This is a genomic window from Pseudomonas sp. R3-57, from assembly GCF_051132065.1.
Lineage (GTDB): Bacteria > Pseudomonadota > Gammaproteobacteria > Pseudomonadales > Pseudomonadaceae > Aquipseudomonas.
In genome coordinates, this window is sequence record NZ_CP071655.1 from 2858058 (window position 1) to 2915208 (window position 57151).

Below are 57151 nucleotides of genomic sequence, written 5' to 3' on the forward strand. Positions count from 1 at the left end.
AACTGGTTGCCTCATGCGGGTGACCTTGTACCACAGGCGATTGACGCCCTGGGTCAGCGCTCCATGAGGCACGTACAAGCGCACGCGCTGCTGCTCCTCGCCTGGGGCAATGGTCTTGCCTGTTACCGGGGTAGGATCGTCGTTGATGTAAAGGTCTACGCGATCGTCAACGGCCATGGTCCAGGACACGAGCTGCATTTCGTTCGGTGGATCCACCAGACATTCGAGGCCTTGCGGCTGGCTATCGTAAAGCGCCTTGGGTATCCCGCCATCGGCAACGCCATCCGGCTTCACCGGTGTGACCCAGCCCTGAATGATGACCGGATACAACACAAACAATTGGTTGAAAATCGAGGACTGGATATCCATGGGGACGCTCCTGGCATGGCAGATGATCCGCTAATCAGACAGAGCCGATCTCACACTACAGGGGAGGAAAGCGCACCTGTCATATCCGACAGGTGTCGCTGGTTTTCCGACGAGCGGCTTCAAAGCGCGTGTCGTTCGAAGGCTTTGGTGGCCGGCCTGCTCGCGAAGGCTTGGTGGCATTCACTGAAAATATCGCGGACAAAGCGTTGTCATCAGCCGGCTGGCCGGCACCGTTTGATATTCGCCAGACAACGGTTTATCGGTTTTCCGTGATCAGCCACTCCTCGATCACGGACCGATCCCCATGCCCGACCAAACCCCTGTCATCCACCTCATACGTTCCAACGAGTCCCACCTCGAAGGCAGTCGCCCAACGCGAACGCCACCGCCGACTGTGCATGCAGTTCGGTGGTGTCGAGCAGGGGCAGGGCACTGTGTTCGGGTTTGATCAGCAGGCCGATTTCGGTGCAGCCGAGGATGATCGCCTGTGCGCCGCGTGTGGTCAGCGATTCGATCACCCGCTGGTAAATTTGCCGCGATTGATCGCTGATCACGCCGACGCAGAGTTCGTCATAGATGATCCGGTGCACGTCCTTGCGCTCGGCTTCGTCCGGCACCAGCACCGTCAGGCCCTGAGCGATCAGGTGTTGCTTGAGGAAATCCTGTTCCATCGTGAACGCTGTGCCGAGCAGGCCGACGGTGCGCGCATCGATCGACAAGGCAGCGTGGGCTGCCGGTTCGGCAATGTGCAGAAACGGAATATGGATCGCTGCCTGAATCTGCTCGGCGACCTTGTGCATGGTGTTGGTACACAGCACCACGCAATCGGCGCCACCGGCCTCGAGCCTGCGCGCGGCGTCGACCAGGATGGCCGCGGCATCATCCCAGCGTCCGGCGTGCTGGGCCTGTTCGACGGGGCCGAAGTCGACGCTGTACATGAGCAATTGCGCCGAGCGCAAAGGGCCGAGGCGATCGCGGACCTGTTGATTGATGAGGCGATAGTATTCGGCGCTGGATTCCCAGCTCATGCCGCCGATCAGGCCGATGGTGCGCATTGAAGTTCCTCGGGCAGGGGACGGATCAACAAATCCTGACATGCCCGAAGTCTCCTGTGGTTCTCGGCCAGACGCCAGCGCCCGATGAACTGTATCGCTCATCTTTCGCGCAAGTGTCACGGTGCCTTTTCAGGCAACGGTACGACGTGATTGCAGCCAGCCTCCAGTGTCTTGGCATACCCCACGTCCGGACGCCAGGGTTCGAGGTTCCACTGCGGTTTGTCCCGTGCAATTGCCATATGGCAAATCAACTGGTGTCGCATGCCGTGGGTGTTTCCCCAGTAGTGACCGTTGGAATAGTCGCGCGTGAACTCATCCCAGATGAACGGTGTGCCCGACTCCTGAGTTCTTCTCGCACACGTCGTAGGGGTAATGGCGAGTACCCATTGATAGTCCCGATAGAACCAGTACGCGCTTTCTATGTATTTGTTACAGCGTTCGACAATCACGATGACGCTTTCACCGTCAACCGCAGTGGGTGCATCGACAGCCTGCACAACAGGCGTAGTGAGTCCCAAGCCAGTCAGCGCCAATGCCTGTAACAGAAGGGCGGTCCGAAGCAGTTTCATAGAGTAACCTCCTGGTCAGCGGCCACGTAGGTGAACGTCGCCGTTCCTGTCGCACTGTTGGCCGGCACCATTCGAATGATTGGCACCACTCTTTTCGGGTTGGTCGAGTTGTAAAAGTCTCGCTGGTTGTACTTGGCATCGGCGAGCGGCTTGGGGTCAGTTCCTCCGGAAACGTAGAAAAACGCCAGAACCGGAAAGGTGTTGGCCTTGCCTGCTGGCCAGGTTTTGATGATGACTTCGTTGTGTTCGTTGAAACCTGTAGCTCCCAGCATTGCCTTGGCGCGCAACGACTGATAGAACGCGGGCGCGGCCAGGATATTGCGTTCGTCTCGTACGTCAAAGCCGCATTGCTGGAGGTTTTTGTTCACGGTTGCCCTGTCCCAGGCTGCTTTGAATTGCTCCGCTGTGATTACATTCGCGTTGTGGCAGTAGCCGCTTTCAGGGTGTGCAGGGGTCGGAATGCACACGCCATTTTTACCGCGATGCCAGCCCCAGGAGTCCATTGGGTAGGAGCACAGTACTTGCAGTTGATCGGTATTGGCGGGTCGTTCCAGGACGGGATAAAGGATGTAGCCATTGCCGTAACCCCAAGCCAGTCGGCCGAAGTTGGTATCGGCCCGGAGATAGGAAAAAGAAATACCGCCACTTGTTACGGAAATGGGACTGGGTTCCCAGACTTTGTAAGTGTTGTTCGGGTCTTTGACCGTGACTCGGATCATCACCCCCGAGCACAGGAACGAAGGCTGTGAATCTACTTTGTTGCAGTTGGGAAACTTGCGAGCGTAAAGCGTGGTGAGATAAGTCGCCGTGGCAGGGCCGTCTAACGCCAGAGTTCCGTTGATGTTTATGGCATCGGGCAGTGGAGACCGGGTGTGTGAACAGCCGAACAGAAGTGCAACAAGCAGTAATCCGATTATTTTATGCATGACTGTCTCCGTGTCTTTGTTAAGGACAACTTGTTAGAGCTGCTTTTGAAAGTGAGGCTTGCCTTGATTTCGAGATCGCTTAAAGCGTCAGCCTCAAGCACCATGAAAAGATCAGTGGCTCATTGGCTCCGGTGCGGTTCAACGTGTAATTGAAGATTACGGAGCGTCCGCGGTTTTCGGTGATCTAGGCGGATGGGATGGGGATATTGGTATATGACGGTTCGACGATATTGATCTCGTCGCCATAGCGAACAACGACGCCATGCAACGCCATGCGTACCGTGTAACCCCCACCAAGTACCTGGTCCGGGTAGTAAGCCCTCAGATTGCTCCTGTCCGAATTGATGGTGGGCTCGCCTAGCAAGTGTTTTTGCGGTGTGACTGTCAGGTCCAGATCGCGGGAGGGTATGTCTTCGGTGGTGTCGGGCTTTCTGACCGTGTAGGTCACCTCGGCTTGACTACCGCCGATAATGTCGATGACCTCCAGGCGGGGAACCCGGAAAGACAATGTCTGGCCGATCGTTGAAATGGTCTGAATTTCAGTGAAGTAGGTGAAGTTACGGCCTAACCATTTAACTCTAACCGTCTGACGTGGTTGTGAACCGATGTAGTTGACTTCAACCGTGGCAAACTCCGCATTATAAAAATCCTTAATGAAGTTAATCACTGTGCCGCCGGCTTCCCTGGCCTCCAGTACTTTGGGTTTGAGCAGATCCAGTTCCGGCTCCGGTTCTTCGCGTATATGCACATCCACCGGGGTCGCTTTTGACCAGAAGGCCTGTGGACCCGCTGCGTTACCGAGTTGGTCGGTGGCTCTGAAACGCAGGGCAAATCTCGGGTTGTCTTGCCAGAAATCGCTGGCGAACAATGTCATCACCACACGGCCCGCAGATGCTTGTGCGGCGGTTACCGTATGCGGTTTATCCCGTCCGTCACAAGAGAGTGTGACGACGTCTTTTTCCCGCATGAAAACGTAGTTCAGCGTGACCAATACACCTTCGGCTGCACGTTTGGCATTTACGCCGTCGGCAATGACGTCGGCCGGCAGCGTCATGATCAGATTCGGGTTGTCCCCACTGCCCACGACGTCTCCACCGGGGCGTGGGGTGTTGTAGAGGACTTTCAGCGGCAGCGATGTTGCGGGAAGGGGTTGACTGATCCGGATCACTTGAAGACGCAGGAGATTGATGCCGTTGCCAAGCAGTGCCGCAGGCAAATCCAGTGTGAAGCGTTTGTTCTCTTCGCCTGGCTGAATGATCTTGTGAACGACCGAGGTTTCCGAGTCGTTAAGCAATACATGGGCCGCGTCAAAGGGACTCTGATTCAACCATGGGTCTACGAGCAACTGGATGTTTCCATTGGTGACCAGTGGGAGTGGTATTCCACCATGGGGACTTTCTGCGTGGTCCACGGGGGAAACCCAGCCCGGAATCTGTACCGGGTCAATATCCAGCGTTTGAGCGATATCGGTTCGAGTGTGCATCATTTGCCTCCCATGGCGTGCAACAGACGCCTGTCTCTAAAACCTGCTACCTGAGTTATTTGACCTGGTCGGCCGCGTTGTAGATGAACTGCGCGTCGGCGGTTGCGCTGGTTGGCAGGACGATCTTTATGATCGGCACCACCTTGCCGCCCGTTGAATCGAAGAAATCCTTCTGATCGAACTGGGCGCCCGCCAAGCCCCCTTGAAGATAAAAGAACGCCTGGATGGGCAACTCTTTCGGAATGTTCTGCGGCCATGTCGCCAGAATCAGTTCGATATAGTCATATTGGCCGGCAAAGAATCCGCCCAAGTTGTGCGCGCGGATGGTCTGGTAGAAAGAATCTGCGCCTTGATTGTTCATTGCATCGCGTACATCGAAGCTGCAGATATTCCATTGGTTGCTCCGGCGATTCGCTATCCAGCCCTCGGCAGTAGTGATACCGATCGTCTGGCAACGTCGACTGCGGTCTGGCGAGTAGGGATGGGCGCCGCAACCGGGGGCGTCTCTGAGCTGTGTAGCGCCGTCGAGGGGATAAGAGCAGAGCACTTCGATTTGACGGGTACCGATCGGCCGTGCCAATACCGGGTAGAGGATGTAGCCATTCTTCTGGCCAAACACGAGGCCGGTAAATTTGGCGTCCTTGCTCAAGTACGAAAAAGATACACCACCGCTTTTTTGCGAGTGCGGGCTTGGATTCCAGGCCTTGTACTCCGTTGACGGAACAGTCGAGCGCAAAACGATGCCGCGACACAGAAAGGCCGGCATGGAGGCTGAACCGCAGTTGGTTCTGACATCGTTGTAACGGGCGGTCAGGTTGGTCGCAACTTCGGCGCCGTTCAGTGCAGCGCTTGATACGCTGCTGACGGAGCCCGCTGCCTGTTCCGGTGGTATTGGTGATACCTGCTCATAACTGCTGCACCCCGCGAAGGACAGCAACAGCATTAGCAATAACGTGCAGGTCTTCATTTCGACTATCTCCGCATTGACAATAAAGAACGTCTATTCCGAACCGTTCGCTTTGACCGGGATTCAAGGCTTGACCAGTTGATCTGACTCGACGTACTGGAACGTGGCCTCGCTGGTGGGGGTCGATGGAGGAAACAAACGGATGACCGGTACCCATATTCTTCGGGTGGTGGAATTGTAGAAATCCTGCTGGTTGCCCTGGGCTTCCGGCAGGCCGGCATTGCTGCCACCAGCGATAAAGAAGAACGCCATGAGCGGTAGGGTGTCTTGCAGATTTTGTGGCCATGTCCTGACCACGACTTCATTCTGTTCAGTGAAATGCGTGGGGTTCTGACTCAACATTCCACGCGCTCTTACCGACTGGTAGAACGGCACTGCGGCCGGCTTGCCGGTCGCCTCTGAAACATCGAAGCCGCATTGCCGAATGTGGTGGCTATTGGGGGAGTTGTCCCAGACGCTTTTCCACTGTTCGGCGGTGGACACTCCTGAACTCTGGCAACGCTGGCTGGTGGTAGGGTACGAGGCGTGATGACCGCAAGGTGTGGTGCGGTTCCAGGTCCAGCCATCGATTGGAAACGAACACAACACATCGAGATCGACCTTGTCTTGCGGGGCGCCGAAAATCGGGTACAGCATGAATCCGTTGCCATGGCCCCAGGCCAGTCGACCGTATTTGGAGTCGGCCCTCAGGTAAGAGAAGGAGACTCCACCATTCTTGACGGACGTCGGACTGGGGTTCCAGACGTGATGAGTCTCGCCTGGCTTTTTATCAGTGACTCGAAAAATTATCCCCGAACACAGGAATGCGGGCTGGGTGGCGGACTCATGGCAGTTCTGAAATTTCGAGTTATAAAGGGTGTTCAACCACTCGACGACTTGCGGTCCCGTCAGGGCGCTATCTGCATTACTGCTGATAACCGACTGGATCTGTGGCGGTGTAGTCGTGTGAGCACAGCCAAGCAGCGTTGCGATTGAAACGGAAAGAAATAAAATTTTCATTGGCTATTCCCTGCGTTCTGTCCGTTTGTCGTCTCTGCTGCACTTCACCTCGTTGATGAATTAAACGCTAACTTTGCAGGCCGGCGCACTGTCAGAACTGACAGGTATTTTTGCTTATTTTAACCGTCTGTCGGTTAAAGGGCTCGATATAGGAGGATGGGGTGATTACTTAAACGTACGTAGGCCGGTCGATCTGCCACTATCCGTACTCATAGGCCAATCGAGGAGCTTGCTCATGAACGACATACAACAACTGGGCGAGATGCTCCGCCATTACGCCGACAGTGAAGCGCACAAGAAGCAACTGTTCGAGACGCAATCGGCGGCATGGGCTACGCGCATTACCGCGCTGTTTGGTGATATCCAGCAATGGCTGGAACCGGTGCAGGTGCCGAATCTGCTGGAGGTGAATCGCGAGGCCTACGTCGCGTCCGGGCCGAGCGTGCCGGTGGAGACGTCGACGTTCAAGACCGAGAAATTGAGCATCGTGATTGCCGGGAAGCCGGTGGAGTTTGTGCCGGATGTGATGGGCAGTGGTGGGCAGATTTCACTGGCGGTGATGGGGCTGACGGCGGCGCGGTATGGCAGCATTTCGCTGGTGGGGCTGCCCAATGGCGAGTGGCAGTGGCGCAAGACCAACGGGTTGAAGGATCCGGATACGTTTGTGTTTGATGCGAATTTTCTTGCGCAGCAGTTGCAGGGTTTGATCCCGCGCGAGCGCGGTTAAGATCAAGAGCTTACCCCCTCACCCCAACCCTCTCCCCCAGGGGGGCGAGGGGGAAAGGGAGCCGATCTTCATGGCTTGCGAGATCTTGATCGTTCCCACGCTCCGCGTGGGAATGCCTCAAGGGACGCTGTGCGTTCCATGGGACGCAGAGCGTCCCGGGCTGCATTCCCACGCAGAGCGTGGGAACGATCAATTCACCTTGAATATTTCAGGTCGGCGTAATTCGAACAAACAACTCGGTCAGTTCCCTCTCCCTCTGGGAGAGGGCTAGGGTGAGGGCAGCCGGGCTGACACACCTCACATATCGAGGTTGATCCACCCCGGCTTGACTTCTTCAGGCGCCACCGCATTCACTGATTTCCCGGTCGCCAATTCCACCCGCCGCGCCACCTCCGGATCATCGGCAAACGGCACCATGCTCGCCTCATCCAGACTGTCCGCCGTCTCCCGGCGCAAGCAGTACTCCACCGCCAGCCACAGAAACACCACGACCAACCCATCGAAGAACATTTCCATCACTGGCACCTCAGGCGATCTGCGCTTCACGCTGCGCAAGGGCGACATCCGCAACCCGTACCGTGCGCCAGACGTTGTAGGCCATCAGCAACATCCCGGTCAGGAAAAACACCCCGCCAGCGAAGCGCACGACGAAGCCCGGATGACTGGCTTGCAGCGCTTCGACGAACGAGTAAGTCAGTGTGCCGTCCTCGTTGATCGCTCGCCACATCAGGCCTTGAGTGATGCCGTTGACCCACATCGAGGCGATGTACAGCACGGTGCCGATGGTCGCGAGCCAGAAGTGCAGGTTGATCAGCGCGGTGCTGTGCATCTGCGCGCGCCCGAAGACTTTCGGCACCATGTGGTAAGTCGCGCCGAAGGTGATCATCGCCACCCAGCCGAGCGCGCCGGCGTGAACATGGCCGATGGTCCAGTCGGTGTAGTGGGAGAGGGCGTTGACGGTTTTGATCGCCATCATCGGTCCTTCGAACGTCGACATGCCGTAGAACGCCAGCGACAGCACCAGAAAGCGCAGGATCGGGTCGGTGCGCAATTTATGCCAGGCGCCGGACAGGGTCATCATGCCGTTGATCATCCCGCCCCAGCTTGGCGCCAGCAGGATCAGCGACATGGCCATGCCCAGCGACTGCGCCCAGTCGGGCAGGGCGGTGTAGTGCAAATGATGCGGGCCTGCCCAAATGTACAGGGTGATCAGCGCCCAAAAATGCACGATCGACAAACGATACGAATACACCGGCCGGTTGACCTGTTTCGGCACGAAGTAATACATCATGCCGAGGAATCCGGTGGTGAGGAAAAAGCCCACGGCGTTGTGCCCGTACCACCATTGCACCATGGCGTCGGTGGCGCCGGAATAGAGCGGATAGGACTTGAACCAGTCCACTGGAATCGACAGGTGATTGACCACATGCAGCATGGCGATCACCAGAATGAACGCACCGAAAAACCAGTTGCCGACGTAGATATGTCTGGTCTTGCGTTGCACCACGGTGGTGAAAAACACCACGGCGTAAGCTACCCAGACGACGGCCATCCACACCGCGCCGGAGAATTCGATCTCGGCGTATTCCTTGGTGGTGGTGTAGCCCAGCGGCAAGGTGACCAGCATGATTACGATCACCGATTGCCAGCCCCAGAAAGTGAACGCGGCGAGGGTGTCCGAGTACAGACGCACCTGGCAGGTGCGCTGCACCGCGTAGTAACTGGCAGCGAATTGCGCGCTGCCGGCGAAACCGAAAATCACCAGGCTGGTGTGCAGCGGGCGCAAGCGACCGAAGGTGGTCCACGGCAGGTTCAGGTTCATTTCCGGCCAGACCAGCTGCGAGGCGATCCACACGCCCATCGCCATGCCCACCACACCCCAGAAAATCGTTGCGATGACGAATTGGCGCACGACCTTGTAGTTATAGGCCTGCCCGATTGTTGCTGTGCTCATGGTCAGTTCATCCACGGTTGCAAATCGCGCCAGGCCTCCTGGTCTGGCATGGGCTGCACTGTAGGAATTGCGATAGGAACAAAACAGACTCAGCAATGGCTGGTTTGTGCGGATCAGATTCTGGGCAAGGCTTTGGCGGTTTGATGCGGACTGATCTGGTTTTCGTGTAGTTTCTGTTCCTTGCCACGGTCCAATTGTAGGAGCGAGCCTGCTCGCGAAAGCGCTGTACCAGTCAACCCATCTGAACCTGACACACCGCTATCGCGAGCAGGCTCACTCCTACAAGTCGAAACGCTAAGACCGGGGAAACCCTTAGTATCCTTAACGATTGGGCATTTTCCCTTGGGTCACTGATGGCCTTTTGGTAGAGTCGCGCTCGCCAGCGGGTTTTCGGCTGGACGATGGAACCGAAGAAGGGAGTCTGATCAGTGAGTCCGGGCAAAAAAATCCTCGGTCTGACGGCGTTGCTTTTGCTGCTGACGCTGTGGGCCAGTTACGTTTATCTGTTCAATGAAAACCGCAACGGCCAGCTCGGCGGTGTCGGCGAAAGCACCGCGTGGTGCGGTACGCCACCGTCCACCGAAGCGGCGGCGCTGGGCAAGGATCAACTGACCCTGCGCGTCACCAATAATCTGCGCGGCGAGTTCATGCTCAGCGGTGCGCTGGTGGTGTCCGAACGCACCTTCAACCGCTATGACCTGAGCCGCAACGAACTGCGTCTGCGCCTCGAACCGTTGCAGTGGACCTACGGCGCCACGCCGATCTTCCTCGAACAGGTCAAGGTGCAGCCGCTGAGCCGCAACCTCTCGGCCAGCAACAAAAGCGCCTACGCCGCGCTCGAACCGCGCCCGATCGGTGTGCAGGGTCAGGCCACTGCATTTCCTTTCGACACTTATCGCTACGGCTACAAACCGGTGCTGTATTACCTCAAGGGCAGCGAGCGCATCGACCTGCGGTTCAAGAACATCACCACGCTGATGGAGATGTCCAACACCTTCACGCCGATCCAGCAATACAACCGCGTCGATTACATCAACGAGAACACCTCGATGATTCGCGACGAGGATTACAAACCCTACGGACCACACGAATGCGCCTTCAGTGTCGAGCGCAAGGATTCGTTCAAAGTCGTGGTGTTGATGTTGTTACTGGTGCTGTGTCTGCCGCTGATGCTGGTGTTCTATCGCGACCTGCCGGGGATCGATTTCCTCGCGACGCTGGTGGGCGTGGCGCTGGTGCGCGGGATGCTGCTCGGGCCGGTGCAGGACTTCCGCCTGTACAACATCGACTTTCTGTTTGGTGCGGTGATTTTGCTGGTGGGGACGGTATCGCTGATCAAGGCGATGCGGATCAATAGCCGGCGTGAGATTGCGCTGCGTAGTGGTGAGACGTCCTGGTGAGAATGGGTTGAAGATCAAAAGCACCCTCACCCTAGCCCTCTCCCGGAGGGAGAGGGGACTGACCGAGGTGTCTGACGAGGTGTGTCGACCTGAGAATCCAGTCGATTATGGATTCACTGCAGTAGGTCAGGTCAGTGCATCTCTTGAATATCCCCCAATCGGGTCCCCTCTCCCTCGGGAGAGGGCTAGGGTGAGGGGATGCAATCTCCAGCCGATCACTTCAACGCCGGATCCCCCATATTCATCTTCTTCCACCCCTGCAACAGCACCTGCGCCTTCGGCTCCTGCCCGCTGTCGAGGTACCACTGAATCAGCGACAACCGGGCATTGCGATTCGCCGGCTGTACTTTGAGCAACCCCTCCAGCAGCGCACATGCCTCATCGACCTTGCCACTCTCATGCAGCGCCACCGCCAGCACATAGCCGTACTGCGCGTTCTGCGGTTCGAGTTGCGCGGCTTTTTTCAGCGGTGCCATGGCCTCAGCCGATTTGCCGGCGCGGATCAGTGACAAGCCTTGAGTGTGCTGCAGCAACGCCGCGTCCGGGTGTTGCTTGAGGCTGTCGCCGAGCAGTGTCTGCGCTTCGGCAACCCGACCATTCGCCTCCAGCCATTGCACCAGCGTGACCAGCGCCGGATAGAAGTCCGGGTCGCGTTGCAGCGCCGAGCGCAACAAACCTTCGACTTCGCCAGCGCGGCCGCTGGCCTGGTACAGCATCGCCAGATTCAGGTTGGCTTCGGCACGTTCCAGCAGGATTTTTTGCACCACCTCGTATTCGGCAATCGCCGCGTTCCAGTTGGCTTGCGCCGCGCCCAGGCCGTTGTTGCGCGAAACACCGAGCAGGTCCCGCGCCGCGACGATGCGCACGGCTTTCACCGGGTCGCCCAACAATGGCGAGAGCAGCGGCGTACGCTCTGCGGGTGGCAGGAACGCGCTGATCGCCCGAACTGCGCTTTCGCGCACTTGCGGGTCGGCGTGGCGCAGACCCTCGGTCGCCAGTTTCAACGCCTGTTCGCTCGGGTACAGCGGCAGTTCCGCCAGCAACGTCGCGCGCTGGATGGCCGGCAGATTGCTGCGTTGCAACTGCGTATACAACGCGTCCGCTGCACCGGGCTGGCCGTTGCGGATCAGCCACAGACTCTCGTCATAACGCGGCGCTTGCGCTGCGCTGGATGCGCTCCACAGTTTGAACTGCGCTGTGAGCTTTTCGCCGGCCTTGCCCTGGTGACAGGTCAGGCAGGCGTCCGGGGTGCCGAGCTGCTGCGCGCGTTCCGGGTTGGGAATGCTGAAACTGTGGTCATGACGCAAGTCGTTGCCCATGTAGAACTTGCCGGGCATGTGACAATCCACGCACTGCGAACCGGGCTGGCCCATGGTGTGGCGGGTGTGTTCGCTGGAATCGTAGTTCTTTGCTTGCAGGCCTTTGCCGTCGACGCCTTCGACCGAGGTCTTGCCGGCGGGGTTATGGCATTGCAGGCATACCGCGTTGCCCGGCGCCTTGAGTTCGGTGCTGTGCGGGTTGTGACAATTGCTGCAGCGCACGCCCTTGTCGAACATTTTGCTTTGCAGGAACGAGCCGTGTTCGAATACTTCATCCTTGATCTTGCCGTCCAGCTCGTACAGCTCGCGGGTGAGGACGCTGGGCAGGTAATCGTCCATCAAGCGCTTGCCGACCGTAAAACCATCGCCCAGCGGCGCCCGGCGGGCGTGACAGCGTGCGCAGGTTTCGATCTCGACGGTAGCGTTCCTGTCTTTCAGGTCGACGTCAAAGCCGTTATGAATAAGATCGGTTTTCTGCCCGGCCCACTGCACATGATTCGATGCCGGACCGTGGCACGCCTGGCAGCCGACGCCGAGGCTGTTCCACTGACTGTTGAAGGTGTTGCTGGCCGCCTCGAAGTTGCGCTTGAAGCCGGTGGTGTGGCACTCCACGCACATGAAGTTGGCGTTCTGACTGGGCTTGCTCCAGTGCAGCGGATTCTTGAAGTTGACGCCCTGGCCGGGATAGAGATGAAACCAGCGGTGCTTTTCGCTATCCCAGGCCACGCCGAGCGCCTGCAAGCGACCTTCGCCGACCTCGATCAGGTACTGCTGCAATGGCGCGATGCCGAAGGTGTAAGCGACTTTGAAGTCAGCATTCTTGCCGTCGATGCCGGGCGTGTTGACCCAGAATCCGCCGTCGTGGCGCGAGAAGCGTGTGGTTTCGTTCTCGGCCTTGAAGGTGACGTTATTGAAATCGCCGAGCACGGCCTCGGCATTCGCCGCCTGCATCGCCAACTGGTGGTGCGAACCCTGCCAGTCCTTGACCTGCTCGCTGTGGCAGCCCTGGCATTGCTGCTCATCGACCATCGTCGCCGGGGTGCTCGCCACGACCGGCTGTGGCTTGGCGGGCGCGGCAACCGGCGTGCTCACCGGCACGGGTTTCACCGGCGCGGGAGCAGGGCTGAACAGAAACCAGCCGATGCCGGCCACGGCAGCCAGCAGCACACCGATAGTGACGGGAAACAGCAAACTTGAAGTTGAAGAGCGGGGCGAATCAGGGTCGGGTCGTGCGGCTTTGTTTTTATGCTTGGGCATTGCGACTTCCGTAGTCCAGGGTGCGTTTGCCGTCGGGCGCGCGTTCCAGCTCGTTGCAGCTTTGCCGGATGACCGGCGTCTGTCAAATAGGGCGCGTGAGCCGTTGCGCAGCCTTGTGTGATTTTTGTGCTTTGCCAGCGCAATTACCGAGGATTTAGCTATACCTGTAGCTCCCCCAGGCAAAGTTTTTGGCCTTCTGACAGGAGTTACAGCATGAAGCTAGCAGTGATGATGGGCACGCTGTGCATTGCCACCCTCGGTGTGATGGGTTGTTCCAGCAAGACCGTCGCTCCCGATGAATACTCCGGGTTTCTCAAGGACTACAGCCAGCTCAAGGAGGCCAAATCGCCTTCCGGTGCCGAGGTGATGCGCTGGATGGACCCAAAACTGGATATCAACAAATACACCAGCGCCTACATCGAACCGAGCCAGCTCTATCCCAAGCCGCAACCGACCGCAAAAATTCCGCAGCAGACCCTCAATGGCATCACCAGTTATTACGACCAGGCACTCAAGCGTGAGATCGGCAAGTCGTTGCCACTGGCCACCGGGCCCGGGCCGGGGGTGATTGTGGTGCGTCCGGCGATTACCGCGGTGAGCAGCAAGACCGAAGGGTTGCATGCCTATGAGGTGATTCCGATTGCGCTGGTTGCTGCAGCTGTGAGCACGGCCAGTGGTATTCGTGATCAGGAAACGACCTTGGCCACCGAGGCGGTGTTTCTTGATGGCGGCAATAACGGTGTCGTGGCGCAGGTAGTGCGTAAAGGTACCGGGACGCCGTTGGAGAATTCTTCGCAGGTGATGAAGGCTGATGACGTTAAAAAGGTTATCGATGGTTGGGCGGTGGATATGCATCAGACTTATCTGAAGCTCAAGGCTGAGGCCAAGTGATGCGCTGAGGCTTTGGTTTCGTCGTTGGCAGGCGGGCTTCCGTTTTGTGCGCACTGAAGATCAGTGTGGGAGCCAGTTTGCTGGCGATGGCTGCTTTCGGGCGCTGAGTTTGTTGTGTACATATCCGTTGCTGCGGTAACGGCTACTTAGGGTTCCGCTCTTACAGCGGGTCACCTTTTTCAAACGCCAAAAAGGTAACCCAAAAGGCTTGCTCCTACGTACGGCCCTCGCAGGCTCGGGTCCCTTCGCTGCGGGATCGATCCGGGCGCAGCGGCTACGGTTTGCTTCGCTGCACCTACTTCCGCTGTGTACGACTGCGTCGTACGGTCGCTGCGCTCCCACGCCCGGATCAATCCCTTCGCTCAGCCTTCCGATGTCGCTGGTTAGGCAAGATCAAGGGCACTCGAGCTTGCGCTCATTGTTGAGTGGTGAGAAGCGCCGTATGGCAGAGATCTGCGGTGGATTCGCCCCTCACCCCAGCCCTCTCCCCTTGGAGAGGGAGCCGATTTTGTTTGGTTTCGAGACTTCATTCGACTCGGTATCTCAAGTCGGTGTAGTCCTCGCATCCCCCACGGTCAGTCCCCTCTCCCTCCGGGAGAGGGAGAGGCGGGCGGCGTTCCGATGAGGGGCTTTTGATCTGCGGTAAACGCAGTTCCTGCAATTTCCTGATTCTGCTCTCTCTCCTTGGCGAGAGGGCCGTGCGTCGTTCCGATGAGGGGAAAATTCACCCCAACACCAATCCCAAGCCGAACACGCAACCACCCAACATAAAAAAAGGCGCCCCAAAAAGGGCGCCTCAACTGTCATCTCCCGGGCCAGAGCGGAGCCGCGGAAGGTCCATCGGTTGCTCGGTCAGTCTCGGTCGCGGTAGGACTCGGTGACTTGCGCGGTCTGGTCGGCGGGAACGCGAATTTCTTTCGCGTTGGCGTCGCTCTGTTGCGCGCTCTGGCTCTGGTGAACCGGGAAGTTGTCGTAGTAATAGCGCATGCGCTCAGCGCCGCCTTCGGCAAAAACGCTGGCAGAACCCAAGGCAAACAGCCCGGCAAGGATCACGGTAGAGATTTTCATGGTGCCTCCTACTGAACAAGTGGGAGCCGTTTCATCCATGAAGCAAAACTCGAAAGGAGTCTCTACCGTGTGAATTAACGCGGGGTTAACGCCCGCTCAGGGTGAGTTTTGCAGCATGTTGCAGAGCGCTTTCTGCCAGGCGCGATGGCGACTGATCGAAGCGTACCGCGCCAGAGCATGATCAGAGGGAACGGGTCAGAGCTTCCAGTCGAGACTGACGGTCAGCGTGCGCGGATCGCCCCAATAAACGCCGTTGTAGAAACCGACGTTGTCGTAGTACTTCTTGTCGAACAGGTTGTTGACGTTCAGCGAAGCTGACAGGTGCCGGTCAAACTCGTAACGCGACATCAGATTCACCACGGTGTAGGCGCTCTGTTTGATCCGCGCCGTTTCCTGGCCATCCCTGACCGGCCGGGTCGAAGTGCCGTACACATCGCTTTGCCAATTCACCGCACCGCCGACAGTCAGCGCCTGCCAATCGCCGGGTAAACGGTACGCTGTCGACACGCGCAGCAGGTTCATCGGCTCACTGGTGTTGCTGCGCTCACTCTCGCCATTGACTGAATGGGTATAGGTGTAACCGGCCGTCATGTTCCAGCCGCGCAGGACTTCGCCAGAAACCTCCGCTTCAAAACCGTTGACCTTGTTGCCCTTGCCGCCGGATTTGTAGAACTGCTCACGCGTCACCGGGTCGGGCGGCGCGGTGTTGTCGACCTCGGCTACGTTGTCCTGCTTGCTCCAGAACAGCGCCGTGGCGACGTTCAGACGCTCGTCGAGCAAACTGCCCTTGAGGCCCAGTTCGTAATTCTTGCCGACCACCGGGTCGATGTACTGGCGGTTTTTGTCGCGGTTGCCCTGGGGTTTGAAGATGTCGGTGTAACTGACGTAGGCCGTGTATTGCGACGTCAGGTCGTAGAGCAATCCGGCATACGGTGTCCAGATATCGTTCTGTTTCTGGCTGGTGTAGTCGACCTCGGTCAAGTGGCGGTTGGCGTCGTAACTGTTACTGGTGGTGGACGCTTGCCAACTGCCGTAGCGACTGCCCAGCACCGCATGCAAGTCATCAGTGAGGCTCAGGCGTGTGGCGATGTAGCCGGCTTTTTGCCGCGTGTCGTCTTTGGAGCCAGTGAGATCGGTGACCGTATCGCTGAACTTGTCGATGTTGCCCATGTATTTCCAGTCGCGGATGGTCCCGTAATTGTCGGGGCGCGCGCCGGCGATGGTGTAGGGGGAATTCGAACGCCGCTCGGCCTCGCCGTAGCCGAACATCATTTCGTGCTCGCGGCCGAACATGGAGTAGGGGCCTGACACGTTGAAGTCATAGGCCTGCATTTTCTGCGTGCCAAGCATGTGCGAGGTATACGCGTCCATGCCGCTGCGGTCGGCCTTTGGGAAACCCGCGCCGCCGAAGTACACCTTGCCGTCGGTGTCGCTTTGCCGATGGGTGTAAGCCGCTTTCAGATGCCAGCCGCCCGCCAGTTGCTGATCAAGGGTGGCGAAGGCGGTTTTGTCTTGCAGCGGCCAGGAACTCCACGACGTCGCCATGTTGGTCGAGCGACCCAATCCGGCCTTGCTGCCGTCGGCATTCCAGTAGGGCACCGTGCCCCACGACGAGCCCTGCACATGTTTGTTCTGATAGTCGTAACCCACCGCGAGTACGGTTGAATCGCTCAGGTCCGCTTCGAGCACGCCATAACCCACCTCGCGTTGCTGAGCGTATTTGTCCTTGAACGACTGGCTGTCGCGATAGGCCAACACGCTGCGTCCGCGCAAGCGACCGTCGAAAGCCAGCGGGCCGCCGACATCGACGTAACTGTAGTAATTGTCGTAGCTGCCGCCACTGACACCGGCCAGCGCCTGCCATTGCGCGGTCGGGCGCTTGCGGACCATGTTGATCGTCGCCGATGGATCGCCGGCCCCGGTGGTCAGCCCCGTGGCCCCGCGGACCACTTCGATGCGGTCGTAGATGATCGTGTCCGAATCAGACTTCATGCGATCGAAGGTATTGAGCATTCCATCAATCTGGAAGTTATTGATCGCATAGCCGCGCGACGAATAACTGACCCGGTCCGAATCCAGGTGCTGCACCACCACGCCGGTGGTCTGGCGCAGAGCCTCGGACAACGTACCAAGTTTGAAATCATCCATCTGCTGGCGGGTGATCACCGACACCGATTGCGGGGTTTCCTTGATCGACAGGTTCAACCGCGTCGCGGTGCTCATCGCGCCGGTGGTGTAGGACCCGGTGTTCTCGGTGGTGGTGCCCAGGCCTTGAGCGGTAACGCTGGTCGCCGCCAGTTCAAGCGCCGAACCGGCCGACGAAGCTTGCTCTTCAGCCTGGGTTTGCGCCAGCAGATCAGGGCTGATCGCCGCGCCGCAGAGGACGAGCGTAAAGGTCATGGAACGGGTAATGGGCGCGAACATCGCAGCCGACTCCTTGTCTTCGAAGGGAAAAATTCCGTTGGTTCAAAGACGAAGGGTGAGGCGGGGATTTAGGCTTAACGAGAAATATTGTTATTTGCAAATATTACGAGACGAAAAAAAGGGGCCGCTGAGGCCCCTTCGGTTTTATTGCTCTTTCGCTTCGGCGACGGTCGCTTCGGGCTTTTTCGGCTTCATCAGACTGAAATCGATCAGCGCACGTTGCGCGGTCTGGTACGGGTCGCCAATCAACAGCGGCCGTTCCTTGAAGCTGTCGCTGACCAGGCTCTTGCTGCGGTCGAGTTCGTCGAAGCTCAACCCGGCCATGTCGGCCCAGGTGTGGATCAGGTTCGAACTGCTGTAAGGGCGGTCAAGGTCGCCGGCGAAGTTCCAGTCGTGGTTTTCCTTCCACTTCGGCGAGGCCCACGCCATGAACGGGATGGTGTACATCGGCGCGGTCGGTTTGTTTTCGTTACGACCGAGGGTCTTGTGGCCGACCGAGTCGAACACGTCTTCACCGTGGTCGGAGAGGTACAGCAAAAAGCCGTTCGGATCGGATTTGGCGTAATCCTTGATCAGGCTCGAGACGACGAAGTCGTTGTACAGCACCGCATTGTCGTAGCTGTTGTAGGTCGGCACCTGGTCGTCACGCACCCCGGCCGGCACGCCGTCGCGGTCCTTGAACTTGTCGAAGGTCGGCGGATAACGGTACTGATAGCTCATGTGCGTGCCGAGCAAATGTACGACGATCAGCTTGCGCGGTGCGGCGTCGGCCAGGGCCTTGTTGAACGGCTCGATTACGTCGCCGTCGTATTGCGCGGCATTCTGGTTACGGTTGTTGTTGAGGTACACCTGCTCGTCGGCCTGTTCGGAGAAGGTCGTGAGCATGGTGTTGCGTTTGGTCATGGTCTGCTGGTTGGTGATCCAGAAGGTCTTGAAGCCGGCCTGTTTCATCACGCTGACCAGCGATGGCGTCGACAGGTACAGATCCGGGTGCAGTTCGTCAGCGAAGGTCAACACCTGCTGCAGCGCCTCGATGGTGTATGGGCGCGGGGTGACGACGTTGTCGAACACCGCCAGTTGATCCTTGAGCTTGTCCAGTTCCGGTGTGGTGTTGCGTGGATAGCCGTAGAGGCTCATACGCTGGCGGTTGGTCGATTCACCGATCACCAGCACCAGGGTCTTGGGCTGATCGCCCGAGGCATCCGTGAGGTTTTTCAACGGTGGGATCTTGCTGACGTTGTGCAGCATGCCCTGCATGTCGGCGAGGGTTTCCTGATAGCGGTGATAGGCCACCACCATCTGCCACGGCACGGCTGGTTCGATGCGGGTTTCGAATTTTTCGAAGCCTTGTTCAAAGGTACCCATGCGCAAGGTCTGTTTGACCAGCGGGTAACCGATCACTGCAATCAGAATCGCCATCGCTGCGACGAAGGCGCGGCCACGCGGCATGTACACCGGGCGCAGGCGGGTCCACAGGAAATAAGCAAACGCGGTATGTGCAAGGAACGCCGGGACCATCCACCAAGCGAAGTACTGCGTCATGTATTCGCCGGCTTCGGACACGTTCGACTCGAACATGATGAAGATCACGCTTTGCGAGAATTCCTGCTCGTAAATGAAGAAATAGCCAAGGCTGGCCATCGAGCAGGCCCACAGCACCACACCGATGATCGCCGCGAGCAATCTGGTGCGCTTGGGGAACAGCAGCATCGGCGCCAGCCAGATCGCGCTCATGACGAAGGCCTGACGGAACCCGGTGAAGCCCGAGGTACCGGTCAGTTGAATCAGCAGTTGGGTGATACCCGAGAAGTACCAGAAGAATACGAACAGCCAGAGAAGTCCGGCCCAATCAAAACCTGTCGCAGTCGTTTTGCTGCGTTTGAACAATGCCATTCGGCGCTCCAGCTCTGGTTACAACCACCGCCGGAACATCCGTGAAGCCGACGAACGGAGGCCGTACGCGCAGGTACGGCCAGAATGCGGCGCAGTATCACCAAGCCAATGTGAAAAGTTTGTTATTTGACGCGCATTTAGCCCGCTAGAAGGGCTGGGGCATCATGTCGGGAACCGCGGCTGCCGTTCCCGAATCAGGCGGGGATCAGGCGTGGGGGTGACGCTGAACGACCGGCAAGGGTTGCGGCTGCGAGCCCTGGGTCAACAGGCGCAATTGCGCCAGCTCTTGCTTCAACTGGTCGCGCTCGTCCTTCAACTGACGCAATTCATCGCGACGGATCGTGACGTACAGGGTTTGTGGCGGCATTGCTGTGTGTACTGTGCCCATTGCTCACCTCGCAAATGGCGTGCATCAACTGTAAGCCACCCCTGATCTGAGGTGGTGACTTGCTATCGGCGCCAATTTTGATTTCTTTTGCCCATTTATGGAACTTTTTTATTTTTCATGGTCGGTGTGTCTTCGGCACGATTTGCGGCGTTATCAGTCTGGATCGGGCACAATGCCCGGAAACTTCATCGCAACGCTCTGGACTAACCTCCATCAGTCGCGTTGGGCTATAACCAATGACACATATTTATTTGTAGTAAGGAGCATCAGCACATGCAACTCGGGATTATTGGACTGGGCCGCATGGGCGGCAATATTGCGCGACGTCTGATGCTCAACGGTCACACCACCGTTGTTTACGACCGCAATACCGCTTTCATCGATAACCTGGTCGCCGAGGGCTCCACCGGTGTCGCCGACTTGCCAGCCCTGGTTGCCGGCCTCGACAAGCCACGCGCTGTCTGGGTCATGTTGCCGGCCGGCGCGCCGACCGAAGACACCATCAACACCCTGAGCGAACTGCTCGAAGCTGGCGATACCATCATCGACGGCGGCAACACCAACTATAAGGACGACATTCGCCGGGCCAAAACCCTGGCCGAGAAGGGCTTGCACTATATCGACGTCGGCACCTCCGGCGGCGTCTGGGGCCTGGAACGTGGCTATTGCATGATGATCGGCGGCGACGCCAATACCGTGCAGCGCCTCGACCCGCTGTTTGCTGCTCTGGCGCCGGGCATGGGTGACATCCCACGCACCAAGGACCGCAAGTCTGACGATCCGCGCGCCGAGCACGGTTACATCCATGCCGGTCCTGCCGGTGCCGGGCACTTCGTGAAGATGATTCACAACGGTATCGAGTACGGCATGATGGCCGCGTTCGCTGAAGGCTTCGACATTCTCAAGACCAAATCCAGTGAACGCCTGCCGGAAGAACAGCGTTTCGATCTGAACGTGGCTGACATTGCCGAAGTCTGGCGTCGCGGCAGCGTGGTGTCGTCGTGGTTGCTCGACCTGACCGCCGATGCGCTGGCCAGCGACCCGAAACTCGACGGTTTCTCCGGTTCCGTGGCGGACAGCGGCGAAGGCCAATGGACCATCGAGGCCGCCATGGAGCAAGCGGTGCCGGTACCGGTGCTGTCGAACTCGCTGTTCTCGCGCTACCGTTCACGTGGGCAGGGCACCTTCGGCGACAAGATTCTCTCCGCGCAGCGCTTCGGCTTCGGCGGCCACGTGGAGACACCGAAGAAATGACCCGAACGATCCGCAGAAAGTCCAAGGCAGAACCCGCACCACCGACCACGCTGTTTCTGTTCGGTGCCCACGGCGACCTGGTCAAGCGCTTGCTGATGCCGGCGCTGTACAACCTCAGTCGCGACGGCTTGCTTGACGACAATCTGCGGATCGTCGGCGTTGACCACAACGCAATTACCGATGAAGCCTTCGCGCAAAAGCTCGAGGACTTCATTCGCAGTGAAGCGGCGGCCAAGGTCGGCAAGGGCGGTCAGATGCTTGATCCGGCCTTGTGGGCCAAGCTCGCCAAAGGTATCAGCTACGTCCAGGGTGACTTTCTGGACGACAGCACCTATTCGGCGCTGGCGGCGAAAATCGCCGACAGCGGCACCGGCAATGCGGTGTTCTATCTGGCCACCGCGCCGCGTTTCTTCAGCGAAGTCGTCCGCCGCCTCGGCGCTGCGAAACTGCTCGAAGAAACCCCCGAGGCATTCAGAAGGGTGGTGATCGAGAAGCCGTTCGGCTCCGATCTGCAAACCGCCGAAGCGCTCAACGCCTGCTTGCTCAAGGTGATGTCCGAGAAGCAGATCTATCGGATCGACCATTATCTGGGCAAGGAAACCGTGCAGAACATTCTCGTCAGCCGGTTCTCCAACAGCCTGTTCGAAGCATTCTGGAACAATCACTACATCGACCACGTGCAGATCACCGCCGCCGAAACCGTCGGCGTCGAGACCCGTGGCAGTTTTTACGAACACACCGGCGCACTGCGCGACATGGTGCCCAATCACTTGTTCCAGTTGCTGGCGATGGTCGCCATGGAGCCGCCGGCGGCATTTGGCGCCGATGCGGTACGCGGCGAGAAGGCCAAGGTGGTGGGGGCGATTCGTCCCTGGTCGGTCGAGGAGGCGCGGGCCAATTCGGTCCGCGGCCAGTACCGCGCAGGGGAACTCGACGGTAAGCCGTTGAACGGCTATCGCGAAGAAGCCAATGTCTCGCCGGACAGCACCACGGAAACCTACGTGGCGCTGAAAGTGATGATCGACAACTGGCGCTGGGTCGGCGTGCCGTTCTATCTGCGCACCGGCAAGCGCATGAGCGTGCGCGACACCGAGATCGTCATCTGCTTCAAACCGGCACCGTATGCGCAGTTCCGCGACACCGAGGTCGATGAACTGCAACCGACCTACCTGCGTATCCAGATCCAGCCGAACGAAGGCATGTGGTTCGACCTGCTGGCCAAGCGGCCGGGGCCGGCGCTGAACATGGCCAACATCGAGCTGGGTTTTGCCTACAAGGATTTCTTCGAGATGCAGGCCTCGACCGGTTACGAAACCTTGATCTACGACTGCCTGACCGGCGATCAGACACTGTTCCAGCGTGCCGACAACATCGAGAACGGCTGGCGCGCCGTGCAACCGTTCCTCGATGCCTGGCAGCAGGATGCCAGCGTGGAGCATTACGCTGCCGGTGAAGACGGCCCGCAGGCCGCCGAAGATCTGCTGACTCGCGATGGTCGCGTCTGGCATGGCCTCGGATGAGTGACTTGCCAAAACAACCCATCCGTTTTCTGCTCAGCGACATGGACGGCACGCTGTTGTTGCCTGATCACACGCTGAGCGAGCGCACCCTTGATGCGGTGCGCTCGCTGCGTGAGGCGGGCGTGCTGTTCAGCCTCGCCACCGGCCGCCCGCCCAAAGCCATGTTGCAGCAGATCGAAGCCTTGGGCGTGGATCTGCCGACAGCGGCGTTCAATGGCGGGACTATCGTCAAGCCGGACGGCACGCTGTTGGCTGCGCATTATTTGCCGGCGACCACAGCGCTTATCGCACTGGCACTGTTTACCGATCAGCCTGACGTCGAAGTCTGGGTGTTCAGCGGCGGCGACTGGCTGCTCAAGGATCCGCACGGGCCGATGGTCCCGCGCGAGCAGCACGGCCTCGGCTATCCGCCGGTGGTCGTGGAGAGCTTCGAGCCGTATCTGGAAAGGATCGACAAGATCGTCGCCACCAGCAACAACACGCAGTTGTTGATCGAGCTGGAGGCGCAGTTGCTGCCCAAGGTCAATGGCATGGCCCAGGTGTCGCGTTCGCAACCGGTATACCTGGACGTTACCGCGCTGGAAGCCAACAAAGGCACGGCGCTGACGACCATTGCCGAATATCTTGGCGTGCCGCTGGAACAAACGGCAGCAATCGGCGATGGCGGCAATGATCCGGCGATGTTCAAGTGTGCAGGGTTGTCGATTGCCATGGGCCAGGCGGAGGACGCGGTGAAGCGTCAGGCCGACGTGGTTACTGCGGCCAACACCGAAGACGGCGTGGCCCAGGCGATCGAGAAGTACATCCTCCCTCACTGAGCCAACCCAGAAACAAATGTGGGAGCCAGCCTGCTGGCGATTGTGGAGTGTCAGGCAACGAATATGTTGAATGACACACCGCAATCGCCAGCAGGCTGGCTCCCACAGGGTTCTTCATTTCAACAGTCAGTAAGGGAGCCAGCAGCGTGACTCCCTTACCGTGCGGGTCAGAGCCAGTAGCTCACCGCATACCAGCCCAGCCCGCCCATCACCACGGTGTACGGCACCGCCATCCACACCATCTTCCCGTACGACAAGCGCACCAGCGGTGCAATTGCCGAGGTCAGCAGGAACAGGAACGCCGCCTGGCCGTTCGGCGTCGCCACGCTCGGCAGGTTGGTGCCGGTGTTGATCGCGATAGCCAGCGTTTCGAAGTGCTCGCGGCTCATGTGTCCGGCAAGGAATGCCTGTTTCACTTCGGTGATGTAAATCGTTGCGACGAACACGTTATCGCTGATCGCCGACAGCAGACCATTGGCGATGAACAACATGCCAGGCTGCTGCTCGACCGGCAGCGCCAGCACCCATTGAATCAACGGGGCGAACAGCTTCTGATCGTGAATCACCGCCACTACCGCGAAAAATACCACCAGCAACGCGGTGAACGGCATGGCTTCCTTGAACGCGCTGCCCAGACGATGCTCGTCGGTGATGCCGGTAAACGCGGTGATCAGTACGATCACCATCAAACCGATCAGGCCGACTTCAGCGACATGCATGGCCAGACAGCCGATCAGGATCAACGCCGCAGCACCTTGCACCAGCAGCGCGGCGCGTTGGCGGGACGTGCGTTCGGCATTGTCCTCAGCGGCGTAGTTAGCCAGCACGCCACGCACGTTGTCCGGGAGCAACGTGCCGTAGCCGAACCAGCGCAGCTTCTCCAGCAACACGCATGTCACCAGACCGGCCGCCAGCACTGGCAGCGAAACCGGGGCAACCCTGGTAAAGAACTCGCCGAAGTGCCAGCCCATTTCATGGCCGATCAACAGGTTCTGCGGCTCACCCACCAGCGTGCAGACACCGCCCAGCGCTGTGCCGACCGCGCCGTGCATCAACAGGCTGCGCAGGAACGCACGGAATTGTTCGAGATCGTCGTGGTGCAGTTTCGGCAGGTTCTCATCGTCAGCGAATTCACTGTCCTGGCGCGGATCGTTGCCGGATGCCACGCGGTGATAGACCGAATAAAAGCCCACCGCCGCACTGATGATCACCGCGGTCACCGTGAGCGCATCCAGAAATGCCGAGAGAAATGCCGACAGAAAGCAGAACATCAACGCCAGCACGGCTTTTGAGCGCACACCCAGCAGCAGCCGCGAAAACAGGAACAGCAGCAAGTCCTTCATGAAATAGATGCCGGCCACCATGAACATCAGCAGCAGGATCACCGGAAAGTTGTGCACCAGCTCATCGTACAGCGCCTGCGGCGTGGTCATCTTCAGCAGCAGCGCTTCGACCAGCAACAAGCCGCCGGGCATCAACGGGTAACACTTGAGCGCCATGGCAAGGGTGAAGATGAACTCGATCACCAACAACCAGCCAGCCGCCACGGGGCCGATGCTGAACAGCACCACGGCATTGAGGATCAGGAAGCCAACGATGGTCGCCTTGTACCAGCGTGGCGAATGCCCGAGAAAGTTTTGCGCGAACGCCTGGGTCATCGAACCGGACATCGGTTGCTCCTTTTTTATAGAAGCGCGCAAGTTGCCGGATGTGTCGAGGAAGTTCAAGGTGTAACTGGGTTTGACGCCAATCTGGGGTAGTCGTGCTGGAAGGACCCAGCCTCACCGAAACATGTCTCGGCAAGGCTTTGTCTCTTGATGCAGAACCAGCGTTAGGGCAATTTTGACGCGATGACCATGATCACCCAAGGTGTTGAGACCCGCCCCAAATAGGATCTCAGGATAAAGCTGTGAAGCCCTGGTGCCAGGTTGCCAAAGGCAGCAACGTAAACCCCGTCTTCATTCGCTGTGAAGGGCACGGCGTCATTCGTACTTTCAATCCAGCCATGTTCATTGGGGTTTGCCGTGCCAACAATCGTTACCGCTCGATCCGTCGTTGCACCATGATTTTCTACAAGCTGATAGTTTTCCTGGCCCAATACAAAGCGAATACTGAGCGGCGCCGATTTTTTGATCACAACACTCCAGACAGCAGATTCCTGCCCCCTCTGGCCTCGTACCATAAACTCATGACTACCTGTCGGTAGATCCTTCACTGTGCCAAACCAGCGTTTGTTTTCAGGTACATCGAACCTTTCCACAACTACGCCGTTATCGAGAAGCTCGACCTGCTGGCCGGCTTCGCCATCGCCTATAAAAGTCAGTTCGTTAAATAGCGTGCTGCCGTTGTTGTCAATTAACAGATTGTCCGGGCCGGTTACCCATACGATTGAGACCGGGTCGGTTATATCCAGGGTGACTACCCACGGCGCCGAGGTAAAGCCATTGCTGTCTCTTACGATATATTCGTGAATGCCTGATCGCAATTCCCTCAGCCAAAAATCGAAGTATCCAGTTTCAGTAGGATAAACAAGATGGTAAACAGGAATGCCGTTATCCAATAGTTCCACCAATTCACTACGGGGGGCGCTGCCTTTGAAATTTAGTTCATTGCTCGTTGAGAAACCGGGATTCTCAAGGAGAACCTGCTTCCCACCGCGGACTTCAAGAATTCGCGGAAGGGATTTCGCGCCATAGTCTGAAGAAGTGGCGGATGGAGAGTGTTCTTGCAGTGTGACTTTATCGCTCATTTCAAAATTCCTTTTTTCAGAGGGGCCCGCAGATGAACGCCGGTCGTGCCATCTGAAACCGGAACAAACTTGCCGTCTACTGTCAGAAATTACAGGTATGCGCATATTCCCGACCAATGGTAAGCCGCGCAAAACTACCGATCGAGATACCGCACAACCACCGCCCGATAATTCCCGTCCAGCGAAAACCCGCCCAACAGAATCCCGCCATCCGCCTGCACGGCCAGCGAACTGGCCGAATCCAGGCTGCGTCCCAGGCGTGTACGCAGCCAGCCATGGCCGTCGCCGAACGCCGGGTCGAGGCGACCGTCGCTCAGGTAACGGGCAACGATGAAATCAGCCTCGACGCCGCCAATGGTCGCACCTACCGCGAGCATCTGCCCGTCGGGCAAGCGTTGCGCGGTGCTCCACTGGCAGCCGCTGTGGCCGATCTGCAAAAGTTGCGGCTGACCAGCATGCCGGTGGACGTCTGGCCGGCCGTTCGAATGCAGGCTGAAGGTCAGGCAGCGGATCGGATCGCGGCCGCTGCCGAAACACTGCAGGGCATCGGGCGCCTCGAGTACGCGACTGACCTGAACGCTCTTGTTCTCAGCCTTGAACGCCATGAACCCGTCCACGGCAAACGACTCATCGAGACGACCGTCAGGCAGGTAGCGCGCCAGCAAGCCTTCCTGCGGAAGATCAATGGAACCGGCCACCACGATTCGTCCGTCCTTTTGCAGTAACAGGCTGCTCAGCCAGGTATTGAGCAACAGGTGACGAATCATCACAAACCCGCGGCCGTTGAAGGTGTCATCAAGGCTGCCGTCGGGCATGAGGCGAATCAGCATGCCGGCATGGTCGGCCAGTTCGAAATGATGGTTGGCGATCAACAGAATGCGCCCGTCGTCCTGCACCGCGACGTCGCAGGCTTCGGCCCCCGGCACGCCCGGTGGCAACCAGGCATCGCGGCTGCCCATGGACAGATTGCCCGGCAGACGTATCACCTGGCGGCCGTTGTCGCCAAAGGACAAGTCCGCTTTGCCGTCAAGGTCGAACAAGGCTAGCGCGGGCAGGGTGCGATGGGCATTTTCGTAATGCAGGCCGGCCAGCAGAATGCGCCCGCCCGGCAGCACCTTGACTTTGCCGCTGGTGGCTTCGAACCCGTGGGCGAAGGTGCCGATCACGCTGCCATGCTCGCCAAAGGTCAGGTCTGCGGAGCCGTCGGCGAGCATGCGCGCCAGGCCAAACCGGCTGCCGCGCGCATCGCAGACTTTCGCTGCGACCAGAATCCGGCCCTGTGCATCGAGGGCGATGTCTTCGCTCAGGCTGGACACGCTGCCCGCGAAGTACGCCTGGGCGATGCCCTGAGTGCCAAAGGTTTTATCGAGTTGCCCGGATCGAGGCGTAAACGACGGTGAGACGGTCGTTGGTAACGCCGGCAAGGCAAAAGTGTTCAGGGTGGACATGCACGCATCTCCTTGCGAGTTGACCATGACCGCGAACCGGATGGGTAACTGCACGAGCGGAACATTCAATCCCTGAACCGGGAGAAGTACAACTGTAAGAACTAACAGGTGGAGGGTCGCACTGTGCCAGAACAGTGTCTTTTTGAACCAAAAGAAAGCCGACCAAGCAATTTAGCCTGGTCGGCTTGAAAAGAATTATACAAGCAGGTGGAAGTTTACAAGGTTGCAACTAAGCGCAGAGGTGAATGACTTCAAAGTCACCTGCACGAACTGCCTCTCAGTGTGGCATCGACCACGACTGCAGGCTGTAACCTTCTTCGCTGAGTTCTGCGCGAGCCTGCTGCAGCAGTTGCTCGAGTTGCGCCGGGTCGGAGTAGGCGCTGCTTGGAATCTGTTTGCGGCCGATGTGCGAATTGGTCCGGTCGACGACGGTCAGGCTCAGTTCGCCATTGCCGTCTTGCGGCGCCCAGGCCACGCAGTGGAAAGGTTTGAAGGCGTGGTTGGCAATCAGAAGAGCTTCGTTGATACGGAGCGGGGCGGTCATGGGGTCTTCTCTCTGTCGTGCCCAATCAAATGATGTGCCGTCGGTTGGGCTTACCGTTCGGCTGGTTACTTGTACTGATGCACGCAACCCTCGAACGGGTCACACATGAAACAAAGAAATTTCAAAGTTTCTTTAAAATCTTGCTTTAAAGCGGTCTTTTGAAAGCCTGACGAAAGCTTCGAATCGCCAACTAAGTCGATAGCTTACTAACAACTCGATTTCTTATAACTGATTTAACGAGGCACCTATAAGCAATCGGTACAAGGCCCTGTCAAAATCTTGCTAGTGTTACAGTCGGGTCTGCCAAATGACTGTTTTTTCAATCATTTCCTTTATTTGGCGCCAAGGAACAGTCATGAGCGAAGCGCCTGCGTTACGACGTTTACTGGTGGTCGATCCGTGCGACGACTGCCACCGCTTATTGCCCGGATTACGCGCCGTCGGTTGGGATGTCGACAGTTGCTCGCTGGAGAACGCCGCCGAGCGCAGTTGTGACATCGGCTTGCTGCGCTTGCAGCCGTTTCACCTGGAACGACCCGAAGCCGTCAAGGAGCTGATCAGCCGCAGCGGCACCGAATGGATCGCCGTGCTCAATCAGGAAGTCCTGCGTCTGCAGAATGTCGGCGACTTCGTCTGTGAATGGTTTTTCGATTTTCACACCTTGCCATTCGACGTCTCGCGGGTGCAGGTGACCCTCGGGCGCGCATTCGGCATGGCGCGATTGCGCGGGCAGGGCACGATTCATGTCGACCAGCCCGAGCACGAGCTGCTGGGCGACAGCAAGCCGATTCGCGAACTGCGCAAGTTGCTCAGCAAACTGGCGCCCACCGAATCGCCTGTTCTGATTCGCGGTGAAAGCGGTACGGGTAAAGAACTGGTTGCGCGCACGCTGCACCGTCAGTCCCAGCGCCACAGCAAGCCCTTCGTGGCGATCAATTGCGGCGCCATCCCTGAGCATCTGATTCAATCGGAATTGTTTGGCCACGAGAAAGGCGCGTTCACCGGCGCGCATCAACGCAAGGTCGGGCGGATCGAAGCGGCGAATGGCGGCACGCTGTTTCTCGATGAGATCGGCGATCTGCCGCTGGAGCTGCAAGCCAATCTGTTGCGCTTTCTCCAGGAAAAACATATCGAGCGCGTCGGCGGCAGCCAGCCGATCCCGGTGGATGTACGAGTGCTGGCGGCAACTCACGTCGACCTCGAAGCCGCGATCGAGAAAAAACTTTTTCGCGAAGATCTGTATTACCGCCTCAACGTCCTGCAAGTGGTGACCGCGCCACTGCGCGAGCGACACGGCGATCTGTCGATGCTGGCCAATCACTTTTCGCACTTTTACAGTCATGAAACCGGGCGTCGTCCGCGCAGTTTCAGCGAAGACGCGCTGATCGCCATGGGCAAGCATGACTGGCCGGGCAATGTCCGCGAACTGGCCAACCGTGTGCGCCGAGGGCTGGTGTTGGCCGAAGGCCGGCAGATCGAGGCGCGGGATCTGGGGCTGATCAGTCAGCACTCGATCGCCACGCCGATGGGCACCCTCGAAGACTACAAGACCCGCGCCGAACGCCAGGCGCTGTGTGACGTGTTGAACCGGCACAGCGATAACCTCAGCGTTGCAGCGAAAGTGCTCGGCGTATCGCGGCCGACGTTTTATCGGTTGTTGCACAAGCATCAGATCCGCTAGGGCGGGTAAACAGCAAAGGCCCGTTGCGAGGTGATCGCAACGGGCCTTTGTTGTTTAACGCACGATTAGAAGTAATACGGGAATTTCAGACTGAAGGAAAAGTCCGGCGCGTCGTCGGTCATGCCGAGCGACAGGTTGGGCACGATGGTCAGGTTGTCGGTCGCCGCGATGGTCATGCCGATATTGAAATAACCGGCGTTGGCATCGCTGGAGATCACCGATTCCCAATCGCCGCCGTCCTGTTTCAGCTTGCTCTTGCGTTGCACCAGGTCGGACACCGAGAACGACATGCTCATCTTCTCGTTCAGCGCGAAGGCGATACCGGCGCCGATCTGGAAGCTGTCGCCGATGCGCACTTTGCCCGGGGTTTTCTGGTTGACGGTGGAGCTGATGTCGTCGAACGATTCCTCCAGGTTGTGGGTGTACGACAGGCTGCCGAACAGCACGGCCGGGTCGAACGTCTTGACCAGCGAGATGCCGGGGGTGATTGACCAGACGCCGTTGCCGGTGGGCAGGGTGTCGGGCACGAACAGGTTGGAGTTGGCATCGGTCGGGCGCAGTTTGATGCCGAACGGGTCCTTGCCGGTGGGGGCTTTGACGCGCAGGGTCACGACGGCGTCCGGGGTGTTGACCGACTCGTCGAGGAACTTGTAGGCGATGCCAAAGTTGACGTCGCCAATGGTTGGATCCTTGGTCACGGTTTCTTCGGTGGTGACGCCGGCTGCGCCCTCATTCCCACCGCCGGACTGGTACGTCGATTCGCGATACACCACCGGCACGTTCAGGTCGAACTGCCAGCGATTGTCGAAGTTGTAGCGGCCGGTGAGGTCGAGGGTCCAGGTGTCGGCCTTTATCCGGTCGAGGTTGATGTTGCCGAGAAAGATCGAATCCAGCGCGAGGAAGCCGTTGAGGATCAACTGGCGGGTGTCATAGCGCGAATAGGTGACGCCGGTTTCGAAACTGAATTTGCCGCCACCGAAAAACCCGCTGGCTTCGTCGTACAGGTTGGAAACGCTTTGCGCCGGTTGCGAATCATCGGCCAGCGACTGCCCGTAGGATGCGCCACTGCCCCCGGCGGCGCCTCCCGATGCAGCGGCGGCACCCGTGCCGGTTGCGGCTCCGGTGGCGACGCGATTGCCTTTCATGTCCGAGGGCGATTTGGCCAGGCGTTTTGGCGGTGGGGCGGCGGGCTGTTCTTCGACCTGGCGAACCCGTTGTTCAAGGACTGCCAGGGCTTGTTGTTGTACTTCGTATCGTTGTTTCAGTTCCAGAAGTTCCCGTTTCAGGGCTTCTACATCGGCGTCGGGTGCTGCTTGCAACATCGCCGCCGGTAGAAGGGTACTCAAACACACTGCGGCACGCAGTGATACTGATCGATACATGAATAAGCCGTCCCTTTAAGCCCAATGATCGAGACTCAGCGTAGTTCAATATCCGATATTGCGTAGGGCCCCGAGTTGGGTCAGGTTGCAGTCCAGTGCACCGGCGCTTCTGCCGTTATTGTTCAGTACGACGTTGAGTTGCGTGAGGTTGTTGACCACGTTGGCACTGCCCAGCAGGCGAGTGTTTTGCAGCAGGCCACCCTGGGCGACTTGTTGCAATGCCGTGCCCTGATTGCCGCTGGCCTGAATGGCCATTTGCACGCCGCCGCCATTGGCCGACACCGCGACACTGCCGGCGCCGTTGCTGCCGGTGATGGTTTGCCCGGCGACCAGCGCCTGGCCTTGCGACGGCACCAATGCCGGCGCCTGACTGGCTTCGCTGACGTTGATGGCGACGTTGTTGCTGGCGGTGTTGCCATCGCCCGCGGCGCGCACGCTTTGCGTCACGCCTTGCGTGCTGTTGAGGCCGGCGCCTCCGATCACGGTGCCCGTTCCCAGCGTTGGCGTGCTGCCATTGCCCGACTCCTTGATGGTCGAGACATAGAACTCCGGTTTGACCGTTGCCGCCTGGACCTGCATCGAGGTGGCTGCGCCGATCAGGTCGCCGCTGGCGTTGCGCCAGGTGCTGCTCATGACAATACCGAAGCTGATAATCCGCCCCGGCATGACGTACCGACCGCGCAGCTCGGCGAGCTCCTGGTCCTTGATTTCGATGGGTTTGAATCCGGCATGGGCAAAGCCTGACGCACCCGCTGCCAGGCAGGCGGCGGCCAGCCAGTATGAGGTTTTCATCTGCTGCTCCCGGGACATCCAGTCCCATTTTCTGACTCGGCGATTAAAAGAAGTCGCTCTGAATGAACCCGAAGTCCATCAATTCCGCATCTTTGACCGGGTTGAAACCGTCCAGCGAATTCTTCGCCGTCAGCGGCACGGGAGGGCTGCGCAAGGCGTTGGCCTTGTCGTAACCGGGGCCGACGATGGCAAAGACGATGCCGTTCCAACCTTTGACAAAGTCATCATGCTTGTAGCGTTTGTGGCCGAGAACCGGGTCACCGATGTAGACCCAATCCTTGTCCGAACGCTGCAGCACGACGAAATGCTTGTAGCCGCGAATATCCATCAGAACCACCACCGGAATGGTCACCGCTTCGAGTTTTTCGGGCGGGATCCGGTAACCACGGGCACGCATGCCGATGCTCTCTACGTAGCGCTTCATGTCGAGCATGGAGAACCCTTGCGTACGCACAAGGTCCTGGTCAGCGTTGACCAGCATGCCTTTGATGATGTGCTCTTCATCGACGTCGAGCCAATAGGCCTGGCGCAATACCGTTGCCAGTGCAGCAGCGCCGCAACTGAAATCGGTTTTCTGTTCGACGATGTCGGCAAACTTGCGCTCACGAATGCTTTGTACGTCCTTGTAGACCAGTACGCCGCCAGGCAGGGCAGCGACGGGCATCTGCGCTGCCTGAGTCAGGCCACACAGACAAAGCAGAGCGAGGAGGGCAGGAGTCCGCATGATCGAATACGCCTTGTGGAACCTGGGAAAAAGCCCCGTTGCCGGGGCTTTCGTTTCGATCGCGATTACATGCAGGCTTTGCAACCTGCGGCGATGGACAGCGAGTTGCTTTGCTGGTTGCCGACACCGGCCGAGACGTTGGCTCCACCGTTGCCGGAGAAGTTGTTCATCGAGTTGGTCATGTTGGCATTGTTGACCACCGGGGTTTTCCAGCCATCTTTGGTCAACACTTGTTGGGTGGTGACGCCAGCGAGGCCAAAACTGCCCACGGCTTCGAACTTGGCTTTCTGATCATCGTTGCCGCCGTGGCCGCCGCCACGGTTACCCCAACCGCCATGGTTGTCGTCTTCGATGGTTGCAGTGCCTTTGGCTTTGAACACGCCAGCGGCTGCATAGGTACCGGTAAGGGTGTCGGTTTTGTACGCCTGCACGCCTTTGTTCTCTACGACCAGGCCAGTGGAGGACTGGTTGGCAGCAGCGGCAGCAGTGGCGACACGGCCACCCGATACAGCGATCGCCAGGTTGTTTTTCTGCTGGTTGAAGTTGCCGGCGCTGACGTTGATGCCGATGTTGCCGGAACCATTGTTGCCGGCGTTGTTGAGCGTGGCGTTGTTGAACGTGGAAGAGTTTTTCACGTAGTTGTTGTTGTTGACCTGAGTCGCGCTCGAGGCCGCAACAGCATTGCCGAAGATGAAGCTTTCGTCAGCGGTGGCCAGCGCAGCAGCGTTATCCTGCTGGTTGCCGTCGCCGGCGGCCACGTTGGCGCCCATGTTGCCGTTGGAGCCGTTGAGCGAGTCGCTGGCGTTGGCATTGTTCAGCGTGCCCTGGTTTTTCACCACGTTGCCGTCGCTGTCTTGCGCGTCGAGTACAGCGGCGCCGGCGCCTGCGGTGATCTGCAGCAGTTGTTCAAGATTCGGACCTTGCTGGCCGTGACCGTTGCCGTGGCCATTGCCGTGCCCGTGCCCGTTACCATGACCGTTGTTGTCATCACGGCCGCCAGCCTGTGCTGCCATTGCCATCACTGCTGCGAGTGCGAAAACCAGTGGTTTGAGAGCCATTGTAGGTTTCATGGTGTTTCTCCATCGTGCTTATTAGTTGGGTTAAGTGTTGTTACTTTTCCACTTGCACTTTGTATGGGTCAGTCTGCGACCCGGATGCTCAGGGTGTTGGCCATTCGGTTCCCCACCCCGGCACTCTGGTTCACCTGGATTACCCCACGGCTGCCGGTGAAGGCCTGATCACTTGTCGTGACCTGGCGACTGCCGGGTGAGGTGCCAGTTGCTCCTGAGTTCGGTAAAAACGCCACGTTCTGTTGCGACAGGGCGCTGTCGTCAACGCTTTGCGGGGCAGCACTGATGCTGACGCGCGTGACGTTGGCCATTTGATTGTTGGCCCCGGCGCCCTGGTTCACACCGAGGATGCCGTTGCCATTGCTGAAAGCGTGGCCGCCGATGTTGGCGCTCGCGTCGATGGCGCGGCTGGCGGGCGTATCGATTTTCTGCATGACCTGCGTGGTCGCACGGGATTCGGTGCCGATGGCAATCGCCTTGGTATTGGCTTGCTGCATCTGGTCACCGGCGGCCTGGTTGACGTTGAAATTGCCGCGGTACTGTGTGCCGGAGTCCTGAATGTGCGCGCGGTTGACCGTGTTCGAATCAGCCATGGCGCTGGTGCAGCCGAGCAGGGCGAGAAGCAGCAGGGTGCGATCCATCTTATTGGCCTCCGGCCATGCGGGTCAGAGGCGCCAGACCGGTGCTCATGGCACGGTTGACGGTATTGGAAATCGAGCCACCGGCACCGCCGCCGCTGCCCACACGCATGCCGGGCAGACCGTTCTGGTTGGTCAGGGTGTTCATGCCAGGCAGGTTAGAATTGGGCGTGGTGATGTTGCCGCGAATCGAAGAACCGCTGGCGACACTGGCGAAATCGCCGTCGCTGAGTTCAGTGCTGCCGACGGTTTGATTGATACGTGCCGAAGGGTTGGCGTTGACGGTGGTCGGGTAGGGGTCTTTGCCACCATTGCGCCCGATCGGGATCGGCTGAACGTCGCGCTGCAGGACGATCACGCCATTGCCTTGGGCCTGCACGTTGAAGCTGATCACTGCGCTGGCTGCCGATCCGATCAGCACAAGACAGGTCAATCCGGTTTTGAAAGTCCCCACGGCTGCAATTCCTTCTTTAACGGGCTGCCCTTGGTCAGCGTTGTGAAGGAGAGAGCGAAAGCTGTGCCGCTTTTGAGATCATCTTTGATTTCAGAGGGTTACAGAAATGTCTGGCTGCGTTGTGCGGCATCTGTTTCATCTTTGAAACAGGCGGGTTGCCGCTGAACCGGCGACTTTCTGAGCAACGCTCTGGAACGAGGCTTGGTGCGGTGGTGTTTCAGCGCTGAAACAACTGGCATGACAAAGCTGTGAACCGTGTTGAGACTGGCCTTCTGCGTGAGGAAAGGTGTTTCAGCAATGGACACTTGGCCCGCGTTCGGGTCATTCAGCCAGTAAACGCGCAACGGCAGCGAAAGCCTGCGCCTGGCGCTCGGCCCAGTTGCCGGCAATGACTTGCAGCGGTTGGTGATGCTGCTCCAGCCACTGTCGAGTCGCCTGATAGAAGGCCTGTCGCTCGACGAGATCCGGTTGGCAGCGCTGACCATCGTCGGTCCAGTCGACCTGTTCCGGTGACAGCAGCAGGTGCAGGTCGTAATGCCGCGTCAGCAATTCCTGCTCCAGCCATGCCGGGCAGGCGCCGAACAGCGCCTGGCTCCAGAGCATATTGCTCAGCAGATGGGTGTCGAGAATCAGCAGTTCAGGCCGCTGCGCCCGCGCTTCGTCCTCCCACTGCAACTGGCCGCGAGCGATGTCGGGGATGTCGTCCAGGCAGGTGTCGCGGGGATTGAGTTCGATAAAGCGGCGCACGTATTCATCCACGTGCAAGCCGCCAAAGCGCTGCTGCAGGCCCGCCGTCAGCCAGCTCTTGCCACTGGATTCCGGGCCGGTCAGCACCACCACTTTCATGTGCGCAGCGCCGGGTCGGCGCGCCATTCGCGAAAGCCCTGAACCGCGAGCAAGGTAAACAGCCCGTACAACGCGGCGGTGAGGTAAAGGCCCTTGTAGATGAACAACCCGACAAAAATCACATCCAGCACAAACCACAGCGCCCAGCATTGCAGACGCTTTTGCGCCATCCATAACTGCGCGACCAGGCTGAAACCGGTGAGCGCCGCGTCGAGCCACGGTTGTGCAGCGTCGGTCCAGTGCGCCATCGCCGCGCCGAGCAGCACACTGCCGAGCGCGCCGACGCTGAGGCCAAGGGCGATTGCGCGCGCATCCAGCCGCGTCACCGCACGCCCGTCATGCATCGTCCCGGCGCGGGTCCATTGCCACCAGCCGTACAGTTGCAATGCGGCGTAGATCACTTGCAGCAACATGTCCGAATACAGCTTCACCTCAAAAAAGATCCAGCTGTAGAGCAACACCATGACCAGCCCGATCGGCCAGCACCACGGATTCTGTTTGACCGTCAGCCAGACGGCGATCACACCGAGGGCGGCGGCAAACAGTTCGAGCCCGGACATGGAGGATCCTTGGGGGGAATGAAGAAAGGGGCGGATTTTACACAAAAACATGTAGGAGTGAGCCTGCTCGCGATAGCGCTGTGTCAGCGAAACTCACATTGTCTGACACACCGCTATTGCGAGCAGGCTCACTCCTACAAAGGAAGGTGACTAGACGCGAAACTGGCGCAGCAACCCGTTGAGCTGTTCGCTCAGTTGCCCAAGCCGCAAACTCGCCGCGCTCGACTGCTCCGCCGCCAACGCCGTGCTGTGCGAAAGCCCCGCCGCCTGCGTCACGTTCTGATTGATGTCTTCAACCACATGCGCCTGCTGCAACGTCGCGCTGGCAATCGAGGCGTTCAGGCCGTTGAGATTGCGCAGGGCCTGGCCGATCGCATTAAGGCTGGCGCCGGCAAGCCCCGCTTGTTCGATAGTCAATTGCGAGGCTTTGCTGCTGTCGCCGATCACCTTCACGGCGGCCTCGGAATGGTTTTGCAAGCGCTCGATCATCGACTGGATTTCTGCGGTGGACTTCTGCGTACGCTGCGCCAGCAAGCGCACCTCATCGGCCACAACAGCAAACCCGCGACCTTGCTCGCCGGCGCGCGCGGCTTCGATGGCGGCGTTGAGCGCGAGCAGGTTAGTCTGCTCGGCAATCGAGCGGATCACTTCCAGCACACTGCCGATCTGCGTGCTTTCGGCCGCTAGCGTACGAATCACTTCCACCGCTTGATCGATGGTGCCGGACAGCTTGTCGATTTGTTGCAGGCTGCCGTCGATATTGATCTGGCCCTGTTGCGCCTGCGCTTCGGCATCACGCATTTCGGCCGCGGCGTGCTCGGCGTTTTTCGCCACATCCTGCACGCCATAGGTCACTTCGTTGATCGCGGTGGCCACCAGTTCCATCTGCTGCGACTGCTGCTGGCTGCGTTGTTGCGCCTGCGAGGCGTCGTTGCCCAGCTCGCTGGAGGATTGGCCGAGGGCGCTGGCCGAGACCTGCAAGTCGCCGATCACTCCGCGCAACTTGGCGGTGAAGGCGTTGAAATGGTGCGCCAGTTCGGTGACTTCATCCTTGCCATGGGTATCGAGGCTGCGGGTCAGGTCGCTTTCGCCGCTGGCGATGTTGGCCATGGCGTTGACGGTTTCCTGCAACGGCCGGACGATGCTGCGCGCGATCAGGATCACCAGCAGCGCCATGATCAGCGCGATGGCCAGACCGATCACCGAGGCTTTCAGCATCTGCCCCTGGAATTCGGCCTGCACGTCATCGACATACACGCCGGAACCGATCACCCAGCCCCACGGCTCGAACAGTTTGACGTAGGAGGTTTTCGCCACCGGGTCGGTGGCGCCGGGTTTCGGCCAGCGATAGTTGACCATGCCGGCGCCGTTGGCCCTGGCGATGGCGACCATCTCGTTGAACACCGCAAAACCGTCCGGGTCGCGGATCGCCGAGAGGTTCTGGCCTTCGAGCTTGGGATTGGTCGGGTGCATGACCATCACGGGCGTGAGGTCGTTGATCCAGAAGTAATCGCTCTGGTCGTAGCGCAAGCCGCGAATCGCCGTCAGCGCCTGTTGCTGCGCCGCTTCTTTGGTCAAGGTGCCGGCGGTCTGCAGGCCATGGTAATAGGTCAGCAGGCCGCTGGCGGTCTGCACCACGTGCTGGGTTTTCTGGGCCTTGGCGTGATAAAGGTCATCATGGATCTGCTTGAGCATCAGCACGCCCAAGGTCAGCAACATGACCACCGCCACAATCAAGATGAGCCACAAGCGTCGGCTGATCGACACACTGCGCAAGCTGTTCATAACGCTGTCACTCCGGGTTCTTGTTCTTGTAATGATTGACCGCCAGCATCCAGCCACGATAACGCGGGCGGGCATAGGCGACCCAAGTCGTATAACGCGGCAGCGCTATTAAGGCTTGTCTGTTAGGATTTCGGCCCCGCGCGTGAAAACCTGAATCCATTTTGAAGTTTCACGGAATTTTTACCGTTTCGTGTGGATTCTGTGCGCGCGGAATCGGCACAGCCATAAACAGCTACGCTGATCGCAGTGAACGTAAAAAAATACTATCGGGGCATGCCGGTGCGCATCGCTCTTTGGGGGATTGATGGATCTTTGGACGGCCTTGCAGGCACTGATACTAGGAGTTGTAGAAGGGCTGACGGAGTTTTTGCCCATTTCCAGTACGGGACACCAGATCATCGTTGCCGACTTGCTCGATTTCGGCGGCGAACGGGCCATGGCGTTCAATATCATCATCCAGCTCGGCGCGATTCTCGCGGTGGTCTGGGAGTTTCGCCGCAAGATTCTCGACGTGGTCATCGGTCTGCCGACCCAGCCGAGCGCACGGCGCTTTACCGCCAACCTGCTGATCGCCTTCCTGCCGGCAGTGGTGCTGGGGGTGATTTTTGCCGACCTGATCCACGAATACCTGTTCAACCCGATCACGGTCGCGGCCGCGCTGGTGGTGGGCGGGGTGATCATGCTCTGGACAGAGAAGCGTCAGCACGAGGTGCACGCCGAAACGGTCGACGAGATCACCTGGAAGGACGCGCTGAAAGTCGGCTTCGCCCAGTGCCTGGCGATGATCCCCGGCACCTCGCGCTCCGGCTCGACGATCATTGGCGGCCTGCTGTTCGGCCTGTCGCGCAAGACCGCCACTGAATTTTCGTTCTTCCTGGCGATGCCAACCATGGTCGGCGCGGCGGTCTACTCGGGTTATAAATATCGCGAATTGTTTGTACCGGCAGATTTCCCGGTGTTTGCCATCGGTTTCGTCACCGCGTTCATCTTCGCCATGATCGCCGTGCGCGGCCTGCTCAAGTTCATTGCCAGCCACAGCTACGCGGCGTTCGCCTGGTACCGGATCGTGTTCGGTCTGGTGATTCTGGCGACCTGGCAGTTCGGCTGGGTCGACTGGGCGGCAGCCAAGCCATGAACGATTCCCGCGCACGCCGCACCGAATGTCGGCCCTCGGGCGGCGCGATTCAGCATCTGAAATTCAAATTGCTGGTGCTGCTGGTGGTGTGCGTGTTGCCGCTGTTCGGTTCCGTGTCGATGTGGCTGCGCGGGATTTCCCTGGTGCCGCTGGCGGCGTACGGGATTGTCAGCGTGCTGGCGTTCTTCATGTACTGGGCCGACAAGCGCAAGGCCCGCACCGATGCCTGGCGCACCCCGGAAAACATCCTCCACACCGTGGAACTGGCCGGCGGCTGGCCGGGCGCACTGATCGCCCAGCAAGTGTTCCGGCACAAGACGCGCAAGGTGTCGTTCCAGCTTCTGTTCTGGGTGATCGTCGTGCTGCATCAGGTGTTCTGGATCGACCAGCTGTTCCTCGGCTCGAACCTGCTGACACTGTCTTAAGACCACCTCCGCCCCCTGTAGGAGTGAGCCTGCTCGCGATAGCGGTCTATCTGTTGAAAATGTAGCGGCTGACACACCGCTATCGCGAGCAGGCTCACTCCTACAGGGGATTGGGATTAAAGCAGCAATCCGATCTGGGTCTTTTTCGGCAACTTGCCCACCACCAGTTGATGCGAGCGCTGCAACAGCCCCTGCAACTCCTCGGCGCCCAGCGGGTAGGGCGGGTGCATGATGATCCACTGCGCCCGCGCCAGATACGGTGCCGGGTGAATGCCGGGGCGGTCGCAATGGCCGAGGAACAGATCCTTGTCGACCTTGAAAGCCAATGAGTCGCCACGCAGTCCCTGCAAGGCAAACATCTTGTTACCGGCAATCGAAAACACGCGCACGCCGCCCCACTTGTAATCTTCCCGAGCGCCCGGCAATGCCAGGCAGAACGCCGCCGCTTCGGCTTCGCTCATTTTTCCCTTGCTCATAGCGGTCGCTCCCCACAGGCATTAAACGATTCGACCAGATGATCGATCCACGCACGCACCGCCGGCATCACCCCGCGCCGATGCGGATACACTGCTTGCAGCCAGCCGCCGGGCAGTGACCACTGCGGCAGCATCTGCACCAGCGTGCCGTTGCGCAGCTCTTCTTCGCAATACATCATCGGCAGCAGGGTGAAACCCTGCCCGGCCAGCACACAAGCCTTGCGCACAATAAAGTCATCGATGCCCAGACGCGCCTCCATGTTCAGCTCGAAACTCTTGCCCTGGGCGTCGAGCAAGCGCACATGGACCAGACGATCAGCCTCAAGCGCACCAAGCACCGGCAGGTTCTTCAGGTCCTGCGGATGATTGACCAGGTGGTCCGCGACAAACGCCGGGCTGGCGACCACGACCATCTGCGCCTGACGCAGACGCCGGGTGACCAGCAATGGATCTTCATCACCATGCTCGCGCACGCGCAGCGCCACATCGAAACCTTCGCCGACCAGATCGACACGGCGATTGAGCAGCACCACTTCCAGTTGCACCTGCGGAAATTTGCCGAGGAATTCGCTGATGACCCACGGCAGCATCTCCCGCGCCAGCCCGGTCGGGCAGGACACCCGCAAACGACCGCGCGGTTCGCTGGACATGCTCGCCACGGCCTCATCCGCCATTTCGGCTTCCAGCAACATCGCCTGACAGTGGCGCAAGTAGCGCTCGCCGACGGCCGTCAGGTTGAGCTGGCGGGTGGTGCGTTGCAGCAGTCGCGCGCCAAGGCGTTCTTCCAGTTCGGCAATGCGCCGCGACAGCCGTGATTTGGGAATGCCCAGCAAACGCCCTGCCGCAGCGAACCCACCGGCCTCGACAACTTTAGCGAAATAGTAGAGATCGTTGAGGTCTTGCATTCGAGTCACCCGACTGTTCTATCAATAGGACAAACTATCGCATTGCAGGCGGCTAATCATCCATTGGTTTCTTGCGTAGGATTGTCTCCATTGCGTCGCAACTGGCGATCACTTAAGGAGTATCCACATGAAACTGCTGCATATCGATTCGAGCATCCTGGGCGACAACTCGGCATCCCGTCAGCTGAGCAGCCAGGTCGTCAAAGCCTGGCAGGCCGCTGAGCCGAGCGCAGTGGTGACTTACCGTGATCTGGCGGCTGACGCGATCAGCCACTTTTCCTCGACTACCTTGGTCGCCGCTGGCACCACCGCTGAACTGCGTGACGCCGCGCAACAGCACGAAGCCGAATTGAGCGCCAGCACCCTGGCCGAGTTCATCGCTGCCGACGCCGTGGTGATTGCCGCGCCGATGTACAACTTCACCGTGCCGACCCAACTCAAGGCGTGGATCGACCGCGTTGCCGTCGCCGGTCAGACTTTCCGTTACACCGAAGCCGGCCCTGAAGGCCTGTGCGGTGGCAAGAAAGTGGTGATCGTTTCCACCTCCGGTGGCATCCATGCAGGTCAGGCCAGCGGCATCGCTCACGAAGAATATCTGAAGCTGGTGTTGGGCTTCCTCGGCATCACCGACATCGAAATCGTTCGCGCTGAAGGTCTGGCTTACGGCGAAGAAGTGCGCAACAACGCCATGGCCGCAGCCCAGGCGAAGATCAGCGAGCAACTGTTCGCCGCCGCGTAAGGCTTGCGTAAAGAACAGCTACGGTTCAGGCAGCACTCAAAAAACTTTGTATTCTGGTTCCGCAAGGGGCGAATACGGAGTTTTTTGTTTCTGCCTGTTACATAATCTGGCCCGGGTTATGCAGTTGATCGCTCAGCGTTCGCGCGCCGATCCACGCAGGCAGCGAATCACCGGATTCAGTCAAAACAGGGTGGGGCATCCATGGTGCGTCTTTGTGCAGTGTTACTGATAGGCCTGCTGGTCAGCCTCGATTCAGTGCAGGCTGCGCCCGGACGACACCCCGTGTGGAGCGTCGGCTACCACGAAATGACCTTTCTCGATCCGCTGGATCTGCAACCGATGCGCGCAATTGCGTTTTATCCCTCCAGCGACCGCGAACACCAGAGCCTGCTCGAGGGCTATTCGGTTGAGGCGGGTAAAGACACCAAAGTCGCCATCGGCCGTTTTCCGATGCTCATGCTCTCGCACGGCAACACCGGCACACCGCTGGCCTTGCACGATCTCGCGACCTCGCTGGCGCGCAAGGGTTTTGTGGTGGTCGCAGTGATTCACCCCGGCGATAACTCCAAGGATCACAGCCGCCTCGGTACCCTGAGCAATCTCTACGGGCGGCCGATCCAGATTTCCCAAGCGATCACCGCGACACTTGGCGACGGCATGCTCGCGCCTTATGTGAATGCCGAACAGGTCGGCGTGATCGGTTATTCGGCGGGCGGCGAGACCGCGTTGATCCTCTCCGGCGCGCAACCGGATCTGGATCGCCTGCGTCGCTATTGCCAGGAACGCCCGGACGATCACGACGCCTGTAACACTCAGGGTGAATTGATCGTCGATCGCGATGATCTGCAACCGGTGCCCGACCCGCGTGTCCACGCCTTGCTGCTGATGGCGCCGCTGAGCCTGAAGTTCGGCCGGCACACCCTGGCCGATGTGCACGTGCCGGTGCTGCTCTACAGCGGCGACGGCGACAAACTGGTGGCCTTCGACAAGAACGCCGCCGCATTGGCGCGCAAACTGCCGACCGCGCCGGACTTCAAATTATTGGCCGGGGCAGGGCATTTCGTGTTCCTGGCGCCGTGCAATGAAGAGCAGATCCGCGCGATGCCGGCGCTGTGCACCGATGCCGATGGTGTCGACCGCGAGGACATCCACCGCAACCTGATCTCCGAGGCCGGCCGCTTCTTCTCCCATGCGCTGGGCAAACCGACACGGGCGGGGATGCAGACTGCCGATCAATGAACCGTCGCAGATCCCTTGTAGGAGTGAGCCTGCTCGCGATAGCGGTGTATCAGGTAAGAAGATGTCGACTGACACTCCGCTATCGCGAGCAGGCTCACTCCTACAGGGGACCGCGTCAGGTTCAGGTTGTTGTCCGGCGCTTGAGCAGCAACGTCAGCCCCAAGCCGATCACCGACAACATCGCAGCACTGAAGAATATCCACCCATAGCCAAGATTCAACGCCACCGCGCCCATCAACGGCCCGGCAATCGCCAGCGCCAGATCGAAAAACACCGCATACGCCCCCAGCCCCGATCCACGGCTGGAACTGGGCACTTGCTTGATCGCCTCGACACCCAGCGCCGGGTACACCAGCGACAGGCCAAACCCCGCCAGCCCGGCGCCGATCAAGGCGAACGCGGTGGACGGCGCCAGCCACAACAACACCAGGCCCAGGGTTTCGACGCTCATGCAGGCGATGGCCGAGGTGAAGCCGCCAAAACGCGCAATCGCCGAAATGAACAGCAGCCGCGACAGGATGAAACACACGCCGAACACCGTCAGGCAGTACGCTGCGCCGGTCCAGCCACGATCCAGGTAATAAAGGGTGATGAAGGTGGTCAGCGTGCCGTAGCCGATCGAGGCCAGTGTCAGGCTGGTGCCGTAAGGTGCGATTCGCCCGAACACCGCCCAGAACGGCAAGCGTTCGCCGCGAATCACCGGCACCGAGGGTTTGTTGCGAATCAGCAGCAGCGCGCCGGCCGCCAGTGCAGCCAAGGCAATGCCAAGGCTGGTGAAACCGTAATCGGCGACCATCACCACACCCAGCGGCGCGCCGATGGCGATGGCACCGTACGAGGCGATGCCGTTCCAGCCGATGGATTTCGCCGTGTGCTCGACGCCGACCGCGCCCATGCACCAACTGATCGTGCCCACACCGATCAAGCCTTGCGCCACGCCGAGCAGCAAGCGACCGATGATCAGAATGATCAGGCTGGTCAGGGCAAAATCCTGCAGCAACGTCGAAACCAGCGTCAGCACACCACTGAGCACAATGCCCCACAAACCGTAAATGATCGCCCGCTTGGTCCCGAGGGTATCCGACATGCGCCCGGCCATCGGCCGGCTGAGCAGGGTGGCCAGGTACTGCGAACCAATCACCAGCCCGGCAATCACCGCGCTGAAACCCAGTTGCTCATGCACGTAAGCGGGCAACACCGCGATCGGCAGGCCGATACAGAGGAAGGCAATGAAGGTATAGAAGACGATGGAGACGATCTTCAGCGTGATCGCCAGGGAGCTTTGCGGGGGTTGAGGCTGTGCAGACATGTGAACTCGATCGCGGGCGGCGGTGGGAGCGTTGCCGTCATCATGGCGCGGGCATGGATGAAAAGAAAGCAGGCTAACGACTTCACCGATGAGTGCGGTGGTGCTGAGGCCGCCTTCGCGAGCAGGCTCGCTCCCACATTTAAAATGCGATGATCGTTCCCACGCTCCGCGTGGTAACGCCGCCATGGACGCTCTGCGTCTGCTTTGGGACGCGGAGCGTCCCGGGCTGCATTCCCACGCGGAGCGTGGGAACGATCATGGCAGGTAGAACGCGTTCAAAATGTGGGAGCGAGCCTGCTCGCGAAGGTCCCCGCACCAACTGATCACTCGGCATCAAATTGCAAAAAGCCCCGTCACCAGGGACAGGGCTTTAGCTTGTAGCTTGCAGCTAATAACTCACAGCTGCGTTTAGAAAACGACGCCCTGGCTACGTAGGTAATCATCGTAAGTGCCGCTGAAGTCGGTCACGCCATCCGGGCTCAGCTCGATGATGCGCGTGGCCAGCGACGAGACGAACTCGCGGTCGTGGCTGACGAAGATCAGCGTGCCCGGGTAGTTTTCCAGCGCCAGGTTCAGCGCTTCGATCGATTCCATGTCGAGGTGGTTGGTCGGTTCGTCCATGATCAGCACGTTCGGCTTTTGCAGGATCAGCTTGCCGAACAGCATGCGGCCTTGCTCACCACCGGAAATCACCTTGACCGACTTGAGGATCTCGTCGTTGGAGAACAGCATCCGGCCCAGCGTGCCACGGATCATCTGCTCGCCTTGAGTCCACTGGCCCATCCAGTCGAACAGGGTCACGTCGTCTTCGAAATCGTGCGCGTGGTCCTGAGCGTAGTAGCCCAGTTCCGCGGCGTCGGTCCACTTGACGGTACCGGCATCCGGGGTCAGCTCGTTGACCAGGGTGCGCAGCAGGGTGGTTTTACCGATACCGTTCGGGCCGATGATCGCCACGCGCTCGCCGGCTTCAACCTGGAAGCTGAAATCCTTGAACAGCGGCTTGCCGTCGAAACCCTTGGCCATTTTCTCGACCATGACTGCCTGACGGTGCAGCTTCTTGTTCTGTTCGAAACGAATGAACGGGCTGACGCGGCTCGAAGGCTTGACCTCGGCCAGCTGGATCTTGTCGATCGCCTTGGCGCGGGACGTGGCCTGCTTGGCTTTCGAGGCGTTGGCCGAGAAGCGGCTGACGAACGATTGCAGCTCGGAAATCTGCGCTTTCTTCTTGGCGTTGTCCGACAGCAGTTGCTCGCGGGACTGGGTCGCCACGGTCATGTACTCGTCGTAGTTGCCCGGGAACAGACGCAGCTCGCCGTAATCCAGGTCAGCCATGTGCGTGCACACGCTGTTCAGGAAGTGCCGGTCGTGGGAGATGATGATCATCAGGCTGTTGCGCTGGGTGAGGATGTTTTCCAGCCAGCGAATGGTGTTGATGTCCAGGTGGTTGGTCGGTTCGTCGAGCAACAGCACTTCTGGATCGGAGAACAGCGCCTGCGCCAGCAATACGCGCAGTTTCCAGCCTGGCGAAACTTCGCTCATCGGACCGAAATGCTGTTCCAGCGGAATGCCCAGACCCAGCAGCAGTTCACCGGCACGGGATTCGGCGGTGTAGCCGTCCATTTCGGCGAACTCGGTTTCCAGCTCGGCGACGGCCATGCCGTCTTCTTCGGTCATTTCCGCCATCGAATAGATGCGGTCGCGCTCGGCCTTGACCTTCCACAGCTCTTCGTGGCCCATGATCACGGTGTCGATCACGGTGAATTCTTCGTAAGCGAACTGATCCTGGCGCAGCTTGCCCAGACGCACGTTCGGTTCGAGCATGACCTGACCGCCGGACGGGTCGAGGTCGCCGCCGAGGATTTTCATGAAGGTCGACTTGCCGCAACCGTTGGCGCCGATCAGACCGTAGCGATTGCCCGCGCCGAACTTGACCGAAACGTTTTCGAAGAGCGGCTTGGCGCCGAACTGCATCGTGATGTTAGCTGTGGAGATCAATTACCTTACCTATCAATGGTTTGGAGCGGGTCATGTGTGCCTGATACCGACTTGATACCAACCTGGAGCTTTGCCGGCTCCGCCCGATCCGAGCTTGAGTTGCGCCAACGCGCATGCTTCGCCAGCAACCATTGGCCGGGGTGGCCAGGCTGCTGAGCGATGCATGCGGGGGTCATATGTTGGACATTGCGCGCATTGTCGCATAATCAACAAGGCAGTTGTATGGCGACGCGACCAGCCAACGCACATTGCTGTGATCTGCTTTGGCGGGTGCTGCAGGTTTCAATTGGCCTCTCTGATCCACTCGGTTTCAAGTTGACTGCATTGCCATCGCCACGCATCGGTCAGCATGTCTTGCAAAGACCGGCTGGCCCGCCAGCCGAGTTCGTCAGCGGCTTTTTGCGGATCGGCCCAGCAACAGGTGACATCGCCCGGCCGCCGGCCCTTGAACTGCAGCGCAATCGGTACGCCGCTGACCTGTTCGAAAGCCTTGACCAGCTCCAGCACCGAGTAGCCTCGTCCGGTGCCCAGGTTCCAGATGTTCACACCGCTGCGCTCGCGCAATGCGTCGAGCGCGCAAAGGTGTCCCTGCGCCAGGTCGACGATATGAATGTAGTCGCGCACCCCGGTGCCATCCGCTGTCGGGTAGTCGTTGCCGAACACCGAGAGGTATTCACGTTGCCCGCTGGCAACTTGAAGCAGAAAGGGCAAGAGATTGTTCGGCATGTTCAGCGGCGCTTCGCCCAGCAAGCCGGAAGGGTGGGCACCGATCGGGTTGAAGTAGCGCAGCAGGCCTATCGACCAGCGTGGGTCGGAGCTGGCAACACTCTGCATGATGTTTTCCGCCATCAGCTTCGACATGCCATAAGGATTGGTCGGCTGCCCGGTGGCGCAGGACTCGTTGATCGGCATCGTGCTGCAATCGCCATACACCGTGGCCGATGAGCTGAACACCAACGTGAAAACCCCGGCCTGCGCCATCGCCTGACACAAGGTCAGGCTGCCGCCGACATTGTTGTCGTAGTAACGCAACGGCTCGTGCACGCTCTCGCCGACCGCTTTCAACCCGGCGCAATGCACCACGGCATCGATCGGATAGTCGCGCAGCAGCGTGTCGAGCAAACGCCGGTTGCGCACATCGCCCTGAATGAATCCCGGTCGCCGCCCGGCCAGCGTGCTGATGCGCTCGATCGCCGAGCGCTGGCTGTTGCACAGGTTGTCCAGAATCAGCACGTCCTCGTTCCTGGCCAGCAATTCCAGCGCGACATGCGCCCCGATGTAGCCCGCACCACCCGTTATCAGAATCATGCGCCCGCCCTCGATCATTTCGTTTTTCGATGCATCAGCCGCGCTCGCAGTGATGCCTGTTGAAAGGTAGGGAGCATTTTCCGGGCGGAGTTCAAGCCGGTTTGCCAGCCGGTATGTGCAGTTCATCGGCTGCGATTATTGTTCGTGTGAACGCCTCATGAACGCCACGTTTCCAACGATCAAGAGCCGTACGGACTCATCGAGAGACGCCGGACACCTGCTGTTTCACAGGTGTTACGGCCCGATGGCTCGACCCTGAGTCGTCTTTCTTTCTCTTGATAAGGACCTTGCCATGAACCTTGCCGAACAACCCGGACAGTCGCCGATTCTGAATGCGCAAAAGCTCGTCGAGCTGGCGCCGCAAATCCGCCCCACGCTGGTGTGCCTATCGCATCTGCGCTGGGGTTTTGTTTTTCAGCGGCCGCAGCATGTGATGTCGCGCCTGGCACAAAACTACGATGTGATTTTTTTTGAAGAGCCAGTGGTCTCCGCTGGCGAGAGTCCCTGGCTGGAAACCTCGACGCCCGCCGCAGGCATACAAGTGGCGGTCCCGCATGTGCCCGAAGGCCTCGATCACGAAGCCGTGGTGTCAGCGCAACGCGCGTTGCTCGACCAACTGCTTGCCGGGCGTGAGCAGGGCGATCTGCTGCTCTGGTACTTCACCCCGATGAGCCTGGCGTTTACCGATCACCTCGATGCCCAAGTCACGATCTACGACTGCATGGACGAGCTGTCGGCGTTCATGGGCGCGCCGGCGCAACTGATCGACATGGAGCGCTTGCTGATGGGGCGGGCGGATGTGGTGTTCACCGGCGGCGTCAGTCTGTGGGAGGTCAAGCAGCGCCAGCATGGCAACGCTTATCCGGTGCCGAGCAGCGTCGATATCGCGCACTTCGCAGTGGCGCGCGAGGATGTGCCGGAACCATCGGATCAGGCCTCGATCGCACGGCCACGCCTGGGTTTTTTTGGTGTCATCGATGAGCGCTTCGATATCGATCTGATCGAACAGGTCGCGCAGCAACGTGCCGATTGGCAAATCGTGCTGGTCGGGCCGGTGGTCAAGATCGATCCGCAGACGCTGCCACGCCGGCCGAACATTCATTACCTGGGCGCCAAGCAATACGACGAACTGCCGGCCTGTCTCAGCGGTTGGGACGTGGCGCTGATGCCGTTCGCCCTCAATGCCTCCACTCGTTTTATCAGCCCGACCAAGACCCCGGAATATCTCGCTGGCGGCTGTCCGGTGGTGTCGACGCCGATCCACGATGTGATCAGCGGCTACGGGGAGAGCGGGGCGGTGTTCATTGCCGATACGGCCGATGCTTTCATCGAAGCGATCGAGCGCGCGCTGCCGCTCAAAGGCACCGATGAATTCGTACAGCGCGCCGACGCCGCGATCGCGGGCATGTCGTGGGACAACACTTGCCGCTTCATGAAGGAGCAGATCGAATGCCTCAGATAACCCTTGAAGCGGCCAGATCCGGCCCGTCCAGTCAGACCGACAGTGGGGTCTATGACTATTTGATCGTCGGCGCCGGGTTTGCCGGCAGTGTCATCGCCGAACGCTTGGCCGACGGCCTCGGCCGCCGCGTGCTGCTGATCGATCGGCGCGACCATATCGCCGGCAATGCATACGACCATTACGATGCCGCGGGCGTATTGGTGCACCGCTACGGTCCGCACATTTTTCACACCAACGCGCAGCGCATCGTCGATTACCTGTCGCGTTTTACCGAGTGGCGTCCTTACGAGCACCGAGTGCTGGCCAGGGTTGACGGACAGTTGGTGCCGATCCCGATCAACCTGACTACGCTCAATGCGCTCTACGGTTTGTCGATGAACTCGGTCGAGGCGGAACAGTTTCTGGCCGAGCGCGCCGAACCGGTGGCGACCATTCGCACCTCCGAAGACGTAGTGGTCAACCAGATCGGCCGTGAGCTGTATGAAAAATTCTTTCGCGGCTACACGCGAAAACAGTGGGGGCTCGATCCATCGGCGCTGGACAAATCGGTGACCTCGCGGGTGCCGACGCGCACCAACGAAGACGACCGCTACTTCACCGACACTTTCCAGATCATGCCGCTGCACGGTTACACGCAAATGTTCGAACGGATGCTCGAACACCCGCGAATCGATCTGTTGCTGAGCACGGACTTCAAGCACGTGCGCGATGTGGTGAAGTACCGGCATGTCATTTACTGCGGGCCGATCGATGAGTACTTCGACTTTCAGTTGGGGCGTTTGCCGTACCGCTCCTTGCGCTTCGAGCATCAGACGCTGGAGCAGGAGCGCTATCAACCGGTCGCCGTGGTGAATTTTCCCGACCCCGAGGTGCCGTACACGCGGATCACCGAGTACAAGCATCTCACCGGCCAGACGCACCCGAGCACCAGCATCAGCTATGAGTTTCCCTGTGACGACGGCGACCCGTATTACCCGGTGCCGCGCCCGGAAAATGCCGAACTGTACAAGCGCTACCGGGCGCTCGCCGAGCAAACCCCGAACGTGACGTTTCTCGGGCGGCTGGGCACTTACAAGTACTACAACATGGACCAGGTCGTCGGGCAGGCGTTGGCGTTGTACCGCGATATAGAAGCGCAGAGCCAGACGCTACCCGCCGAAGCGAGGCTGGATGCCTGATGACCGCGCAGCCGAAGGGTGACGGACTCGAGCCCGCTGCGCTGTTCGACAGCTTTGTGATGGCCGGTTACGAATGTTCCAGCCAGCGCCGCCGCGATGGCCGACGGCTGGATCTGCTCGGCAGCACCGGCCACGCGCAGTGGGCAGCCAAGGACTACCGGCAACTGGCCGATCTGCGCATCCGCTGCGCACGGGACGGGTTGCGCTGGCATCTGATCGAACGCAGCCCCGGCCGATATGACTGGGGCAGTTTTCTGCCGATGCTCAAAGCGGCGCAAGGCGCGCAGCTGCAAGTGGTCTGGGACTTGTGCCATTACGGCTATCCGGATGATCTGGATATCTGGCAGCCGGCGTTTGTCGAGCGCTTCGCCCGTTTTGCCGGTGCCGTGGCGCGACTGATGAGCGATGAAGGGGTGAGCGTGCCTTGTTATTCGCCGATCAATGAAATCTCCTTCTGGAGTTGGGCCGGCGGTGATGTCGGCTATTTCAACCCCGGTGCTCACGGGCGCGGCCAAGAGCTCAAACATCAGTTGGTTCGAGCGAGCATCGCGGCGATCGAGGCGATTCGCGAACAGGCGCCGGCCGCGCGTTTCGTCCAGTGCGATCCGTTGATCAACGTCATCTCCGGCTCGCGGCGCAGCGACGAGCTGGAAAACGCCGAGCGATATCGCCTGGCGCAGTTCGAAGCCTGGGATTTGCTGGCCGGGCGGCAATGGCCCGGACTGGGCGGGCAGGAACATTACCTGGACATCATCGGTGCGAACTTTTACCCGCATAACCAGTGGTTTTTCGAAGGGGCGCGAATCCAGCGCGGTGAACGCGATTACCGACCGCTGGCCGGCATGCTCAAAGAACTGCATCAGCGTTATCAGCGACCGCTGCTGATCTCGGAGACCGGGGCGGAGGACACCGAGCGCGTGCCGTGGCTGCGCTATATCGTCGAGCAGGTGCAAATTGCTCTCGCGCGAGGCGTGCCGGTGCAGGGCATTTGCTGGTATCCGTTTCTTGATTATCCCGGCTGGGATGACGACCGTTACTGTCCGACCGGTGTTTTCGGCTACCCCGATGGCGAGGGCGAGCGCGCAGGGTTCCATCCGTTATGTGTTGAGCTTGCGCAAGTGCCCGAGCGCATCGGCGAGCACCGGCAAAGGGCTGATGAGCGGTGGCAACGATGAATTTCCAGCATTTGCGTGATGAACCATTGCCGGCCTCGGCGAGTGCCTTCTTGTGGCGTTATGTCAGGGTGCGGCCATTTCACTTCAGCACCATGTTGTCGCTGGTGGTCGGCGCGGCGTGCTGCGCGGTGGCGGTGCAGTACGGCATGAAACTGCTGGTCGATGCGATGGCCGGTGAGTCACAGGCCGGGCAAGTGTGGCGCGCGTTCAGCCTGTTCATCGCGCTGATCGTGCTGGAAAACGTGTTGTGGCGACTCGGCGGCTGGGTCGGTTGCTACACCGTGGTCGGCAGTTGTGCCGATCTGCGCGTGGATCTGTTTCATCACCTGACCGGCCACCCGATGCGCTATTTCAAGCGGCACTTCAGCGGCTCGCTGGCCAACCGGGTGGCGGCGGCCGGTGGCGCCGCCGATGTCGTCTATGGCGGCCTGGCGTGGCGCATCGTGCCGCCCTGCGTGGATTTTCTCGGCGCGGTGGTGGTGCTGTTTTCTGTTCGCGACTCGATGGCGCTGGCACTGATCGTCTGCGTGTTGCTGGTGGCGGCGTTGCTGACGATGGTCGGGGTGCGTGGCAGGCACCGGCATATCGCATTCGCTTCGCAGTCGGCACGGGTCGGCGGCGAGATCGTCGATCTGGTCTCCAATGTCTGGACCATCAAGGCGTTTTCCGGACGCGAGCGTGAACGTCAGCGGTTGGAGCGCGAGATCGGCATCGAGGCCGCTGCCCATCGACACAGCTGGATCTATCTGGAAAAGGCTCGGGTGCTGCACGATGTCTGCCTGTCGATCATGGCCGGGGCCATGCTGGGCTGGGCCATCCTGTTATGGCGGCAGGGCCAGGTGACGGCGGGCGATGTGGTGATGGTCAGCGCGCTGACCTTTCGCATTCTTCACGGTTCGCGCGATCTGGCCTTGGCGCTGGTCGACGCCAGCCAGCAAATGGGCGTGATTGCCGAAACCCTGAGCATCATCGCGCAACCCCACGAACTCAGCGACACGCCGGAGGAACTGGCACCAACGCGCGGCGGCATCAAACTGCTCGACGTGAGCTATGCCTATCCGGACGGTTGTCAGGTGTTCAAGCATCTGTTTCTGGAAATTCCGCCGGGGCAGAGTGTTGGCATCGCCGGCACCTCGGGTTCCGGCAAATCGACCTTGCTCAGCCTGTTGCAACGTCTGGATGACGTGCAAAGCGGTGTGATCCTCATTGATGACCGGGATATTCGTTCGGTCAGCCAGGACAGCCTGCGTCGGCAGATCGCCGTCGTGCCGCAGGAGCCTGCGTTGTTCAATCGCAGCATTCTGGAAAACATCGGCTACGGCCAGCCCCACGCCACCGAGGAGCAAATCATCGACGCCGCCCGGCAGGCGTTCTGCGATGAGTTCGTGCAGGCCTTACCCGAGGGTTACCACACGCTGGTCGGAGAACGCGGCGTCACGCTTTCCGGCGGCCAGCGTCAGCGCCTCGGGCTGGCGCGCGCCTTTCTCAAGAACGCGCCGATCCTGATTCTGGACGAGGCCACCTCGGCGCTGGATTCCGATTCCGAGGCGATTATCCAGCGCGCGTTAGCCAACCTTATGCGCGGCAGAACGGTGCTCGCCGTAGCGCACCGGCTCTCGACCATTGCCGGCTTCGACCGCGTGCTGGTGCTGGAACAGGGCGAGATCGTGCAAGACGGCCCGCCGGATGAATTGCGCCTGCGCCAGGGCCGTTTTCGCACGCTTTGGCAGATGCAGGCGATGCTGCATGAGCGTTGAGCATTGTGCGGGTTTTGCCAGCCTCGCTGCGCTTGATGTCTGAGCGCGGTACTGCGCCGCTCATCGGGTTTTAGCGCAAGTAAATCGATGTTTTTCCTCGCTCTTATGGTCATCTCCATGAGACCGCAAGCCTTTCAATACGGCCGTTGCGCTGTAGAACGCTATCCGTCGAAACACAGGAATGGCCGCATGACTGGCGCAGTCGATTTTTCACAGCGTGCCTCGCGAGGCGTTGCGTGTTGACTGATTGAGGAGAGCAACAGATGACAAAAATTGACAACCTGCTGGACAACAAAGGCACGCCGTTGGACAAGCAGACGTTTACCTGGCGCGAGCTGGCCGGCAAACCGATCAGCAAGCTCGATGACGATGCGTTTACCCGTGTGCGGGTGATTTTGATGAACGGGGTGGAGTCCGACGCGCTGCGACTCAAGCACTTTGGCGCACGCTTTCACAAGGAACTGCAACTGCCGCTCGCACAGATTCGCCGCGCCGAGCAGCACCAGATGACTTCGATCAACTGGCTGCTTTCGGCGGATCATTCGCCACTGGAAACCACGGTGGCCTATGAACAGGTGGCGATCGAGGTGACCGCTGCCGTCGCGCAGAACGAGCCCGATCCGTATCAGGCACAGACCTACCGGTTTGGCCTGCTCGAAGACTTCGATCATTTGTATCGCTACGCCGCTATGCTCGATCGGCTCGAAGGCAAGGACGCCAACAACATCCTCCAGGGCTACACCGATCTGGTGCCCGGTCGGCCGACCAGCGAGCATCACCGCGCCCCCGGTGACGACCTGCGCGACAACTACGAAAAAGACAACGCCGCGCTGATCACCAAGATCCACGCGGCGCTGATCACCGGCGCCGAATACCAGACCCACGATTACTACATGAACATCGGCCCGCTGTTTGCCGATCCGGTAGCCCGCGCGCTGTATGCCGAGATCGCCTCAGTCGAAGAACAGCACGTCACCCAGTACGGCTCGTTGCAGGACCCTGCCGAAACGTTCATGGAGAAGTGGCTGGTCCACGAAGCGATGGAGGTCTACACCTACGCCAGTTGCGCCGAGCAGGAAGAAAACCCACGCCTCAAAGCGCTGTGGGAGCGCTACGTCGACTACGAACTGGGGCACCTCAACCTGGCCTGCGAACTGTTCAAGAAATACGAACGACGCGACCCCGCCGAAGTGCTCGCCGGGCCATTGCCACGGATGATCGAATTCAAGAGCCAGCGCGATTTCGTCCGCGAAACCCTGTCGCGGGAAGTCGACCTGCGCGCGCATGGCATCGACTACGTGCCCAAGGAGCGCGAAGCACGACCTTCCCTTGATTACCGCGCGCAACTCAACAGCGAAGGCGTGCCCGCCAACATCGCCTCGGCCGGCTACACCTTCAAACCGGGCACGGAACTCAACGAAGTGGGAGAACAGCAATGAGCGAACCTCAAGTCACCATCGGCACCAATCGCACCGGCATTCAGACCTCGCCGCAGGACACCGCTCGCCAATTGGAAGCGACGCGCATGTTCCCGGCCGATGTCCCGGGCGACATGAGCGACTACACCGCTGAACGTGAACGGGCGATTCGCGAGGCTGACCTGATCGGCTCGGTGCCGGCGCCGGGCACCACCAAGGGCATGCTCAAGACTGCGCTGGACAAAACCATCGGCAAGGCTCCAGAAGTGCTGATCGACAAACTCGGCGAACGCCTGGCCTTCGAACGCACCGGCGTGCGCCTGTATGAGGCGATGGTCGCCAAGGCCACCTCGGCGCCCGGTGCCGATCCGGCGCTGGTCGACACGTTGCGGCAGATCCAGGCCGAAGAACTCGAGCACATGAATATCGTGCGCGAAGCCATCGAAACCCTCGGCGGCGATCCCACCGCCATGACGCCGTGCGCGGACGTGGCCGGCGTCAAGGCGATGGGCGTGCTGCAGGTGCTAACCGACCCGCGCACCACGGTGTCGCAGTCGATGAGTGCGATTCTGACCATTGAGCTTGAAGACAACGCCGCCTGGGAATTGCTGATCGAGCTGGCACAGAAGGGCGGTCATCCGTTGATCGCCAAGCGCTTCAAACATGCGCTGGAGCAAGAAGAAACCCACTTGGCCACGGTCCGCGAGTTCATCCGCAAAGACCTGCTCGCGCAAGTGAGCTGAGCGAAGTGCAATGCGTGGTTTACCTTGCCTGGCGAGGTAAACAACCGACCCGAGAAGGACACCATCGTGAGTGAGACCGATCTTGAAATGGAACTGAAAGCGTGGCGTCTGTTGCTGGAGGACGACGCTTATCGGCTGGATTTTCCCGAGGATTATCACCACACGCTGATCCAGCGTGCCGACGAATTGCTGCTGCACGAATGGATCACTCGGGACGACTGGCAACTACTGAAGAACGCTGCCGATCAAGCCCGGGAATTCACTCTCGAGAGCCTTGCGCGCGAACAGCGCGATTGCCTGAAAACCTCGTTGCTGCAGTTCCCGAGGGGGCACGAAAAGCGACAGCTTGAGCAACCGCCGCACGCGGCAGCTACCCATGGGAGCGTCATCATGACTGAAGAAAAGAACGATCAACCCAATAAACCGAACAACCAACCGAACGACACCGCGCCAGCGCATTCCACCGAGCAGGAGCGCGAGCGCTTGAAAGACTTCAACAAGGACGGCATCCCGCCGGGAAGCTGCTGATCACCCTCAAGCCCAGCGCACGGAGTATTTCACCATGCAAGTACAAGTAGACAGCAACCATATCGAAGGCAGCGCCGAACTGCAGGAATGGGTGGGCAGCACGGTGGTCGACGAGCTGGATCGCTATACCTCGTTTCTGACCCGGCTCGAGATTCATGTCGGCGACGTCAATGCGCAGAAGGCCGGCGCGCAAGACAAGCGCTGCCAGATCGAAGCGCACCCCAAAGGGCACAGTTCGCTGTCGGCCAGCCACCATGCCGAGAGTCTGGAACTGGCCGTCGCCGGCGCGGCGAAAAAGATCGCCCATGCGCTGGAGCATCTGGTGGGGCGCTTGTCACCGCGCGTCGAATCGACCGGACGCCTCACGGCGCCGCCGGTCCGCGAGGATTCCCCAGCGGAAATCGACGCCATGCTCGAAGACGAGTTTCTCGCCAAACAAGCTGACCTGGAGAAAGAGTAAGGAGTGTCGTCATGGCCCGGATTCAACCGTTTACTCACGAGACACTGAACACCTTGCTGGCGCTGAGCGATCGTCTCAACCTCAGCCTGTACATGCCGGCGCATCGAACGTTTCCGCAGCGTTCGCAAGATCCGATCCGTTTCAAGAATCTGGTCAGACAGCTCGAGGATTTGCTTGATCAACACGCGCCAGAGGCTCCCGGGGACATCGTGCTCGCGCCGTTTTACCAGTTGCTGGACGATCAGACGTTCTGGAACAACTGCCCGGCGTCCATTGCCGTGTTCGCTGGCGAAGAGCATTTCATCGTCGTCGGGCTGCATCGGACGGTTCGCGAAACAGTGATCGTCAACAGCCACCCGTACCTCAAGCCGTTGCTGCGCCTGGCGCCGGTCACTGATCGGTGCCAAGTGCTTTGCCTGTCGCGGGACTGCGTGCAGATGTACCAGGGAACGGCGCAGCACATGGAAAAGGTCGAACTGCCGGCGGCGGTGCCGACTCGTCAGGTTGACGCACTTGGCGATGAACTGACCCCGCGCGATCAACAGGGCCACCCGGACGGATTCAGCGGTGGCGGCGAACGCGGTGACCCGATGATGCATGAGTCGGGCGGCGGCGGTAAGCAGGACGAAATCAACCTCGACCGCGAGCGGTTCTTCCGCGCGGTCGACAAAGCCGTTACCGAATATTGCTCGCGCCCATGCAACCTGCCGCTGGTGCTTGTCGCGCTCCCGGAGAACCAGGCGGTGTTCCGCGCGGTGAGCCACAACCCGTTGCTGTTGCCGGACGGCATCGAACGCGACCCGGCGACGCTACAGCCAGCGCAAGTGGCGCAGGCCTGCGCGAGTGTGTTGCACAAGCGGCATGACGATGCGCTGGACAAAGCCTTCGATCGCTTCGGCGTGGCGCTTGGTCAGGGTGCAGTGGGACGACACTTGCCGGAAATTG

General features: G+C 59.6%; 52 protein-coding genes (1 of these 52 running past the window's edge). 20 read left to right on the forward strand and 32 right to left on the reverse strand.

The features are described 5' to 3' along the window. Positions 1–701: 701 nt before the first annotated feature. The 6 genes from J3P93_RS12970 to J3P93_RS12995 form a co-directional block, all read right to left on the reverse strand. Complete coding sequence (locus tag J3P93_RS12970) at positions 702–1424, reverse strand: aspartate/glutamate racemase family protein (protein ID WP_434597977.1); 723 nt, start codon at positions 1422–1424, stop codon at positions 702–704. A gap of 116 nt (positions 1425–1540) precedes the next feature. Beyond that, complete coding sequence (locus tag J3P93_RS12975; RefSeq protein ID WP_434597979.1) at positions 1541–1993, reverse strand: DUF2599 domain-containing protein; 453 nt, start codon at positions 1991–1993, stop codon at positions 1541–1543. Then, positions 1990–2919, reverse strand: a complete 930-nt coding sequence (locus J3P93_RS12980; RefSeq protein ID WP_434597981.1) for a halovibrin HvnC — start codon at positions 2917–2919, stop codon at positions 1990–1992. Before J3P93_RS12980 ends, J3P93_RS12975 begins: the two co-directional genes overlap by 4 nt. Positions 2920–3103: 184 nt before the next feature. Continuing rightward, entirely contained in the window at positions 3104–4402 is a 1299-nt protein-coding gene (locus J3P93_RS12985; protein ID WP_434597983.1) for a hypothetical protein, read from the reverse strand. Positions 4403–4457: 55 nt separating this feature from the next. After that, the gene (locus J3P93_RS12990) at positions 4458–5369 is read right to left on the reverse strand and encodes a halovibrin HvnA (protein WP_434597985.1); all 912 of its coding nucleotides are present in this window, start codon (positions 5367–5369) and stop codon (positions 4458–4460) included. 63 nt (positions 5370–5432) lie between these two features. Further along, positions 5433–6368, reverse strand: coding sequence for a halovibrin HvnC (locus tag J3P93_RS12995; RefSeq protein ID WP_434597987.1), 936 nt, complete (start codon positions 6366–6368; stop codon positions 5433–5435). Between the two features lie 235 nt (positions 6369–6603). On the opposite strand from J3P93_RS12995, the gene J3P93_RS13000 reads away from it, so the two are divergent. Next, entirely contained in the window at positions 6604–7095 is a 492-nt protein-coding gene (locus tag J3P93_RS13000) for a hypothetical protein (RefSeq protein ID WP_434597989.1), read from the forward strand. A gap of 297 nt (positions 7096–7392) precedes the next feature. Here the strand turns inward: J3P93_RS13000 and J3P93_RS13005 are convergent, their stop codons facing one another. After that, positions 7393–7611, reverse strand: a complete 219-nt coding sequence (locus tag J3P93_RS13005; protein ID WP_434597991.1) for a cbb3-type cytochrome c oxidase subunit 3 — start codon at positions 7609–7611, stop codon at positions 7393–7395. A gap of 10 nt (positions 7612–7621) precedes the next feature. Next, on the reverse strand, positions 7622–9049 hold the full coding sequence (ccoN, locus tag J3P93_RS13010; RefSeq protein ID WP_434597993.1) for a cytochrome-c oxidase, cbb3-type subunit I: 1428 nt from the start codon (positions 9047–9049) through the stop codon (positions 7622–7624). 428 nt (positions 9050–9477) lie between these two features. Between ccoN and J3P93_RS13015 the strand changes: the two genes are divergently transcribed. Next, positions 9478–10449: a hypothetical protein gene (locus tag J3P93_RS13015; protein WP_434597995.1), complete on the forward strand. Its 972-nt coding sequence runs from the start codon at positions 9478–9480 to the stop codon at positions 10447–10449. Positions 10450–10664: 215 nt separating this feature from the next. On the opposite strand, the gene J3P93_RS13020 is transcribed toward J3P93_RS13015, so the two are convergent. Next, positions 10665–13025 (reverse strand): tetratricopeptide repeat protein, encoded by a 2361-nt coding sequence (locus J3P93_RS13020; protein WP_434597997.1) that lies wholly within the window; start codon positions 13023–13025, stop codon positions 10665–10667. 213 nt (positions 13026–13238) lie between these two features. On the opposite strand from J3P93_RS13020, the gene J3P93_RS13025 reads away from it, so the two are divergent. Then, the gene (locus tag J3P93_RS13025; protein WP_434597999.1) at positions 13239–13916 is read left to right on the forward strand and encodes a DUF3313 domain-containing protein; all 678 of its coding nucleotides are present in this window, start codon (positions 13239–13241) and stop codon (positions 13914–13916) included. Between the two features lie 852 nt (positions 13917–14768). On the opposite strand, the gene J3P93_RS13030 is transcribed toward J3P93_RS13025, so the two are convergent. The 4 genes from J3P93_RS13030 to J3P93_RS13045 form a co-directional block, all read right to left on the reverse strand. Then, positions 14769–14984 (reverse strand): hypothetical protein, encoded by a 216-nt coding sequence (locus J3P93_RS13030; protein WP_434598001.1) that lies wholly within the window; start codon positions 14982–14984, stop codon positions 14769–14771. A 195-nt stretch (positions 14985–15179) separates the two neighbouring features. Continuing rightward, a complete protein-coding gene (locus J3P93_RS13035) occupies positions 15180–17408 on the reverse strand; it encodes a TonB-dependent siderophore receptor (protein ID WP_434598003.1) in 2229 nt (742 codons plus the stop codon). Between the two features lie 144 nt (positions 17409–17552). Then, a complete protein-coding gene (locus J3P93_RS13040; protein ID WP_434598005.1) occupies positions 17553–19301 on the reverse strand; it encodes a phosphoethanolamine transferase CptA in 1749 nt (582 codons plus the stop codon). Between the two features lie 205 nt (positions 19302–19506). Then, complete coding sequence (locus tag J3P93_RS13045) at positions 19507–19689, reverse strand: DUF6026 family protein (RefSeq protein WP_203418187.1); 183 nt, start codon at positions 19687–19689, stop codon at positions 19507–19509. Positions 19690–19962: 273 nt separating this feature from the next. Between J3P93_RS13045 and gnd the strand changes: the two genes are divergently transcribed. From gnd to J3P93_RS13060, 3 genes are read left to right on the forward strand one after another with little or no spacing between them, the layout of a single operon-like run. Beyond that, the gene (gnd, locus tag J3P93_RS13050; RefSeq protein ID WP_434598007.1) at positions 19963–20943 is read left to right on the forward strand and encodes a phosphogluconate dehydrogenase (NAD(+)-dependent, decarboxylating); all 981 of its coding nucleotides are present in this window, start codon (positions 19963–19965) and stop codon (positions 20941–20943) included. Next, positions 20940–22463: a glucose-6-phosphate dehydrogenase gene (gene zwf, locus J3P93_RS13055; RefSeq protein WP_434598009.1), complete on the forward strand. Its 1524-nt coding sequence runs from the start codon at positions 20940–20942 to the stop codon at positions 22461–22463. The genes gnd and zwf overlap by 4 nt, the downstream gene beginning before the upstream one ends. Then, positions 22460–23281, forward strand: coding sequence for an HAD family hydrolase (locus tag J3P93_RS13060; RefSeq protein WP_434598011.1), 822 nt, complete (start codon positions 22460–22462; stop codon positions 23279–23281). Before zwf ends, J3P93_RS13060 begins: the two co-directional genes overlap by 4 nt. Before the next feature lie 167 nt (positions 23282–23448). On the opposite strand, the gene nhaB is transcribed toward J3P93_RS13060, so the two are convergent. The 4 genes from nhaB to J3P93_RS13080 all read right to left on the reverse strand — a co-directional run bounded on the left by nhaB (position 23449) and on the right by J3P93_RS13080 (position 28022). Further along, complete coding sequence (gene nhaB / locus J3P93_RS13065) at positions 23449–24951, reverse strand: sodium/proton antiporter NhaB (RefSeq protein WP_434598013.1); 1503 nt, start codon at positions 24949–24951, stop codon at positions 23449–23451. 161 nt (positions 24952–25112) lie between these two features. Then, positions 25113–26030, reverse strand: a complete 918-nt coding sequence (locus J3P93_RS13070) for a hypothetical protein (protein WP_434598015.1) — start codon at positions 26028–26030, stop codon at positions 25113–25115. 134 nt (positions 26031–26164) lie between these two features. After that, positions 26165–27478, reverse strand: coding sequence for a hypothetical protein (locus tag J3P93_RS13075; protein WP_434598017.1), 1314 nt, complete (start codon positions 27476–27478; stop codon positions 26165–26167). Positions 27479–27755: 277 nt separating this feature from the next. Further along, entirely contained in the window at positions 27756–28022 is a 267-nt protein-coding gene (locus J3P93_RS13080) for a hypothetical protein (RefSeq protein WP_208937421.1), read from the reverse strand. 355 nt (positions 28023–28377) lie between these two features. On the opposite strand from J3P93_RS13080, the gene J3P93_RS13085 reads away from it, so the two are divergent. Then, entirely contained in the window at positions 28378–29703 is a 1326-nt protein-coding gene (locus J3P93_RS13085; RefSeq protein WP_090283651.1) for a sigma-54 dependent transcriptional regulator, read from the forward strand. Between the two features lie 65 nt (positions 29704–29768). Here the strand turns inward: J3P93_RS13085 and J3P93_RS13090 are convergent, their stop codons facing one another. The 10 genes from J3P93_RS13090 to J3P93_RS13135 form a co-directional block, all read right to left on the reverse strand. After that, the gene (locus J3P93_RS13090; protein WP_434598020.1) at positions 29769–31085 is read right to left on the reverse strand and encodes a hypothetical protein; all 1317 of its coding nucleotides are present in this window, start codon (positions 31083–31085) and stop codon (positions 29769–29771) included. 45 nt (positions 31086–31130) lie between these two features. Then, positions 31131–31877, reverse strand: coding sequence for a hypothetical protein (locus J3P93_RS13095; RefSeq protein WP_434598022.1), 747 nt, complete (start codon positions 31875–31877; stop codon positions 31131–31133). A gap of 43 nt (positions 31878–31920) precedes the next feature. Continuing rightward, positions 31921–32601 (reverse strand): C39 family peptidase, encoded by a 681-nt coding sequence (locus J3P93_RS13100; RefSeq protein WP_039760558.1) that lies wholly within the window; start codon positions 32599–32601, stop codon positions 31921–31923. A gap of 65 nt (positions 32602–32666) precedes the next feature. Beyond that, a complete protein-coding gene (locus tag J3P93_RS13105; RefSeq protein WP_434598024.1) occupies positions 32667–33671 on the reverse strand; it encodes a heme utilization protein in 1005 nt (334 codons plus the stop codon). 68 nt (positions 33672–33739) lie between these two features. After that, positions 33740–34312 (reverse strand): adhesin, encoded by a 573-nt coding sequence (locus tag J3P93_RS13110; RefSeq protein ID WP_434598026.1) that lies wholly within the window; start codon positions 34310–34312, stop codon positions 33740–33742. Between the two features lies 1 nt (position 34313). After that, positions 34314–34763 carry a hypothetical protein gene (locus J3P93_RS13115; RefSeq protein WP_434598028.1) on the reverse strand — a complete coding sequence of 150 codons (450 nt, stop codon included), beginning with the start codon at positions 34761–34763 and terminating at the stop codon, positions 34314–34316. Positions 34764–34861: 98 nt separating this feature from the next. Further along, entirely contained in the window at positions 34862–35068 is a 207-nt protein-coding gene (locus tag J3P93_RS13120; protein WP_336355733.1) for a hypothetical protein, read from the reverse strand. A 16-nt stretch (positions 35069–35084) separates the two neighbouring features. Next, a complete protein-coding gene (locus J3P93_RS13125; protein ID WP_434598360.1) occupies positions 35085–35609 on the reverse strand; it encodes an AAA family ATPase in 525 nt (174 codons plus the stop codon). Then, complete coding sequence (gene pnuC, locus J3P93_RS13130) at positions 35606–36169, reverse strand: nicotinamide riboside transporter PnuC (RefSeq protein WP_434598030.1); 564 nt, start codon at positions 36167–36169, stop codon at positions 35606–35608. Before pnuC ends, J3P93_RS13125 begins: the two co-directional genes overlap by 4 nt. 150 nt (positions 36170–36319) lie before the next feature. Next, the gene (locus J3P93_RS13135; RefSeq protein ID WP_434598032.1) at positions 36320–37954 is read right to left on the reverse strand and encodes a methyl-accepting chemotaxis protein; all 1635 of its coding nucleotides are present in this window, start codon (positions 37952–37954) and stop codon (positions 36320–36322) included. 304 nt (positions 37955–38258) lie between these two features. Between J3P93_RS13135 and J3P93_RS13140 the strand changes: the two genes are divergently transcribed. Continuing rightward, positions 38259–39089, forward strand: coding sequence for an undecaprenyl-diphosphate phosphatase (locus J3P93_RS13140; protein ID WP_434598034.1), 831 nt, complete (start codon positions 38259–38261; stop codon positions 39087–39089). After that, on the forward strand, positions 39086–39514 hold the full coding sequence (locus J3P93_RS13145; RefSeq protein ID WP_434598036.1) for a DUF1294 domain-containing protein: 429 nt from the start codon (positions 39086–39088) through the stop codon (positions 39512–39514). Before J3P93_RS13140 ends, J3P93_RS13145 begins: the two co-directional genes overlap by 4 nt. A 116-nt stretch (positions 39515–39630) precedes the next feature. Here the strand turns inward: J3P93_RS13145 and J3P93_RS13150 are convergent, their stop codons facing one another. Then, entirely contained in the window at positions 39631–39990 is a 360-nt protein-coding gene (locus J3P93_RS13150; protein ID WP_434598038.1) for an MmcQ/YjbR family DNA-binding protein, read from the reverse strand. Continuing rightward, positions 39987–40895 carry a LysR substrate-binding domain-containing protein gene (locus tag J3P93_RS13155; protein ID WP_203418170.1) on the reverse strand — a complete coding sequence of 303 codons (909 nt, stop codon included), beginning with the start codon at positions 40893–40895 and terminating at the stop codon, positions 39987–39989. Before J3P93_RS13155 ends, J3P93_RS13150 begins: the two co-directional genes overlap by 4 nt. Positions 40896–41022: 127 nt before the next feature. Here J3P93_RS13155 and J3P93_RS13160 point away from each other — a divergent pair, with 127 nt between their 5' ends. Both J3P93_RS13160 and J3P93_RS13165 read left to right on the forward strand, forming a co-directional pair. Further along, positions 41023–41634 carry an FMN-dependent NADH-azoreductase gene (locus tag J3P93_RS13160; protein ID WP_434598041.1) on the forward strand — a complete coding sequence of 204 codons (612 nt, stop codon included), beginning with the start codon at positions 41023–41025 and terminating at the stop codon, positions 41632–41634. Between the two features lie 201 nt (positions 41635–41835). Beyond that, complete coding sequence (locus tag J3P93_RS13165) at positions 41836–42873, forward strand: alpha/beta hydrolase family protein (protein ID WP_434598043.1); 1038 nt, start codon at positions 41836–41838, stop codon at positions 42871–42873. A 121-nt stretch (positions 42874–42994) separates the two neighbouring features. Here J3P93_RS13165 and J3P93_RS13170 read toward each other — a convergent pair whose 3' ends face one another. From J3P93_RS13170 to galE, 3 genes are all read right to left on the reverse strand, one after another. Next, positions 42995–44182 carry an MFS transporter gene (locus J3P93_RS13170; RefSeq protein ID WP_434598045.1) on the reverse strand — a complete coding sequence of 396 codons (1188 nt, stop codon included), beginning with the start codon at positions 44180–44182 and terminating at the stop codon, positions 42995–42997. 408 nt (positions 44183–44590) lie between these two features. Further along, positions 44591–46177 (reverse strand): ABC-F family ATPase, encoded by a 1587-nt coding sequence (locus J3P93_RS13175; protein ID WP_090283621.1) that lies wholly within the window; start codon positions 46175–46177, stop codon positions 44591–44593. A gap of 282 nt (positions 46178–46459) precedes the next feature. Beyond that, a complete protein-coding gene (gene galE, locus J3P93_RS13180) occupies positions 46460–47485 on the reverse strand; it encodes a UDP-glucose 4-epimerase GalE (protein WP_434598047.1) in 1026 nt (341 codons plus the stop codon). A gap of 292 nt (positions 47486–47777) precedes the next feature. Here galE and J3P93_RS13185 point away from each other — a divergent pair, with 292 nt between their 5' ends. The 9 genes from J3P93_RS13185 to J3P93_RS13225 form a co-directional block, all read left to right on the forward strand. Beyond that, positions 47778–48947 (forward strand): glycosyltransferase family 1 protein, encoded by a 1170-nt coding sequence (locus J3P93_RS13185; RefSeq protein ID WP_434598049.1) that lies wholly within the window; start codon positions 47778–47780, stop codon positions 48945–48947. Further along, positions 48935–50125: a UDP-galactopyranose mutase gene (glf, locus tag J3P93_RS13190; RefSeq protein WP_434598051.1), complete on the forward strand. Its 1191-nt coding sequence runs from the start codon at positions 48935–48937 to the stop codon at positions 50123–50125. The genes J3P93_RS13185 and glf overlap by 13 nt, the downstream gene beginning before the upstream one ends. Then, positions 50125–51300 (forward strand): beta-glucosidase, encoded by a 1176-nt coding sequence (locus tag J3P93_RS13195; RefSeq protein ID WP_434598053.1) that lies wholly within the window; start codon positions 50125–50127, stop codon positions 51298–51300. The genes glf and J3P93_RS13195 overlap by 1 nt, the downstream gene beginning before the upstream one ends. Continuing rightward, a complete protein-coding gene (locus J3P93_RS13200; protein ID WP_434598055.1) occupies positions 51297–53057 on the forward strand; it encodes an ABC transporter ATP-binding protein in 1761 nt (586 codons plus the stop codon). Before J3P93_RS13195 ends, J3P93_RS13200 begins: the two co-directional genes overlap by 4 nt. 263 nt (positions 53058–53320) lie before the next feature. Continuing rightward, positions 53321–54496: a hypothetical protein gene (locus tag J3P93_RS13205; protein WP_090283611.1), complete on the forward strand. Its 1176-nt coding sequence runs from the start codon at positions 53321–53323 to the stop codon at positions 54494–54496. Beyond that, complete coding sequence (locus J3P93_RS13210; protein ID WP_090283610.1) at positions 54493–55218, forward strand: DUF892 family protein; 726 nt, start codon at positions 54493–54495, stop codon at positions 55216–55218. Before J3P93_RS13205 ends, J3P93_RS13210 begins: the two co-directional genes overlap by 4 nt. A gap of 66 nt (positions 55219–55284) precedes the next feature. Then, positions 55285–55746 (forward strand): hypothetical protein, encoded by a 462-nt coding sequence (locus J3P93_RS13215; RefSeq protein ID WP_434598527.1) that lies wholly within the window; start codon positions 55285–55287, stop codon positions 55744–55746. A gap of 34 nt (positions 55747–55780) precedes the next feature. After that, complete coding sequence (locus J3P93_RS13220; protein WP_090283609.1) at positions 55781–56206, forward strand: HPF/RaiA family ribosome-associated protein; 426 nt, start codon at positions 55781–55783, stop codon at positions 56204–56206. Positions 56207–56217: 11 nt separating this feature from the next. After that, on the forward strand, positions 56218–57151 hold the 5' portion of the coding sequence (locus tag J3P93_RS13225; protein ID WP_434598058.1) for a hypothetical protein. Its footprint extends 242 nt past the window's final position; 934 of the gene's 1176 nt are visible here — the first part of the coding sequence; the start codon lies at positions 56218–56220; the stop codon falls past the right edge of the window.

What these genes read in the sequence shown, in the direction of transcription:
- J3P93_RS12970 (WP_434597977.1), bottom strand. Translation starts at nt 1,424, where the DNA reads ATGCGCACCATCGGCCTGATCGGCGGCATGAGCTGGGAATCCAGCGCC.
- J3P93_RS12975 (WP_434597979.1), bottom strand. Translation starts at nt 1,993, where the DNA reads ATGAAACTGCTTCGGACCGCCCTTCTGTTACAGGCATTGGCGCTGACT.
- J3P93_RS12980 (WP_434597981.1), bottom strand. Translation starts at nt 2,919, where the DNA reads ATGCATAAAATAATCGGATTACTGCTTGTTGCACTTCTGTTCGGCTGT.
- J3P93_RS12985 (WP_434597983.1), bottom strand. Translation starts at nt 4,402, where the DNA reads ATGCACACTCGAACCGATATCGCTCAAACGCTGGATATTGACCCGGTA.
- J3P93_RS12990 (WP_434597985.1), bottom strand. Translation starts at nt 5,369, where the DNA reads ATGAAGACCTGCACGTTATTGCTAATGCTGTTGCTGTCCTTCGCGGGG.
- J3P93_RS12995 (WP_434597987.1), bottom strand. Translation starts at nt 6,368, where the DNA reads ATGAAAATTTTATTTCTTTCCGTTTCAATCGCAACGCTGCTTGGCTGT.
- J3P93_RS13000 (WP_434597989.1), top strand. Translation starts at nt 6,604, where the DNA reads ATGAACGACATACAACAACTGGGCGAGATGCTCCGCCATTACGCCGAC.
- J3P93_RS13005 (WP_434597991.1), bottom strand. Translation starts at nt 7,611, where the DNA reads ATGGAAATGTTCTTCGATGGGTTGGTCGTGGTGTTTCTGTGGCTGGCG.
- ccoN (WP_434597993.1), bottom strand. Translation starts at nt 9,049, where the DNA reads ATGAGCACAGCAACAATCGGGCAGGCCTATAACTACAAGGTCGTGCGC.
- J3P93_RS13020 (WP_434597997.1), bottom strand. Translation starts at nt 13,025, where the DNA reads ATGCCCAAGCATAAAAACAAAGCCGCACGACCCGACCCTGATTCGCCC.
- J3P93_RS13025 (WP_434597999.1), top strand. Translation starts at nt 13,239, where the DNA reads ATGAAGCTAGCAGTGATGATGGGCACGCTGTGCATTGCCACCCTCGGT.
- J3P93_RS13030 (WP_434598001.1), bottom strand. Translation starts at nt 14,984, where the DNA reads ATGAAAATCTCTACCGTGATCCTTGCCGGGCTGTTTGCCTTGGGTTCT.
- J3P93_RS13035 (WP_434598003.1), bottom strand. Translation starts at nt 17,408, where the DNA reads ATGTTCGCGCCCATTACCCGTTCCATGACCTTTACGCTCGTCCTCTGC.
- J3P93_RS13040 (WP_434598005.1), bottom strand. Translation starts at nt 19,301, where the DNA reads ATGGCATTGTTCAAACGCAGCAAAACGACTGCGACAGGTTTTGATTGG.
- J3P93_RS13045 (WP_203418187.1), bottom strand. Translation starts at nt 19,689, where the DNA reads ATGGGCACAGTACACACAGCAATGCCGCCACAAACCCTGTACGTCACG.
- gnd (WP_434598007.1), top strand. Translation starts at nt 19,963, where the DNA reads ATGCAACTCGGGATTATTGGACTGGGCCGCATGGGCGGCAATATTGCG.
- zwf (WP_434598009.1), top strand. Translation starts at nt 20,940, where the DNA reads ATGACCCGAACGATCCGCAGAAAGTCCAAGGCAGAACCCGCACCACCG.
- J3P93_RS13060 (WP_434598011.1), top strand. Translation starts at nt 22,460, where the DNA reads ATGAGTGACTTGCCAAAACAACCCATCCGTTTTCTGCTCAGCGACATG.
- nhaB (WP_434598013.1), bottom strand. Translation starts at nt 24,951, where the DNA reads ATGTCCGGTTCGATGACCCAGGCGTTCGCGCAAAACTTTCTCGGGCAT.
- J3P93_RS13070 (WP_434598015.1), bottom strand. Translation starts at nt 26,030, where the DNA reads ATGAGCGATAAAGTCACACTGCAAGAACACTCTCCATCCGCCACTTCT.
- J3P93_RS13075 (WP_434598017.1), bottom strand. Translation starts at nt 27,478, where the DNA reads ATGTCCACCCTGAACACTTTTGCCTTGCCGGCGTTACCAACGACCGTC.
- J3P93_RS13080 (WP_208937421.1), bottom strand. Translation starts at nt 28,022, where the DNA reads ATGACCGCCCCGCTCCGTATCAACGAAGCTCTTCTGATTGCCAACCAC.
- J3P93_RS13085 (WP_090283651.1), top strand. Translation starts at nt 28,378, where the DNA reads ATGAGCGAAGCGCCTGCGTTACGACGTTTACTGGTGGTCGATCCGTGC.
- J3P93_RS13090 (WP_434598020.1), bottom strand. Translation starts at nt 31,085, where the DNA reads ATGTATCGATCAGTATCACTGCGTGCCGCAGTGTGTTTGAGTACCCTT.
- J3P93_RS13095 (WP_434598022.1), bottom strand. Translation starts at nt 31,877, where the DNA reads ATGAAAACCTCATACTGGCTGGCCGCCGCCTGCCTGGCAGCGGGTGCG.
- J3P93_RS13100 (WP_039760558.1), bottom strand. Translation starts at nt 32,601, where the DNA reads ATGCGGACTCCTGCCCTCCTCGCTCTGCTTTGTCTGTGTGGCCTGACT.
- J3P93_RS13105 (WP_434598024.1), bottom strand. Translation starts at nt 33,671, where the DNA reads ATGAAACCTACAATGGCTCTCAAACCACTGGTTTTCGCACTCGCAGCA.
- J3P93_RS13110 (WP_434598026.1), bottom strand. Translation starts at nt 34,312, where the DNA reads ATGGATCGCACCCTGCTGCTTCTCGCCCTGCTCGGCTGCACCAGCGCC.
- J3P93_RS13125 (WP_434598360.1), bottom strand. Translation starts at nt 35,609, where the DNA reads ATGAAAGTGGTGGTGCTGACCGGCCCGGAATCCAGTGGCAAGAGCTGG.
- pnuC (WP_434598030.1), bottom strand. Translation starts at nt 36,169, where the DNA reads ATGTCCGGGCTCGAACTGTTTGCCGCCGCCCTCGGTGTGATCGCCGTC.
- J3P93_RS13135 (WP_434598032.1), bottom strand. Translation starts at nt 37,954, where the DNA reads ATGAACAGCTTGCGCAGTGTGTCGATCAGCCGACGCTTGTGGCTCATC.
- J3P93_RS13140 (WP_434598034.1), top strand. Translation starts at nt 38,259, where the DNA reads ATGGATCTTTGGACGGCCTTGCAGGCACTGATACTAGGAGTTGTAGAA.
- J3P93_RS13145 (WP_434598036.1), top strand. Translation starts at nt 39,086, where the DNA reads ATGAACGATTCCCGCGCACGCCGCACCGAATGTCGGCCCTCGGGCGGC.
- J3P93_RS13150 (WP_434598038.1), bottom strand. Translation starts at nt 39,990, where the DNA reads ATGAGCAAGGGAAAAATGAGCGAAGCCGAAGCGGCGGCGTTCTGCCTG.
- J3P93_RS13155 (WP_203418170.1), bottom strand. Translation starts at nt 40,895, where the DNA reads ATGCAAGACCTCAACGATCTCTACTATTTCGCTAAAGTTGTCGAGGCC.
- J3P93_RS13160 (WP_434598041.1), top strand. Translation starts at nt 41,023, where the DNA reads ATGAAACTGCTGCATATCGATTCGAGCATCCTGGGCGACAACTCGGCA.
- J3P93_RS13165 (WP_434598043.1), top strand. Translation starts at nt 41,836, where the DNA reads ATGGTGCGTCTTTGTGCAGTGTTACTGATAGGCCTGCTGGTCAGCCTC.
- J3P93_RS13170 (WP_434598045.1), bottom strand. Translation starts at nt 44,182, where the DNA reads ATGTCTGCACAGCCTCAACCCCCGCAAAGCTCCCTGGCGATCACGCTG.
- galE (WP_434598047.1), bottom strand. Translation starts at nt 47,485, where the DNA reads ATGATTCTGATAACGGGTGGTGCGGGCTACATCGGGGCGCATGTCGCG.
- J3P93_RS13185 (WP_434598049.1), top strand. Translation starts at nt 47,778, where the DNA reads ATGAACCTTGCCGAACAACCCGGACAGTCGCCGATTCTGAATGCGCAA.
- glf (WP_434598051.1), top strand. Translation starts at nt 48,935, where the DNA reads ATGCCTCAGATAACCCTTGAAGCGGCCAGATCCGGCCCGTCCAGTCAG.
- J3P93_RS13195 (WP_434598053.1), top strand. Translation starts at nt 50,125, where the DNA reads ATGACCGCGCAGCCGAAGGGTGACGGACTCGAGCCCGCTGCGCTGTTC.
- J3P93_RS13200 (WP_434598055.1), top strand. Translation starts at nt 51,297, where the DNA reads ATGAATTTCCAGCATTTGCGTGATGAACCATTGCCGGCCTCGGCGAGT.
- J3P93_RS13205 (WP_090283611.1), top strand. Translation starts at nt 53,321, where the DNA reads ATGACAAAAATTGACAACCTGCTGGACAACAAAGGCACGCCGTTGGAC.
- J3P93_RS13210 (WP_090283610.1), top strand. Translation starts at nt 54,493, where the DNA reads ATGAGCGAACCTCAAGTCACCATCGGCACCAATCGCACCGGCATTCAG.
- J3P93_RS13220 (WP_090283609.1), top strand. Translation starts at nt 55,781, where the DNA reads ATGCAAGTACAAGTAGACAGCAACCATATCGAAGGCAGCGCCGAACTG.